Origin of the sequence: Catellatospora methionotrophica, assembly GCF_011297335.1 — a bacterium.
GTDB classification, from domain to species: Bacteria; Actinomycetota; Actinomycetes; order Mycobacteriales; family Micromonosporaceae; genus Catellatospora; species Catellatospora methionotrophica.
Genome location: NZ_JAAOTJ010000009.1, coordinates 114,119 through 169,913, shown reverse-complemented (window position 1 = coordinate 169,913; position 55,795 = coordinate 114,119). Strand labels below are relative to the sequence as shown.

55 protein-coding genes and 1 tRNA gene (2 of these 56 cut by a window edge) are annotated in these 55,795 nt (G+C 71.2%); 22 read left to right on the top strand and 34 right to left on the bottom strand.

Annotated elements, in window-relative coordinates; all coding sequences use genetic code 11:
• Nucleotides 1-8, top strand: partial view of an alpha/beta hydrolase-fold protein gene (locus tag HAV40_RS21340; RefSeq protein WP_166383949.1) — the 3' portion only. The gene continues 787 nt to the left of window position 1, outside the view; the window shows 8 of its 795 coding nt (coding positions 788-795); its start codon lies beyond the left edge, outside the window; its stop codon occupies nt 6-8.
• 140 nt (nt 9-148) lie between these two features.
• On the opposite strand, the gene HAV40_RS21335 is transcribed toward HAV40_RS21340, so the two are convergent.
• Nucleotides 149-997: a 3-hydroxyacyl-CoA dehydrogenase family protein gene (locus HAV40_RS21335; RefSeq protein WP_166383947.1), complete on the bottom strand. Its 849-nt coding sequence runs from the start codon at nt 995-997 to the stop codon at nt 149-151.
• Between the two features lie 141 nt (nt 998-1,138).
• Between HAV40_RS21335 and HAV40_RS21330 the strand changes: the two genes are divergently transcribed.
• The gene (locus HAV40_RS21330) at nt 1,139-1,459 is read left to right on the top strand and encodes a hypothetical protein (protein WP_166383945.1); all 321 of its coding nucleotides are present in this window, start codon (nt 1,139-1,141) and stop codon (nt 1,457-1,459) included.
• Between the two features lie 399 nt (nt 1,460-1,858).
• On the opposite strand, the gene murA is transcribed toward HAV40_RS21330, so the two are convergent.
• Entirely contained in the window at nt 1,859-3,235 is a 1,377-nt protein-coding gene (gene murA / locus HAV40_RS21325; protein ID WP_166383943.1) for a UDP-N-acetylglucosamine 1-carboxyvinyltransferase, read from the bottom strand.
• On the opposite strand from murA, the gene HAV40_RS21320 reads away from it, so the two are divergent.
• From HAV40_RS21320 to HAV40_RS21305, 4 genes are read left to right on the top strand one after another with little or no spacing between them, the layout of a single operon-like run.
• Nucleotides 3,234-3,812: a cob(I)yrinic acid a,c-diamide adenosyltransferase gene (locus HAV40_RS21320; RefSeq protein WP_166383941.1), complete on the top strand. Its 579-nt coding sequence runs from the start codon at nt 3,234-3,236 to the stop codon at nt 3,810-3,812. The two genes, murA and HAV40_RS21320, sit on opposite strands and share 2 nt — an antisense overlap.
• Nucleotides 3,809-4,195, top strand: a complete 387-nt coding sequence (locus HAV40_RS21315; RefSeq protein ID WP_239086457.1) for a VOC family protein — start codon at nt 3,809-3,811, stop codon at nt 4,193-4,195. The genes HAV40_RS21320 and HAV40_RS21315 overlap by 4 nt, the downstream gene beginning before the upstream one ends.
• A 48-nt stretch (nt 4,196-4,243) precedes the next feature.
• Entirely contained in the window at nt 4,244-5,215 is a 972-nt protein-coding gene (locus HAV40_RS21310; protein ID WP_166383937.1) for an ATP-binding cassette domain-containing protein, read from the top strand.
• A gap of 28 nt (nt 5,216-5,243) precedes the next feature.
• A complete protein-coding gene (locus HAV40_RS21305; protein WP_166383935.1) occupies nt 5,244-6,029 on the top strand; it encodes an ABC transporter permease in 786 nt (261 codons plus the stop codon).
• A gap of 7 nt (nt 6,030-6,036) precedes the next feature.
• On the opposite strand, the gene HAV40_RS21300 is transcribed toward HAV40_RS21305, so the two are convergent.
• The 11 genes from HAV40_RS21300 to HAV40_RS21250 form a co-directional block, all read right to left on the bottom strand.
• Nucleotides 6,037-6,459 (bottom strand): DUF2550 domain-containing protein, encoded by a 423-nt coding sequence (locus HAV40_RS21300; protein ID WP_166383933.1) that lies wholly within the window; start codon nt 6,457-6,459, stop codon nt 6,037-6,039.
• A 19-nt stretch (nt 6,460-6,478) separates the two neighbouring features.
• On the bottom strand, nt 6,479-6,763 hold the full coding sequence (locus tag HAV40_RS21295) for a F0F1 ATP synthase subunit epsilon (RefSeq protein ID WP_166383931.1): 285 nt from the start codon (nt 6,761-6,763) through the stop codon (nt 6,479-6,481).
• A gap of 97 nt (nt 6,764-6,860) precedes the next feature.
• Nucleotides 6,861-8,096 carry an LCP family protein gene (locus HAV40_RS21290; RefSeq protein WP_166383929.1) on the bottom strand — a complete coding sequence of 412 codons (1,236 nt, stop codon included), beginning with the start codon at nt 8,094-8,096 and terminating at the stop codon, nt 6,861-6,863.
• Nucleotides 8,097-8,201: 105 nt separating this feature from the next.
• Nucleotides 8,202-9,635, bottom strand: coding sequence for a F0F1 ATP synthase subunit beta (atpD, locus tag HAV40_RS21285; RefSeq protein ID WP_407924750.1), 1,434 nt, complete (start codon nt 9,633-9,635; stop codon nt 8,202-8,204).
• Nucleotides 9,635-10,564: a F0F1 ATP synthase subunit gamma gene (locus HAV40_RS21280; RefSeq protein WP_166383927.1), complete on the bottom strand. Its 930-nt coding sequence runs from the start codon at nt 10,562-10,564 to the stop codon at nt 9,635-9,637. Before HAV40_RS21280 ends, atpD begins: the two co-directional genes overlap by 1 nt.
• Before the next feature lie 2 nt (nt 10,565-10,566).
• Entirely contained in the window at nt 10,567-12,198 is a 1,632-nt protein-coding gene (atpA, locus tag HAV40_RS21275; protein WP_166383925.1) for a F0F1 ATP synthase subunit alpha, read from the bottom strand.
• Nucleotides 12,199-12,326: 128 nt separating this feature from the next.
• A complete protein-coding gene (locus HAV40_RS21270; RefSeq protein ID WP_166383923.1) occupies nt 12,327-13,148 on the bottom strand; it encodes a F0F1 ATP synthase subunit delta in 822 nt (273 codons plus the stop codon).
• On the bottom strand, nt 13,148-13,699 hold the full coding sequence (locus HAV40_RS21265) for a F0F1 ATP synthase subunit B (protein ID WP_166383921.1): 552 nt from the start codon (nt 13,697-13,699) through the stop codon (nt 13,148-13,150). The genes HAV40_RS21270 and HAV40_RS21265 overlap by 1 nt, the downstream gene beginning before the upstream one ends.
• Before the next feature lie 73 nt (nt 13,700-13,772).
• Complete coding sequence (gene atpE, locus HAV40_RS21260; protein ID WP_166383919.1) at nt 13,773-13,982, bottom strand: ATP synthase F0 subunit C; 210 nt, start codon at nt 13,980-13,982, stop codon at nt 13,773-13,775.
• Nucleotides 13,983-14,117: 135 nt separating this feature from the next.
• On the bottom strand, nt 14,118-14,918 hold the full coding sequence (atpB, locus tag HAV40_RS21255; protein ID WP_409364979.1) for a F0F1 ATP synthase subunit A: 801 nt from the start codon (nt 14,916-14,918) through the stop codon (nt 14,118-14,120).
• A 28-nt stretch (nt 14,919-14,946) separates the two neighbouring features.
• Nucleotides 14,947-15,162: an AtpZ/AtpI family protein gene (locus HAV40_RS21250; protein WP_144120367.1), complete on the bottom strand. Its 216-nt coding sequence runs from the start codon at nt 15,160-15,162 to the stop codon at nt 14,947-14,949.
• Nucleotides 15,163-15,344: 182 nt separating this feature from the next.
• Between HAV40_RS21250 and HAV40_RS21245 the strand changes: the two genes are divergently transcribed.
• Nucleotides 15,345-15,803, top strand: coding sequence for a hypothetical protein (locus HAV40_RS21245; RefSeq protein ID WP_166383917.1), 459 nt, complete (start codon nt 15,345-15,347; stop codon nt 15,801-15,803).
• 4 nt (nt 15,804-15,807) lie between these two features.
• Here the strand turns inward: HAV40_RS21245 and HAV40_RS21240 are convergent, their stop codons facing one another.
• The 4 genes from HAV40_RS21240 to prmC all read right to left on the bottom strand — a co-directional run bounded on the left by HAV40_RS21240 (nt 15,808) and on the right by prmC (nt 18,591).
• Nucleotides 15,808-16,212, bottom strand: a complete 405-nt coding sequence (locus HAV40_RS21240; protein WP_166383915.1) for a hypothetical protein — start codon at nt 16,210-16,212, stop codon at nt 15,808-15,810.
• Between the two features lie 89 nt (nt 16,213-16,301).
• A complete protein-coding gene (locus tag HAV40_RS21235) occupies nt 16,302-16,895 on the bottom strand; it encodes an arsenate reductase/protein-tyrosine-phosphatase family protein (RefSeq protein ID WP_166383913.1) in 594 nt (197 codons plus the stop codon).
• Nucleotides 16,895-17,563, bottom strand: a complete 669-nt coding sequence (locus HAV40_RS21230) for an L-threonylcarbamoyladenylate synthase (RefSeq protein WP_166383911.1) — start codon at nt 17,561-17,563, stop codon at nt 16,895-16,897. The genes HAV40_RS21235 and HAV40_RS21230 overlap by 1 nt, the downstream gene beginning before the upstream one ends.
• Nucleotides 17,564-17,778: 215 nt before the next feature.
• Nucleotides 17,779-18,591 carry a peptide chain release factor N(5)-glutamine methyltransferase gene (gene prmC, locus HAV40_RS21225; protein WP_166383909.1) on the bottom strand — a complete coding sequence of 271 codons (813 nt, stop codon included), beginning with the start codon at nt 18,589-18,591 and terminating at the stop codon, nt 17,779-17,781.
• A 161-nt stretch (nt 18,592-18,752) separates the two neighbouring features.
• On the opposite strand from prmC, the gene HAV40_RS21220 reads away from it, so the two are divergent.
• The 3 genes from HAV40_RS21220 (at nt 18,753) to HAV40_RS21210 (ending at nt 21,391) form a co-directional block, all read left to right on the top strand.
• Nucleotides 18,753-19,751 carry an ABC transporter ATP-binding protein gene (locus HAV40_RS21220; protein WP_166383907.1) on the top strand — a complete coding sequence of 333 codons (999 nt, stop codon included), beginning with the start codon at nt 18,753-18,755 and terminating at the stop codon, nt 19,749-19,751.
• A 64-nt stretch (nt 19,752-19,815) separates the two neighbouring features.
• Nucleotides 19,816-20,601 (top strand): ABC transporter permease, encoded by a 786-nt coding sequence (locus HAV40_RS21215; RefSeq protein ID WP_166383905.1) that lies wholly within the window; start codon nt 19,816-19,818, stop codon nt 20,599-20,601.
• Between the two features lies 1 nt (nt 20,602).
• On the top strand, nt 20,603-21,391 hold the full coding sequence (locus HAV40_RS21210) for an ABC transporter permease (RefSeq protein ID WP_166383903.1): 789 nt from the start codon (nt 20,603-20,605) through the stop codon (nt 21,389-21,391).
• A 10-nt stretch (nt 21,392-21,401) separates the two neighbouring features.
• On the opposite strand, the gene prfA is transcribed toward HAV40_RS21210, so the two are convergent.
• Both prfA and rpmE read right to left on the bottom strand, forming a co-directional pair.
• On the bottom strand, nt 21,402-22,490 hold the full coding sequence (gene prfA, locus HAV40_RS21205; protein ID WP_166383901.1) for a peptide chain release factor 1: 1,089 nt from the start codon (nt 22,488-22,490) through the stop codon (nt 21,402-21,404).
• An 84-nt stretch (nt 22,491-22,574) separates the two neighbouring features.
• Entirely contained in the window at nt 22,575-22,799 is a 225-nt protein-coding gene (gene rpmE, locus HAV40_RS21200) for a 50S ribosomal protein L31 (protein ID WP_120318328.1), read from the bottom strand.
• Between the two features lie 184 nt (nt 22,800-22,983).
• Between rpmE and HAV40_RS21195 the strand changes: the two genes are divergently transcribed.
• From HAV40_RS21195 to HAV40_RS21185, 3 genes are all read left to right on the top strand, one after another.
• The gene (locus HAV40_RS21195; protein ID WP_166383899.1) at nt 22,984-24,075 is read left to right on the top strand and encodes a 2'-5' RNA ligase; all 1,092 of its coding nucleotides are present in this window, start codon (nt 22,984-22,986) and stop codon (nt 24,073-24,075) included.
• 21 nt (nt 24,076-24,096) lie between these two features.
• Nucleotides 24,097-24,978 (top strand): phosphatase domain-containing protein, encoded by an 882-nt coding sequence (locus HAV40_RS21190; RefSeq protein ID WP_166383897.1) that lies wholly within the window; start codon nt 24,097-24,099, stop codon nt 24,976-24,978.
• Between the two features lie 83 nt (nt 24,979-25,061).
• Nucleotides 25,062-25,649 (top strand): Uma2 family endonuclease, encoded by a 588-nt coding sequence (locus tag HAV40_RS21185; protein ID WP_166383895.1) that lies wholly within the window; start codon nt 25,062-25,064, stop codon nt 25,647-25,649.
• Between the two features lie 217 nt (nt 25,650-25,866).
• Here the strand turns inward: HAV40_RS21185 and HAV40_RS38930 are convergent, their stop codons facing one another.
• The 3 genes from HAV40_RS38930 to thrB all read right to left on the bottom strand — a co-directional run bounded on the left by HAV40_RS38930 (nt 25,867) and on the right by thrB (nt 32,719).
• Nucleotides 25,867-29,271 carry a phosphodiester glycosidase family protein gene (locus HAV40_RS38930; RefSeq protein WP_166383893.1) on the bottom strand — a complete coding sequence of 1,135 codons (3,405 nt, stop codon included), beginning with the start codon at nt 29,269-29,271 and terminating at the stop codon, nt 25,867-25,869.
• 223 nt (nt 29,272-29,494) lie between these two features.
• Nucleotides 29,495-31,432 carry a transcription termination factor Rho gene (rho, locus tag HAV40_RS21175; RefSeq protein ID WP_166383891.1) on the bottom strand — a complete coding sequence of 646 codons (1,938 nt, stop codon included), beginning with the start codon at nt 31,430-31,432 and terminating at the stop codon, nt 29,495-29,497.
• A gap of 384 nt (nt 31,433-31,816) precedes the next feature.
• Nucleotides 31,817-32,719, bottom strand: coding sequence for a homoserine kinase (gene thrB, locus HAV40_RS21170; RefSeq protein WP_239086460.1), 903 nt, complete (start codon nt 32,717-32,719; stop codon nt 31,817-31,819).
• 210 nt (nt 32,720-32,929) lie between these two features.
• Between thrB and HAV40_RS21165 the strand changes: the two genes are divergently transcribed.
• The gene (locus tag HAV40_RS21165) at nt 32,930-33,304 is read left to right on the top strand and encodes a hypothetical protein (protein ID WP_166383887.1); all 375 of its coding nucleotides are present in this window, start codon (nt 32,930-32,932) and stop codon (nt 33,302-33,304) included.
• Nucleotides 33,305-33,329: 25 nt separating this feature from the next.
• Here the strand turns inward: HAV40_RS21165 and HAV40_RS21160 are convergent, their stop codons facing one another.
• From HAV40_RS21160 to argS, 7 genes are all read right to left on the bottom strand, one after another.
• Nucleotides 33,330-33,539, bottom strand: a complete 210-nt coding sequence (locus HAV40_RS21160) for a type II toxin-antitoxin system antitoxin (RefSeq protein ID WP_166383885.1) — start codon at nt 33,537-33,539, stop codon at nt 33,330-33,332.
• Nucleotides 33,540-33,548: 9 nt separating this feature from the next.
• Nucleotides 33,549-34,412 (bottom strand): SPFH domain-containing protein, encoded by an 864-nt coding sequence (locus tag HAV40_RS21155; protein ID WP_166383883.1) that lies wholly within the window; start codon nt 34,410-34,412, stop codon nt 33,549-33,551.
• 59 nt (nt 34,413-34,471) lie between these two features.
• Nucleotides 34,472-35,689: an MFS transporter gene (locus HAV40_RS21150; RefSeq protein WP_166383881.1), complete on the bottom strand. Its 1,218-nt coding sequence runs from the start codon at nt 35,687-35,689 to the stop codon at nt 34,472-34,474.
• A 205-nt stretch (nt 35,690-35,894) separates the two neighbouring features.
• A complete protein-coding gene (thrC, locus tag HAV40_RS21145; protein ID WP_166383879.1) occupies nt 35,895-36,944 on the bottom strand; it encodes a threonine synthase in 1,050 nt (349 codons plus the stop codon).
• A gap of 83 nt (nt 36,945-37,027) precedes the next feature.
• On the bottom strand, nt 37,028-38,314 hold the full coding sequence (locus HAV40_RS21140; protein ID WP_166383877.1) for a homoserine dehydrogenase: 1,287 nt from the start codon (nt 38,312-38,314) through the stop codon (nt 37,028-37,030).
• A gap of 43 nt (nt 38,315-38,357) precedes the next feature.
• Complete coding sequence (gene lysA / locus HAV40_RS21135) at nt 38,358-39,740, bottom strand: diaminopimelate decarboxylase (RefSeq protein ID WP_166383875.1); 1,383 nt, start codon at nt 39,738-39,740, stop codon at nt 38,358-38,360.
• A 6-nt stretch (nt 39,741-39,746) separates the two neighbouring features.
• Nucleotides 39,747-41,390 (bottom strand): arginine--tRNA ligase, encoded by a 1,644-nt coding sequence (argS, locus tag HAV40_RS21130; protein ID WP_166383873.1) that lies wholly within the window; start codon nt 41,388-41,390, stop codon nt 39,747-39,749.
• Nucleotides 41,391-41,476: 86 nt separating this feature from the next.
• Here argS and HAV40_RS21125 point away from each other — a divergent pair, with 86 nt between their 5' ends.
• The 5 genes from HAV40_RS21125 (at nt 41,477) to HAV40_RS21105 (ending at nt 44,527) form a co-directional block, all read left to right on the top strand.
• Nucleotides 41,477-42,277 carry a DUF3105 domain-containing protein gene (locus HAV40_RS21125; RefSeq protein WP_166383871.1) on the top strand — a complete coding sequence of 267 codons (801 nt, stop codon included), beginning with the start codon at nt 41,477-41,479 and terminating at the stop codon, nt 42,275-42,277.
• 10 nt (nt 42,278-42,287) lie between these two features.
• On the top strand, nt 42,288-42,917 hold the full coding sequence (locus HAV40_RS21120) for a DUF305 domain-containing protein (RefSeq protein WP_166383869.1): 630 nt from the start codon (nt 42,288-42,290) through the stop codon (nt 42,915-42,917).
• A 130-nt stretch (nt 42,918-43,047) separates the two neighbouring features.
• Nucleotides 43,048-43,122 (top strand) — tRNA-Arg (locus tag HAV40_RS21115).
• A gap of 250 nt (nt 43,123-43,372) precedes the next feature.
• The gene (locus HAV40_RS21110; RefSeq protein WP_166383867.1) at nt 43,373-44,032 is read left to right on the top strand and encodes a hypothetical protein; all 660 of its coding nucleotides are present in this window, start codon (nt 43,373-43,375) and stop codon (nt 44,030-44,032) included.
• A gap of 69 nt (nt 44,033-44,101) precedes the next feature.
• Complete coding sequence (locus tag HAV40_RS21105; protein WP_166383865.1) at nt 44,102-44,527, top strand: VOC family protein; 426 nt, start codon at nt 44,102-44,104, stop codon at nt 44,525-44,527.
• Here the strand turns inward: HAV40_RS21105 and HAV40_RS21100 are convergent.
• A complete protein-coding gene (locus HAV40_RS21100; protein ID WP_166383863.1) occupies nt 44,496-44,888 on the bottom strand; it encodes a hypothetical protein in 393 nt (130 codons plus the stop codon). The genes HAV40_RS21105 and HAV40_RS21100 overlap by 32 nt on opposite strands.
• Before the next feature lie 86 nt (nt 44,889-44,974).
• Between HAV40_RS21100 and HAV40_RS21095 the strand changes: the two genes are divergently transcribed.
• Nucleotides 44,975-45,982, top strand: a complete 1,008-nt coding sequence (locus HAV40_RS21095; protein WP_166384153.1) for a UDP-N-acetylmuramate dehydrogenase — start codon at nt 44,975-44,977, stop codon at nt 45,980-45,982.
• A 16-nt stretch (nt 45,983-45,998) separates the two neighbouring features.
• Here the strand turns inward: HAV40_RS21095 and HAV40_RS21090 are convergent, their stop codons facing one another.
• Nucleotides 45,999-46,979, bottom strand: a complete 981-nt coding sequence (locus HAV40_RS21090; RefSeq protein ID WP_239086507.1) for a serine hydrolase domain-containing protein — start codon at nt 46,977-46,979, stop codon at nt 45,999-46,001.
• A 7-nt stretch (nt 46,980-46,986) separates the two neighbouring features.
• A complete protein-coding gene (locus HAV40_RS21085; protein WP_166383859.1) occupies nt 46,987-47,877 on the bottom strand; it encodes a fumarylacetoacetate hydrolase family protein in 891 nt (296 codons plus the stop codon).
• Between the two features lie 14 nt (nt 47,878-47,891).
• Here HAV40_RS21085 and HAV40_RS21080 point away from each other — a divergent pair, with 14 nt between their 5' ends.
• The gene (locus tag HAV40_RS21080) at nt 47,892-49,703 is read left to right on the top strand and encodes an IlvD/Edd family dehydratase (RefSeq protein WP_239086462.1); all 1,812 of its coding nucleotides are present in this window, start codon (nt 47,892-47,894) and stop codon (nt 49,701-49,703) included.
• A 61-nt stretch (nt 49,704-49,764) separates the two neighbouring features.
• Here the strand turns inward: HAV40_RS21080 and HAV40_RS21075 are convergent, their stop codons facing one another.
• Nucleotides 49,765-53,940, bottom strand: coding sequence for a S8 family serine peptidase (locus HAV40_RS21075; protein ID WP_166383857.1), 4,176 nt, complete (start codon nt 53,938-53,940; stop codon nt 49,765-49,767).
• A gap of 91 nt (nt 53,941-54,031) precedes the next feature.
• On the opposite strand from HAV40_RS21075, the gene HAV40_RS21070 reads away from it, so the two are divergent.
• Entirely contained in the window at nt 54,032-54,979 is a 948-nt protein-coding gene (locus HAV40_RS21070; protein ID WP_239086463.1) for a helix-turn-helix domain-containing protein, read from the top strand.
• 75 nt (nt 54,980-55,054) lie between these two features.
• Here HAV40_RS21070 and HAV40_RS21065 read toward each other — a convergent pair whose 3' ends face one another.
• Nucleotides 55,055-55,795: the 3' portion of an NAD-dependent epimerase/dehydratase family protein gene (locus HAV40_RS21065; RefSeq protein ID WP_166383853.1), read on the bottom strand. Its footprint extends 153 nt past the window's final position; only the last 741 of its 894 coding nucleotides appear in the window; the start codon falls outside the window, past its right edge — the gene reads right to left on this strand; it ends in the stop codon at nt 55,055-55,057.

Sequence of the window (55,795 nt, the reverse complement as noted above, 5' to 3'; positions counted from 1 at the left end):
CCACCTGAGCGCCCACCCGACCTCGCTTTTTACATAGACGCTGGCCTATTACATCGAGTTTGATCTACAAATAGTCGACGTGATAGGCCAGCGTCTATGGCGGACGAGCCCGGACGCGACGGAGCCGCGCGGGGCGGGGCTGGATCGGTCAGTACGTGTAGAAGCCCTTGCCGGACTTGCGGCCGAGTTCGCCGGCGGTGACCATGCGCTGGAGCAGCTCGGGCGGGAAGAACTTGGGGTCGGCCGTGTCGGTGTAGATGTTGCGGGCCGCGTGGGCAAGGATGTCGACGCCGGTCAGGTCGGTGGTGGCCAGTGGGCCCATCGCGTGACCGAAGCCCAGCTTGCACGCTGTGTCCAGGTCCTCCGGCGTACACACGCCCGACTCGACCAGCTTGACCGCCTCCACGACCAGCGCCGCGATCAGTCGCGTGGTGACGAAGCCCGCGATGTCCCGGTTGACCACGATGCAGGTCTTGCCGATGCCCTCGGCGAACGCCCGCGCGGCGGCGAGCGTCTCGTCGCTCGTCCGGTGCCCCCGGACCAGCTCGCACAGCTTCATCATCGGCACCGGCGAGAAGAAGTGCGTACCCACGACCATCTCGGGCCGCGACGTCGCCGCGGCGATCTGGGTGATCGGGATGGCGGAGGTGTTGGTGCCGAGCACCGCGTCCGGCTTGCAGATGCGGTCCAGCATCCGGAACACCTCCTGCTTGATCTCCAACTTCTCGAAGACCGCCTCGATCACGATGTCGGCCTCGCCCGCGGCGTCGAGGTCGGTCGTCGTGGTGATCCGGGCCAGCGCGTCCTGGGCGTCCTGTTCGGTGATGGTGCCCTTGGTGGCGAACCGGCCCAGCGAGGTACGGATGCCGTCCAGGCCCCGCCCGGTCGCGGCGTCGTCGAGATCGCGCAGCGTGACCTGCCAGCCGGCCTGCGCCGCCACCTGGGCGATGCCGGCTCCCATGAGTCCCGCACCGATGACCGCGAGCTTCCCTGCCATTGCACTGCCTCCCACTGGGGAACAAGATCCGGTGTCGTCCGGCGGCCGGTGTAGGCGCGGCCGGACGCGTCGAGCCTAAACGACCGCTCAGGAGGCCGCGAACGGCCTCGCGACCCCGGCTACCAGGTGCAGACTGGGATCATGCCTGCTAGTGCCTATCTCGCCGGCCCGATGGTCGCCATGGTCGCGATCGCGGTCCTCGCCGTGGTTCTGCACCGCGGTCTGCAGCGCGACACCGAGACAGCCGCCCCGGTCGCGCCGAGCCCCGCCCTGGACGACTACGGCCTGCTCGCAAGCGCCGCCGTGGTCCGTACGCTCGCCGACGCGACGCTCATCCGCGAGCACCTGAACACCGTCGGCATCCGCGCCACCCTGGCCACCGCACCCGACGGGCGCATCCGCGTACTGGTCTTCACCGACGAGGTCAGCCGCGCCCGCCGCGTCGTCGGCGAAACCCGCTGACCCCACCCACCATCACCCACCTCCCCGGTCTCCCCGGTCGCCCGCCCCGCCCGCGGCCCGTCCGATCCCGCCCTGCGGCCCGCCCGACACCGACCCGCCCGCGGCCCGCCCGATCCCGCCCTGCGGCCAGCCCGCCACCGCCCCGCCCGACCTGGGCCCGCCCCACAGCCACCCGACCCGGCCTGGCCCGACCCGACCTGGCCTGGCCTGCCCGGCCCGCCCCGCCCCGACGTTCGCAACTCTTAAAGACTCGCGGCCCCAGGACCTCCCCGAGGCCGCGAGTCTTTAAGAGTTGCGGCAGATGGCGGCGCGGGGCCGGGCGACGAGGCGAGGCGAGGCGAGGCGAGGCCGGGCGAGGCGAGGCGAGGCCGGGCAGGGCGGAGGGGCGGGCGGGGCGGGTTAGAAGCCGTATTCGGGGTCGGCGGGGGTTTCGGCGCGTTCGACTTGGACGCCCAGGGAGCGGAGGTCGCCGGTGAAGTCGGGGTAGCCGCGGTCGATGTGGTGGACGGCGCGGACCGTCGTCACGCCGTCGCCGCACAGGCCGGCGATGACCAGGCCCGCTCCGGCCCGGATGTCGCTGGCGGTGACCTCGGCGCTGGACAGGTTGTCGCGGCCGCGGACCATGGCGTGGTGGCCCTCGATGCGGATGTCCGCGCCGAGGCGCTTGAGCTCCTCGGCGAACATGAACCGCCCGTCGAAGATGTTCTCCGTGATCAGCGAGACCCCGTCGGCGACCGCGGCCATGCCGATCGCCATCGGCAGCAGGTCGGTCGCGAAACCGGGGAAGGGCAGCGTGCGTACGTCGACCGCGGTGGGCCGGTCGGCCATGCGCACCCGGAACCAGTCGCCGCCGTAGTCGACCTCGCCCCCCGCCTGCTGGATCTTGTCCAGGGCGATCTCCAGGCAGCGCGGGTCGATGCCGCGCACCGTCACGTCGCCCCTGGTCATCGCGGCGCCGAAGGCCCAGGTCCCGGCGACGATGCGGTCGCCGATGGTGGCGTGCTCGACGGGCTGGAGCTGGCTGACGCCGTGCACGGTCAGCTCGGAGGTGCCCGCACCCTCGATGCGCGCGCCCATCCCGATCAGCATCTGGCAGATGTCGACGATCTCCGGCTCGCGGGCCACGTTGTCGATCACCGTGGTGCCGCGCGCCAGCACGGCCGCCATCAGCAGGTTCTCGGTCGCGCCGACGCTGGGGAAGTCGAGACTGATCTTCGCGCCGTGCAGGCCCGAGGGGGCCTCGGCGACCACGAAGCCGTGCTCGCCGCTGATGTCGGCACCCATCTTGGCCAGGCCGGACACGTGCATGTCCAGCCCGCGCGAGCCGATCGCGTCGCCGCCCGGGTGCGCGACCCGCACCCTGCCGCAGCGCGCCAGCAGCGGTCCGAGCACGCAGATCGACGCCCGCAGGCGGCGGACCAGCTCATAGTCCGCCTCCGGGTGCAGTTTGGCGGGCACGGCGATGCGCACCTGATCACCATCGAAGGCGACCTCCGCACCCAGCCGCCGCAGCACCTCCCCCATCAGCGCGATGTCGGTGATGCGCGGCACATTCGTGATCACGCTCTCGCCTTCGGCCAGCAACGCCGCTGCCATCAGTTTGAGCGCACTGTTCTTCGCGCCGACCACGCCGACCTCGCCGGCCAGCCGTACGCCGCCCTTGACCCGGATCACATCCACGTCGGCCATCGTAGAGACCGGACCCCCCGTCCGGACGTCCGCCAGCAACGCGCCGACGGAGTCACCACCGTCGGCCACCATTAGGCTCGCTGTCATGGCTGTTCACCTCACCCGCATCTACACCAGGACCGGCGACGCCGGTACCACTGCGCTCGGCAACGGCGAGCGCGTGGACAAGACCGATCCGCGCATCGCCGCGTACGCCGATGTGGACGAGTGCAACGCCGCGCTGGGCGTGGCGCTCGCGCTGGGCGAACTCGCCGATGATGTGCGCAACGTGCTGACCCTCATCCAGAACGATCTGTTCGACGTGGGCGCCGACCTGTGCAACCCGATCACCCCCGATCCGAAGTACCCGCCGCTGCGCGTCACGCAGGACTACGTCACCCGCCTGGAAGGCTGGTGCGACGAGTTCAACGCACGACTGACCAAGCTGGATTCTTTTATCCTGCCGGGGGGTTCGCCTGGTGCGGCCCTGCTGCACGTCGCGCGAACCACCGCCCGGCGCGCCGAACGTTCCTCGTTCGCGCTGCTGAGCGTGGACGCGGAGCGCACCGGCCCGCTGCCCGCACAGTATCTCAACCGGCTCTCCGATCTGCTGTTCATCCTCGGAAGAGTCGCCAATTCCGATGGCGCGGCGGACGTGAAGTGGGTGCCCGGGGCCAACCGGTGAGCCTGCACCACGTCGAGGTGTGGGTGCCGGACCTGGCGGCGGCCGAGCGCTCCTGGGGCTGGCTGCTGACCACGCTGGGCTGGGTCGAGCACCAGCGCTGGGACGCCGGGGTCTCCTGGCGGCACGGCACGGCGTACGTCGTCTTCGAGGCCTCGCCCGACCTGGTCGGCGACCGCCACGAGCGGCGCGCCCCCGGACTGAACCACCTGGCGCTGCACGCGGGCTCCCCGGCGGACGTGGACCGGCTGGTCGCGGCGGCGGGCGAGCACGGCTGGCGGCTGCTGTTCGCCGACCGGCACCCGCACGCGGGCGGCCCGGACAGCTACGCGGCCTACCTGGAGGACGAGCAGGGGTACGAGGCCGAACTGGTCGCGAGCCGGTAAAAGGGCGGATCCGGCGCGCCGGGTCCACCCCGTGACTACCGTGTGTCCATGGCCGCTGCGATCGTCGCGGAGGGGCTGGTCAAGCGGTACGGCTCGGTGACCGCGCTGGCCGGCCTGTCGCTGAGCGTGCCGGAGGGCACCGTGGCGGCGCTGCTCGGGCCGGACCGGTCGGGCAAGACCACCGCGGTGCGCATCATGGCCACCCTGCTCCGCCCCGACGCGGGCAGCTGCCTGGTCAACGGCGTGGACGTGCTGACCCGCCCCCGCTGGGCCCGCCGCGACATCGGCGTGTCCGGCCAGCGCCCGGCCGTCGACGGCTTCCTCACCGGGTTCGAGAACCTGGAACAGCTCGCCCTGCTGCACCGGATGGGCCGCCGCCGCGCCCGGTCACGGGCCGAGGAACTGCTGGAGCGTTTCCGCCTGACCGAGGCCGCGCACCGGCCCGCGAGCGCCTACCCGGCGGGCATGCGCCGCCGCCTGGACCTGGCCGGGGCGCTGGTCGCCGCGCCGCCGGTCGTCCTGCTCGACGAGCCCACCGCGGGCCTGGACCAGCGCAGCAGGCTCGGCATCTGGGACGTGATCAGCGAGCGGGTGCGCGACGGCACCACCCTGCTGCTGGCGACCCGGCACCTGGACGAGGCCGACGAGCTGGCCGACCAGATCGTGGTGCTCGACCGGGGCAGCGCGCTCACCCGCGGCACGCCGCAGGAGCTGACCCGGCACATCGGCGGCGAGCGGCTGCAGGTCGTGCTGGGCAACCGGGCCGAGACCCAGGTCGCCGAGGACATCCTGAACCGGGTGTGTGGCGGCCAGGCGGTCGTCTTCGCCGATCAGCACCTGGTCCAGGCCCCGGTCGTGGCGGGCACCCCGGCGCTGGTCGAGCTGGTGCGCCGCCTCGACGCGGCCGGGATCGAGCCGGTCGACATCGGCATCCACCGGGCCAGCCTCGACGACGTCTTCCGCAAGCTCACCGGCCAGTCCGTCACCCCCACCCTGGCCGAGGAGGAGGCCCGGACATGAGCAGGTGGACCGGCAGAGGGATGTGGGCGTGAGCGAGTTCGCGGGGGCGGCACGGGATGTCTGGGTCACGGCTCGGCGCGGGCTGCTGCGCGGGCGGCGCGAACCTCGGCTGACGACGCTGGCGGTGCTGCAGCCGGTGCTGTTCATGCTGGTGTTCGGGGTGATCCTCGGTGGCGTGATCCGGGTGCCGGGGGTCGCCGACTATGCGGCGTTCCTGACGCCGGGACTGCTCGTGCAGGCTGTCGCGCTGGCCGCCGGGCTGGCCGCGGTGGGCGTGGCGCAGGACGTACGCGGGGGCATGGTCGACCGGTTCCGGACCCTGCCCGTGTCCGCGGCCGCGGCGCTGTTCGGGCGTACCGGGTCGGATCTGGTCCGGGTCGCGATGACGGCGGCGGTCGCGGCGGCGGTCGGGGTGATCGCGGGCTGGCGTGTGCACAGTGGCCCCGCTGCGGCCGTGGCGGGCTTCGCCCTGCTCCTGACCTTCGGGTACGCCGTCACGTGGCTGTCCGTGCTCGTGGGGCTGTGCGCGGGCGCTCCCCGCACCGCGCGACTGCTGGTGCTGGCCTGCCTGCTGCCGGTGACCTTCGTGTCCAGCGTGCTGGCGCCCCCGGCCACCATGCCGCCGTGGCTGCGCCCGCTCGCCGAGGCCAATCCCGTCTCCGCCGTCGCCACGGCGCTGCGCCTGCTGTGGGGCAACGAGCCGGGCCCGCGCCCGCCCATGGCGTACGCGCTGGCTTGGGGTTGGGTCGTGGTGCTCCTGCTGCTGGCGGTCCCGCTGGCGTTGCGTCGCTATCGCCGCTCGCCCGCGCCCTGAGCGGCGGTCAGGTGGAGTAGGGGGCGGCCGCTTCGAGCCAGGATAGGAAGCCGGTGACGGTGTGCAGCGGCATCGCGATCTCGACCTCGGCCCGCGAGTCGGCGCACTGCAGCACGACCCAGTCGGCGGGCACCAGCACCGCCTCCTCCGCGCTCGGCGCGCGCCGAGCCACGACCTTCAGGTCGCGCCGGGACAGCGTGCGGCGGGGACGCGGGGACAGGCTGAACATCCGGTACCACCGCAGGTCGTCGCCGCGGAACTGCGCGAAGCCGGGTGCCCAGCCGCGGCCTCCGGCGCTCTGGCGCAGCCGGAGGTAGAGCTCCACGGTGCCGTGGCCGCGCGCGAACACCTCGCGGCGCACGAACAGGCCCGCCAGCAGGGCGAGCAGGACGACGAGGCCGATGGCGACTACTTCGAGCAGCGACCTCATCGTCGGGAGCGCTGGTCGCTCAGTGCCGCGCGGCGGTAGCGACCGGGGTCGCGGTCTCCGCCAGCACCGTCACGCCCTCGGTCGTGACCGACAGGAAGCCGCCGTGGACGTCGTAGGCCTTCTCCTCGCCGCCCGGCAGGATGATGCGCACTCCGCCGGGGTTGGCCAGCTGGCCGAGCAGCGGCGCGTGACTGGGCAGCACGCCCAGCTCGCCCTCGGTGGTACGGGCGATGACCATCTCGGCCTGCCCGGACCAGACCTTCTCCTCGACGGCGACGAGCTCGACCTGGAGCAGCTTGGCCACGATGACTCCTCAGGTGTGCAAGATTGGTGCAGCGAGTCTAACCGCCGGTGATCAGCGGCTCTCAGCAGGACCGGTCAGTGTGAGCTGAGGGCCACTCTCACTTACTCAGCATTTCGGGATGGAACGCCACGAAGTTCTCGACCGAGCCCGCCGCGACCGAGGCGAGGAACTGCTTGGCGTAGTAGTCCAACTGCTCACCCTGGTACTGGTACTTCATCTTGGGCTTGGACTTCTTCTTCTTGTCGTCCTTCTTCTCGTCGTCGTCCCCGCCGTCGTCACCGTCGTCCCCACCGCCGTCGTCGCCGCCGCCCTTGTCGTCGTCCTTGCCCTTGTCGACGACGTAGCGCCCGACGCCGCCACCGGACAGCTTGACCATGTGCACGGTGCTGGGGCGCAGGTCCTGCATCGCGAACGCCCAGTCGATCACGCTGTGCCCGCGGCCGCTGAAGGTCAGCGACTCCCCGGCCGCCCGCAGCACGGTGTCCATCTGCAGCGGGTCGGTCAGCACGTCGTCGCTGAACGCCTTCTCGATCATGGCGCGGACCAGCTGCTGCTGGTGCCGCTGGCGGGCGTAGTCGCCGCCGGTCACGTAGCGCTGCCGGGCATAGTCCAGCGCCTGCCAGCCCTTGAAGTGGCGGCGGCCCACCTCGTAGACCATCTGCTCGCCCACGTAGCCGGTCTCGCTGGCGCCGCGGTCGCGGGGGTCGCCGTCCGGCTCCAGGTGGATCGAGGCGACCCGCTCGTCGACCGTCATGTCGATGCCGCCGAGCGCGTCGATGACGTCCTTGAAGCCGCTGAAGTCGATGATCGCACCGGCGTCGAACCGGGCGATCCCGGTGTACTGGCTGACCGTCGCGGCCAGCAGCTCGAAGCCCTGGGCGTGGTTGGCGCGCCGGTCGCCGGGCACCATCGAGCCGAAGTACATCGCGTGCGCGAGCTTGTCGGCGGCGTTGCCGCCGTAACCGGCCTTCGCGAACGGCGGGATCGCCACCAGCAGGTCACGGGGCAGCGAGAACAGGTAGCCGCGGTCCAGCCCGGCCGGGATGTGCATGACCAGGACCGAGTCCGCGCGGGGAATCCAGAACGGGTCGTCGTGCCGGGGGTCGATGCCCGCCAGCAGGATGTTCAGCGGGCCCTTGATGTCCTCGGGACGCGGCGGCGCCTGGCGGCCGGTCTCGTCGCCGAAGAGGTCCTCCTTGTGGATCGCGCCTTCGTACCGCGCGAGCACCCGGTCCACGGTGACCAGCGACGCGCCGCTCAGCAGCATCAGCGCCGTCCCGCCCAGCACGCTCCAGCGTGCCCACCGCGCCGCCCTGCCCCACCGTTTCGCCACCATGATGTGGCTAACGAGGCAGATGCGACGTTCGCTCCTGCTTCGCCCGTATCAACGGAAAGGCCCCCCTCCCGCGAGGGGAGGAGGGCCTTCCGGCGATCAGACCTACTTGGTCAGCTCGCGGTAGTTCTTCTCGAGGTCGTCGAGACCGCCGCACATGAAGAACGCCTGCTCCGGGACGTGGTCGTAGTCGCCCTGGGAGATGCGCTTGAACGCCTCCACGGTCTCCTTCACCGGCACCGTCGAACCCTCGACACCGGTGAACTGCTTGGCCGCGTAGGTGTTCTGCGACAGGAACCGCTCGATCCGGCGGGCCCGCGCCACGGTGATCTTGTCGTCCTCGGAGAGCTCGTCCATACCGAGGATGGCGATGATGTCCTGCAGGTCGTTGTACTTCTGCAGGATCCGCTTCACCTCGGTGGCGACGGCGTAGTGCTCCGCGCCGACGTACTCCGGGGCCAGGATGCGCGAGGACGAGGCCAGCGGGTCCACGGCGGGGTAGATGCCCTTGTCGGACACCTTGCGCTCGAGGTTCGTGGTCGCGTCCAGGTGGGCGAAGGTGGTCGCCGGCGCCGGGTCGGTGTAGTCGTCCGCGGGCACGTAGATGGCCTGCAGCGAGGTGATGGCCTGGCCACGCACCGAGGTGATGCGCTCCTGGAGCTCACCCATCTCGTCGGCGAGGGTCGGCTGGTAACCCACGGCACTCGGCATACGGCCGAGCAGCGTGGACACCTCGGAACCGGCCTGCGTGAAGCGGAAGATGTTGTCGATGAAGAGCAGCACCTCCTGCTTCTGCACGTCGCGGAAGTACTCGGCCATGGTCAGCGCGGACAGCGCGACCCGCAGACGGGTGCCCGGGGGCTCGTCCATCTGGCCGAACACCAGCGCGGTGTCGCCCAGCACGTTGGCCTCGGCCATCTCGGCGATGAGGTCGTTGCCCTCACGGGTGCGCTCACCCACGCCCGCGAAGACGGACGTACCACCGAAGTTACGGGCAACGCGGATGATCATCTCCTGGATGAGCACCGTCTTGCCCACGCCCGCGCCGCCGAACAGACCGATCTTGCCGCCCTTGACGTACGGGGCGAGCAGGTCGATCACCTTGACGCCGGTCTCCAGCATCTCGGTCTTCGGCTCCAGCTCGGCGAACGCCGGAGGCTTGCGGTGGATCGGCCAGCGCTCGGTGACCTCGAGCTTCTGCCCCTTCTCCAGGTTGAGGCACTCGCCGAGGACGTTGAAAACCTTGCCCTTGGTGCCGTCGCCGACGGGCACGCTGATCGGGGAACCCGTGTCGGTCACCTTCGCGCCGCGGACCATACCGTCGGTCGGCTGCATCGAGATGGCACGCACGACGTTGCCGCCGAGGTGGTTGGAGACCTCCAGGGTCAGCGTGCGCTCACCCTCGCTCAGGGTCACGTTGACCTGGAGCGCGTTGAAGATCTCAGGCATCGCGTCGCGCGGGAACTCGACGTCGACGACCGGGCCGATGACCCGGACGACTCGACCGACGCCCGCCTTGGTGTCAGTAGCAGTGGTCATCATTCACTCCCCGCCGCCGCCAGCGCGTTCGCGCCGCCGACGATCTCGCTGATTTCCTGGGTGATCGCAGCCTGGCGGGCGGAGTTCATCTCCCGCGTCAGCGACTTGATCATTTCTTCGGCGTTGTCCGTGGCGCTCTTCATCGCCCGGCGGCGCGACGCCGACTCGCTGGCCGCCGAGTCCAGCAACGCCGCGTAGATCCGCGTGTTGATGTACTTCGGCAGCAGCGCGTCCAGCAGCTCTTCCGCGTTCGGCTCGAAGTCGTACGCCGGCAGCAGCTCGCCCTTGTTGCCCTCGCGCTCCTCGACCTGCATCGGCGCGAAGATCTTCGTGGCAGCGTTCTGGCTGATGAGCGACTTGAACTCGGTGTAGACGATGTGCAACTCGTCCACCCCCAGCACACCGTCGTCACCCGCGTGGTCGGCACCGTCGTCCGCGCCGTGCACGAACGCCTGGATCAGCAGCTCGCCGACCCGGCGCGCGTCCTCGAAACGCGGCTGCTCGGAGAACCCGCTCCAGCTACCGGCGAGCTCGCGCCCACGGTAGGTGTAGTAGGTGATCCCCTTGCGGCCGATCACGTACAGCGCCACCTGCTTGCCCTGCGCCTTGAGCCGCGCGATCAGCTGCTCGGTGAGCTTGATCGCGTTGGCGTTGTACCCGCCGCACAGGCCGCGGTCGCTCGTGATGAGCAGCACGCCGGCCCGGTGCTCCGGGTCACGCGGGACCAGCAGCGGGTGCTGGGCGTTGGTGTTCGACGCCAGCGCGGTGAGCACGCCGGTGATGGCGTTCGCATACGGCAGCGACGCGGCGACACGGTCCTGAGCCTTGGCGATACGGCTGGTCGCGACCAGCTCCATCGCCTTGGTGATCTTCTTCGTCGAGCGGGTCGCCTTGATCCGCCGACGGAGAACTCGTACCTGCCCGGCCATGGCTACTTCTTCTCAGCCACGATGCGGGTGACGGTCTCGGTCTTCTCAGCACCCTCGAGCGCGTCGGCCTCGACGTCCACGATCGCCTGGTCCTCGGCGGGCAGGAAGCCCTTCTTGAACTCGGTGATCAGGGTGTCGAGCTTGGCCGCCACGTCGTCGTCCCAGGTGCCCGACGCGATCGTCTTCAGCACGTCGCTGTGCGAGCTGCGCAGGTGCTGCAGGAACTCGGACTCGAAGCGGCGCACGTCGGCGACCGGGATGTCGTCGATCTTGCCCTCGGTGCCGGACCAGATCGAGACGGCCTGCTCCTCCATCGGGTACGGCGAGAAGTTCTGCTGCTTGAGCAGCTCGACCAGCCGGCCGCCCTTCTCCAGCTGAGCCAGCGAGGTCTTGTCCAGGTCCGAGGCGAAAGCCGCGAACGACTCCAGCTCGCGGTACTGGGCCAGGTCCAGACGCAGGCGGCCGGAGACCTTGCGCATCGGCTTGGTCTGCGCCGCGCCACCGACCCGGGAGACGGACGTACCGACGTTGATCGCCGGACGCACACCCGAGTTGAACAGGGACTCCTCGAGGAAGATCTGCCCGTCGGTGATGGAGATGACGTTGGTCGGGATGAACGCCGAGATGTCGCCGGCCTTCGTCTCGATGATCGGCAGACCGGTCATCGAGCCCGCGCCCAGCTCGTCCGACAGCTTCGCGCAGCGCTCCAGCAGGCGCGAGTGCAGGTAGAAGACGTCACCCGGGTAGGCCTCACGGCCCGGCGGGCGGCGCAGCAGCAGCGACACGGCGCGGTACGCCTCGGCCTGCTTGCTCAGGTCGTCGAACACGATCAGAACGTGCTTGCCGGCGTACATCCAGTGCTGGCCGATGGCCGAACCGGCGTACGGCGACAGGTACTTGAAGCCGGCCGGGTCCGAGGCGGGCGACGCGACGATGGTGGTGTACTCCATCGCGCCGGCCTGCTCCAGCGTGCCCTTGACGGACGCGATGGTGGAGGCCTTCTGGCCGATCGCCACGTAGATGCAGCGCACCTGCTTGACCGGGTCGCCGGACTTCCAGTTGTCGCGCTGGTTGATGATCGCGTCCAGCGCGACCGAGGTCTTGCCGGTCTTGCGGTCGCCGATGATCAGCTGACGCTGGCCACGGCCGATCGGGGTCATCGCGTCGATGGCCTTGATGCCGGTCGCCAGGGGCTCGTGCACCGACTTGCGGACCATCACGTTCGGAGCCTGCAGCTCCAGCTCGCGGAAGCCCTCGTTGGCGATCTCGCCCAGGCCGTCGATCGGCTCACCCAGCGGGTTCACCACGCGGCCCAGGAACTTGTCGCCGACCGGCACGGAGAGCACGCGGCCGGTGCGCTTGACCGGCTGGCCCTCCTCGATGCCCTCGAAGGCGCCCAGCACGACGACGCCGATCTCGCGGACGTCGAGGTTCAGCGCGACACCCAGGGTGCCGTCCGCGAACTCCAGCAGCTCGTTGGCCATGGTCGAGGGGAGACCCTCCACCTTGGCGATGCCGTCACCGGCCTCGGTGACGACGCCGACCTCCTCGCGGGAGATCTCGGGCGCGTACGAGGAGACGAAACGCTCAAGCGCTCCACGGATCTCCTCGGACGAGATGGTCAGCTCGGCCATCCTCAGCTTCCTAACGGGTGTCGTGACTGTCAAAAGTCAGGTTCGGTTGCGGTTCTCACGGAGTGCGGTTCGTCCCGGCGCGCCACCGCTCAAGCGGCGCATCCAGGCGTCAGCCGGCCCTCCGGCGCTCACTTTCCAGCGAGCGCGTTGCGGACTGCGGCCAGCCGCCGTGCGATGGTGCCGTCGTAGAGGTCGCTGCCGACCTGCACGCTCAGCCCACCCAGCACCGCGGGGTCGACGGTTACCTTCACCGAGACCTGACGGCCGTAGATGGCGGACAGCGACGATGCCAGACGCGCCTCCTCCGCCTCGGTCAGCCCTTCGGCGACCGTGACGTAGGCGACCTGCGCCTCGCGGCGCTCCGCGGCCAGCTCCACCAGGCGGGTGATGCCGTTGCTGAACGTACGGCCGCCGAAGCCCCGCACCGCCAGCTCCGCCAGACTCACCGTGACCGGTTTCGCCTTGTCCCGCAGCAAGCCGCCGACCAGCTCGGCCCGGTTCGCCACCGGCAGGATGAACTCGCCGATCGTGGCTGCGAGCTGCGGGTCGCCGTCGACGATCTGCCCGAAGCGGAACAGCTCGTCCTCGACCTCGTTCAGGTCCCCGGCCAGCTCGGCCGAGGCCAGCAGCGCGTCGACGCCGAGCCGCTCAGCGGCTTCCAGCAGCTCCGACGCGGCCGACCAGCGGCCGGACGCGAGCACCTTCACCAGGTCGACCGTGCTCTGGCCGACCTTGCCCTGCAGCAGGCTCGCGGCGAGTTCGCCGCGCTGCTCGCCCGGACGGGAGGGGTCGGACAGCGCGCGGCGCAGCCGCGGCTCGCGGCCCAGCAGGTCCGCGAACGACATCAGCTCGTCCGCGGTCACCGCGGTGGCGGCGGCACCGGCACCCCGGGCGGACGCCTCCAGCGCCGCCCGAGCTGCCGCGTACGACTCTCGGCTTGCCGCCTGCATCAACGGGCTCCGGCGGTCTCGAGGTCGGCGAGCGCGCGCTCGACGGTGCCACGACGACGGGCCTCGTCCTCCAGCGACTCACCAACGATCTTGCCGGCCAGGCTGACCGCCAGCGAGCCCATCTCGGTGCGCAGCTCACGGACGATGCTCGCCCGCTCGCCGGCCAGCTGCTCGCGACCGGCCGCGATGATGCGGTCGGACTCCTCGCGGGCCTTGGCCAGCACGTCGGTGCGGATGCCCTCGGCGTCGGCACGGGCCTCGTCACGGATGCGCGCGGCCTCCGTGCGAGCCTCGGCCAGCTGCGCCTTGTACTGCGACAGCAGTGCCGCGGCCTCGGCCTGAGCCTTCTCCGCCTTGACGAGCCCGCCCTCGATGGCCTCGACGCGCTGCTGGAACATGCTCTCCATACGCGGGAACACGAACTTGGTCAGCACGAACAGCAGGACGCCGAAAGCGATGAGGCCGACGATCACCTCAGCCAGCGGCACACCGAGCACGTTGTATTCGGCGTGCTCAGCGGGCGCGCCAGGTGCCTCTTGTGCGATGTACATAGGTCACTCCCCTTCGGCGGTGACCGGTCGGCTAGGACCGGTCACCGGATCGTCTCGGCGCTCGGGACCCGGATTAGCTGAGCGCGAACGCGAGCACGAGGCCCAGCAGGGCGAGCGCCTCGACAACGGCGAAGCCCATGAACATGTAGGTGCGGGTGAGGCCGGCCGACTCGGGCTGACGGGCGGTCGCCTGGATGTAGGCGGCGAAGACCAGACCCACGCCGATACCCGGGCCCAGCGCGGCGATGCCGTAGCCGATGACGTTAAGGCTGCCGGTAACCATCTGTAGGTTCCTCCTGAATTCGACGCGTGCCAGTCACGCGCACGTTTGGTTATGGGTACGAACGATCTTCAGTTGTGGATCGAGAAGCCAGCGTGTCGCGCTGGAGGGGCGCGAGTGTCTCGGTTGCGCCGGAGCTCAGTGCTCGTCGGCGATCGAGCTCTGGAAGTAGGTCGCCGAGAGCAGCGTGAAGACGTACGCCTGCAGGCTCAGGATGAAGAGCTCGAACAGCGTCATCACGATGGCGAACGCCCAGCTGCCCAGCGCGGCCGGCTTGAGCAGCAGCGGACCCGCGTTCCACAGGGCCACGCCGCCGAGGGTGAACACCAGCAGGATCATGTGGCCGGCGAACATGTTCGCGAACAGACGGACGGCGAGCGTGATCGGGCGCAGGATCAGGTTCGAGAGGAACTCGATCGGAACCAGGATCGGGTGCACCCACCACGGCACGCCCGGCTGCACCGTGGAGTGCTTCAGGTAGCCCAGCACGCCGTGCTTCTTGATGCCGAGCCCGATGTAGACGAACCAGGTCAGCACAGCGAGCACGACGGGGAACGCGAGGTGCGAGTTCGGCGAGATCTGCGCGAACGGCACGATGCTCCACAGGTTCGTCACGAAGACGAAGCAGAAGATCGTCGCCAGGTACGGCGCGAAGCGCACGCCCTGGGGGCCGATGATGTCGGTGGCGATGTTGTTGCGCACCACGCCGTAGACCGACTCGGCGAGCCACTGCTTCTTCGTCGGCACCAGCGTGGGGTTGCGGTACGTGACCAGGAAGAAGATGATCACGATGGCGACGGCCATCCAGACCAGAAGGCTCAGCTTGGTGAAGGCCCCGCCCCACATGCTGCCCTCGAGCGACGGGATCAGTGACTTGTAGTCGAAGACATCCACGCCAGGAGGAAACTCCGAGGCAAGGAAACCCGGCTGCGTAATCAACCTGTCATCCTCCGTCGATCGGGCACGGTCACCCGTCCAGTCTTTTCACGGTCAGATAGACCCCGGCGGCCGCGCCGCCGATCAAACCGATCAACAGCCCGACATTGGGGAGTCCCAGCCACTTATCGATGAGCCACCCGACCCCTCCCCAGACGAACATGCCGCCGAGGAGATACCCGATGGCCGCCCAACCCGCATCGGCGCCCTCTGCATGAGGGCGCTTAGGAGGCTGGTCATCGGCCATGACGGGGCGAACAATATCAGCCACCCCCCGCAGCGGCCGACGCACCCCCCGTACGCGAGCGATGTTCATCACCAGGTCGGCGGTGCGTCATCTTCCATCACAATGAGATAGATGTTGATTTAACCGACCCGAACCGCTGAGATGGAGAGAACCCTTCCGTTCTCCCCCACGGCGGTGCGGCGATGCGCAAGTTCACGATACCTGTGGTTTTCGTGCTGCTCACAGCATTAAACGCTGGTTGTGAGCCGCGCGGCAACGATGACACCGAATCGACCAAGCCGGTGCACTGCACGGTCATCGTCGATGGCCCGAAGGCCGACGAGGACCGCGACAACTTCGCCGGGCGGGTCCGCTACCGCTGTGCCACCCCGGGCGCGGAACGCCTCGTCCTGAAGATCAAACTGGAGCGCCGCGACGGTGACGTATGGCGCAGTGTGGCCTCCCGCACACACACCCTCAAGGGCAAGGCCACCTACGCCGCCGAGCTGAAGTACCAGACCAAGGATCTGAGCCTGAGCTGCCGCTCCGGCACCTTCCGCACCGTCGTCGACTGGTCCCGCACATCCCGCAAGGACACCGAGGGCGACAACCTGATCTCGGGCGCGGTCAAGGACCCCTGTCGCGCGCCGATCTTCGGCTGACCGGCTACTTCTGCTCGGGCTCGTCGATGTAGGGGATCTTGGCGTGCCAGAGCCACCAGCCGTGGCCGATGGTCCACGCGATGGCGGCGATGCCGATGCCGATCGCCATGGGCTTGAGCCCGGCCCAGCCCGACTTGGCGATCACGGCGAGCACCAGGAACAGCACGGTGAACTTGATGCCGTACATCAGCAGCCCGACCGACAGCACCATCTTCGGGTTGATCGAGTCCGCCCAGGCGATCACGACACTGGACAGCAGGTAACTGGCCGCGACCAGGGCGACCCCGGCCAGCACGCCGACCGCCGCCTGCGCACCGACGGTGAGGTACGCCACCAGCGGCGCGAGCACGGCCACCGCCGCGGTCACACCGAGCATGAACGGCAGGAACTTCAGCCGCTTAGCGAGCATTCACGCCTCAAGGTCGTCAAGTGGTGCCAACGGCACGCCGGCCAACCGTGCCACAGGTTCATGATCAACCGAGTGGGGCGTGGCACGGGTCACGGCAGGAGGACGGCCGTCAGGGGGTGGACGGTGGCCTGGATCTCGTCGGCGACGCGGGCGAACACCTGGTCGCCTCGGCCCCAGGGGTCGTCGAGGTCGTCCTTGGCCTGGGCGGCCTCGCCGTTGCGGGCTGCGGCGACGGCGGCGACCAGGGCGACGCCGCGCTCGTACACCGCGTCCGGGGTGCGGTCGGCGGTCGGCAGCGCGGACGGGTCGACGGCGGGCAGCAGGCGGCCGAACTCGCCGAGCACGAAGGTGCGGTCGGCGGCATCGGGGCGCAGCGCGACCACGTAGTCGTACTGGTCGGCGGTCGCGGTGAGGATCAGATCGGCGGCCTCGATGTGCTCGGCGCGCAGCTTGCGGGCCGCGAAGTCGTCGGGCGAGCCGCCCCGCGAGCGCACCTGGCGGGCCGCGGGCGGGTTCATCTCCTCGCCCTCGTGCCAGCCGCCGGTGCCCGCCGAGTGCGACAGCACCAGATCGGCGCCGACCGGACCGGCCTGCTCGGTGACCGCCAGCGCCAGCAGGCGCTCGGCCATCGGCGAGCGGCAGATGTTGCCCATGCACACGTGCAGCACCGTGAAGGGGGCCATCACTGCTCCTCCGGGCCCAGCATGTCGGTGGCGACCTCGCGCAGCTGGTCGAGGCTGATCGCCCCGGCGCGCAGCACGCGCGGCCGGTCGCCGGTGACGTCCACGATCGTCGACGGCACCGGGCTGGGGCACTCCCCCGCCTCCAGGTACACGCTGACCTTGTAGCTGAGCTGGTCGCGGGCCTGCTCGGCGGTGAGCGCGGCGGCCTGGCCGGTGAGGTTCGCCGAGGAGACCGCCATCGGGCCGGTCTTGCGCAGCACCTCCAGCGCGACGGGGTGCAGCGGCATGCGTACGGCCACCGTGCCGCCGGTCTCACCGAGGTCCCACTGCAGGCTCGGGGCCTGCTCGACGACGATGGTCAGCGCGCCGGGCCAGAACGCCTCGACCAGGTCACGGGCCACCGACGGCAGGCGCATCACCAGGCCGTCGAGGGTGTGCCGGGACCCGACCAGCACCGGCGGCGGCATGTGCCGTCCCCGCCCCTTGGCGCTGAGCAGGTTGGTCACCGCCCAGGGCTTGAAGGCGTCGGCACCGATGCCGTACACCGTGTCGGTCGGCAGGACCACAAGGTCGCCACTGGATACGGCGTCGATCGCGGCCTGGATCCCGCGGTCACGTTCGACGACGTTGCGGCAGTCGTAGAGCCTCACGGTGAGCCAGTCTGTCATGCGCTGTTCGCATCCGGCACACACGGCTCCCACCCACCGGACAGCCGGTCCGCCACGACGCTCACGATCGGCGCACCTGCCTGGCACATGGGCGAATGAGGCCGCAAGATACGCACAGGTGCCCGGCAAGCCGAGCGATCTTGACGCCCTCGCGCCGGCGACCGTCACGCGCGCCGCAGGTCGCCGCGCACCACTAGTTAGGAAGGTGCCCTTCCTTACCTGCGGGCGGTGGTGAAGCGGGGGCGGCCGGCGAGGTCGGGGTGAGTGGTCACGGTTTGCCAGGCGGCCAGGAGACGGGCCATGGCGGGGGTATGGGTGTCGTCGTGCTCGATGCCGAGGCGGCCGCCGGGGCGGAGCACCTCGGCGGCGCGGGCGATGATCACGGGGATGAGGTCTAGGCCGTGCTCGCCGGAGAAGACCGCCTCGGCGGGGTCGTGGCCGACCTCGGGCGGGACCGGCACCGACAGCGGGACGTAGGGCGGGTTGCACAGGACCAGGTCGACCGGCGCGGGCAGCGCGACGTCGCGGACGTCGCCGGGGATGACCGAGACCCGCGTCCCGGCGACGTTGCGGCGCAGCCAGGGCAGGGCGTCGTCGCTGCGTTCGACGGCGTACACGGTCGCGTCGGGGCGGGCGTCGGCCAGCGCGACGGCGAGCGCGCCCGAGCCGCTGCACAGGTCCAGGACCACCGGATCGGCCACGCCGTGCAGGGACTCGATCCCCCAGCGGGCCAGCAGTTCGGTCTCCGGGCGCGGGATGAAGACACCCGGTCCGACCAGCAGCTCGCGGTCGAGGAACGGGGCGGTGCCGGTCAGGTGCTGCAGCGGTATCCGTTCGGCACGGCGCGCGACCAGCTCGTCGAGGGCGGCGGCCTGCGGTTCGGTGATGGCGTCGATCAGCAGCAGACGGCCCCGGGCGACCCCGAGCACGTGCGCGGCGAGCAGCTCCGCCTCCACCCGGGGGGAGACGAGCCCGGCCGCGGCCAGCCGGACGGCGGCGGCGCGGAGCTGGGCGGAGAGCACTGGCACCCGACCAACCTAGCGGCCCGGACGCGCGAACCCGCCAGGCACCCGCGCGGCGGGGCCGGGCAGGTCGACGTCGCGGAACCAGCCGAGCCCAAGGCGGGCCGGGTGGTTCAGGCGCGAGAAACCGGTTGACCCCCCGCGCGGCGCGCTGACATGGTCGGGCCATGTCGTTGGTGGAGGCCCGTGGGCTGACGAAGATCTTCCGTCGGCCGGAGAAGGATCCTGGGCTTCGCGGCTCGCTGAAACATCTGGTGCAGCGCAGGTTCAAGGAGTTCCGGGCGGTCGACGGCATCGACCTGTCCATCGAGGCCGGTGAGTCCGTGGCGTACGTCGGGCCCAACGGCGCGGGCAAGTCCACGACGATCAAGCTGCTCACCGGCATCCTGGTGCCGACGGCGGGCACGGTGCGGGTGGCCGGGGCCGAGCCGCACACCGACCGGATGGTCAACGCCCGCAACATCGGCGTGCTGTTCGGCCAGCGCACCCAGCTGTGGTGGGACCTGCCGGTCCGCGAGTCCCTGGGCCTGCTGCGCGACATGTACGACCTGAGTCCCGCCTTCTACAAGCAGCGCCTGGAACGCCTCGACGACGTGCTCGGCCTGGCCGACCTGCTGCCGGTGGTGGCCCGCAAGCTGTCATTGGGCCAGCGGATGCGGGCCGACCTGGCCGCCGCGCTGCTGCACGCGCCGAAGATCGTCTACCTGGACGAGCCGACCATCGGGCTGGACATCTCGGTCAAGGACCGGGTCCGGCAGTTCCTGCGCGAGCTGCGTGAGGACGGCACGACGCTGATGCTGACCACGCACGACCTGGGCGACATCGAGGACGTGTGCGAGCGGATCGTCATCATCGACGAGGGCCGCAAGATCTTCGACGGCCCGCTGGCCCAGATGAAGGACCGCTTCGCGCGGGTACGCCGCATGCACCTGCAACTGGCCGAGCCGACCCCCGCCGAGAAGCTCGCCGAGCGGCTGCCCGACGTCGAGGTCGTCGCGGGGGCCAGCCCGACCGAGGTGACGGTGACCTTCGACCGGTTCACGCACACCGCCGGGCAGGTCATCGCCGCGGTGCTCGACGTCGTCGAGGTCGGCGAGCTGCACCTGGACGAACCCGCCATCGAGGACGTGGTGCGCAAGGTGTACGCCGGGGAGCTGCTCCGATGAGCGAGCGCAGCGAGCGGGCCATGACCCTGTGCCATGCCGCCGACGAGCGCAGCGAGGAGAAGCCATGAGGCCTTATCTCGGGTTGCTGCGGATGTCGACGCGGCGCATCCTCACCTACCGGCTGAACTCGCTGATCCTGTGGATCGGCGGGGCGACGTTCCTGGCCGGGTCGCTGGCGGTGTGGCACGCGCTGCTGTCGCAGGGCGAGATCGGCGGCTACGACTGGGACCAGATGAAGGCCTACCTACTGATCGGCTGGGCGTCGGGGGCGATAGGCAGCGCGTACGGCGACTGGTGGATGGCCGACCGCATCCTCGACGGCCACGTGGCCACCGACCTGACCAAGCCGCTGGACTACCAGTGGGCCCGGTTCAGCGAGCACATGGGCGGGCTGGCCACGGAGTTCATCGCGATCGCGATCGCCGCGACGGCCATCGTGACGTTCACCGGCGGGATGGTGGTGCCCGGCCCGGTCCAGGCGCTGCTGTTCACGGTGAGCTTCCTGCTGGTCGCGCCGTTGAAGTTCGCCATCACGTACATCACCACGATGGCCTGCTTCTGGACGCAGAACTTCATGGGCGTCTCGTGGGCCAAGGACGCGATCGTGACCCTGTTCTCGGGTGCGCTGATCCCGCTGGCGCTGCTGCCCGCATGGCTGGCCGGACCGGCGGCGGTGCTGCCGTTCGCCAGCATCACCGCCACGCCCGCCGCGCTCTACCTCGGCCAGGCCACCGGCTGGGAGGCGCTGCGGCTGCTGGCCGTGCAGGCCGTCTGGATCCTGGTGCTGTGGTGGGGTGCCCGGCTCATCTGGCGGCGCGCGCTGCGTGCCCTGACCGTCCACGGAGGCTGACGTGCGTCGCACGCTGCGGATCTACCGGCGCAGCCTCGGCGCGCACCTGCGCGCGGTGCTGGAGTACGAGGCCGACTTCTGGATCCTCGTCGTCGCCGGGCTGCTGTTCCAGGTGCTCAACCTGATCTTCCTGAGTGCCGTCTTCTCCCACGTGCCCGCCCTCAACGGCTGGTCGTTCCCCGAAGCGGTGCTGCTCGCCGGAACGTACGGCTTCATCAACGGCCTGGGGCCGCTGTTCTTCGAGGGCACCTGGCGGCTCGCCGGGAAGATCAACCACGGTGAGCTGGACTACCCGCTGACCCGGCCCGCTCCGGTGCTGGTCCAGGTCGTCAGCGCGGGGATCGGCATGCACGGCATCGGGGACCTCATCGGCGGCGGCGCGATGATCGGCTGGGGGCTGGCCAACTCCGACATCTACTGGAGCCCGCTGCGGATCGGCGGTGCGCTGGTCCTGCTCGCGGGCAGCGCCACCATCCTGCTGTCGCTGATCGTGCTGGGCAACGCCGCGTCCTTCTGGGTCGGCGGCAACCATCCCGTGTTCGCGATGACCCTGATCCGCACCGGCGACATGGCCAAGTACCCGCTCAGCATCTACGGCGTGGCGGTCCGCGCGGCGTTCACGGTGCTGGTCCCGTACGCCTTCATCAGCTTCTTTCCCGCGTCCTGGCTGCTGGGCAAGGAATCGGCCTGGATCGGCCTGCTGACCCCGGTGGTCGCCGTCTACTGCGTCTACCTGGCCCGCCTCGTCTTCCGCCGCGGCCTGCGCCGCTACGACTCAGCGGGCCACTGACCCCGGCCGGTCAGGCGCGGGACAGTTCGGTCTCGCCGGCCAGCCGGGCGGCGCGGTCGGCGGTGGTGAGGGCTTCGAGGACGCCGTCCATGTCGCCGCCCACGGCCAGGTCGAGGTTGTACGCCGTGTAGCCGATGCGGTGATCGGTGATCCGGTTCTGCGGGTAGTTGTAGGTGCGGATGCGCTCGCTGCGGTCGACCGTGCGGATCTGGGCCTTGCGGGCGTCGGCGGCGGCGGCCTGGGCCTGCTCCTCGGCGAGCTGGGCGAGCTTGGCGCGCAGCATGCGCATCGCCTTGTCCTTGTTCTGCAGCTGTGAACGCTCGTTCTGGCAGGTCACCACGGTGCCAGTGGGGATGTGCGTGATGCGTACGGCCGAGTCGGTGGTGTTGACGGACTGGCCACCCGCGCCCTGCGAGCGGTAGACGTCGATCCGCAGGTCACTGGTGTCGATCTCGACCTCGGTGTCCTCGGCCTCGGGCATGACCAGCACGCCCGCCGCGGAGGTGTGGATGCGGCCCTGCGACTCGGTCGCGGGCACCCGCTGTACGCGGTGCACGCCGCCCTCCCACTTCAACCGGGACCAGACGCCGTTGCCGCCGTCGGGCACGCCCCGGGTCTTGATCGCGACGGAGACGTCCTTGACGCCGCCGAGGTCGGAGTCCTGGGAGTCGAGCACCTCGGTGATCCAGCCGCGCCGCTCGGCGTAGCGCAGGTACATGCGCAGCAGGTCGCCGGCGAACAGCGCGGACTCCTCACCGCCCTCGCCGGACTTGATCTCCAGGATCACGTCCTTGGCGTCGTTGGGGTCCCGCGGGGCGAGCAGCTCGGCGAGCTTCTCCTCCAGCTCCGGCAGGCGCAGCTCCATCGCGGCGGCCTCGGCGGCGAAGTCGGGGTCGATCGAGGCCAGCTCGCGGGCGGCCTCCAGATCGGCCCGTGCCGCGTCCAGCTCGTGCGCCGTCTTGTGGATCGGGGTGAGCTCGGCGAAGCGCCGCCCGACCTTGCGCGCGGCCGCCTGGTCGGCGTGGATCGACGGATCCGCCAGCCGCGCCTCCAGCTCCGCGTACTCGGCCAGCAGCGCGGTGAGCCGTTCGTTACTCATATCCGCATCCTCACTCGACAGCGACAGGACCTGCAACAGCACAACGCCCGCCCCGTGTGCACGGAGCGGGCGTCGTCACGACAGCTACTTGGCGTCCTTCTTGGCGACCTTGGCGTACTTCGCCTGGAACTTGGCCACCCGGCCGGCCGTGTCCATGACGCGCTGCTTGCCCGTGTAGAACGGGTGGCAGGCGCTGCAGGTCTCAGCGTGGATCGAACCGCCCTTGGCGGTGCTGCGGGTGGTGAAGGTGCTGCCACAGGAGCAGGTGACGGTGGTCTCGTTGTACTGCGGGTGAATACCGGACTTCATAGTCACGGTCCTTTCGTTTTCGTGGGCGCTGGGTCGCTGTCAACACCGCCGGACGCTCGTCCGGACGGCTCGGGCGTGAACCAGTCCCGGTGGCCGACTGACCAGTATGCCATCCGCCCTCATCGCGATCTTCAGCGGCTAACTCGGCTGCGTTTCGTGAGGAAGTCTCGTAGCGTCACCGGCCATGTCCCCCACCACAACAACGACACTGGCCGCCATCTTCCCGCCCGGTGCGCTGGACCGCGCCATCGCCGAGGGGCTGGTCCGCGCGCAGGTCCACCCGGAGTTGCCGCTCACCATCTACAACTACACGGAGAAGTGCACGTACGCGAACCTGTGGGACGAGGTGACACTCGCGTGCCGTGGGTTGATCAGTGATGCCGGTGGGACGGTGCTGGCGCGGCCCCTGGTGAAGTTCTTCAACCACGGGCAGCCGGGCGCGGCCGTGATCGGCTTGGACGAGCCGGTGGTGGTGACCGACAAGGCGGACGGCTCGCTGGGCATCGTCTACCCGACGCCGGACGGCCCGGCCGTGGCCACCCGTGGCTCGTTCGCCTCGGACCAGGCCCGCCACGCGACGGCACTGCTGCGCGAGCGCTACCCGCACTGGTCGCCGCCGCCGGGGCTCACCGTGCTCGTGGAGATCATCTACCCGGGCAACCGGATCGTGGTCGACTACGCCGGCCTGAACGACCTGATACTGCTCGGCGCGGTGGAGATCGCCACGGGGCGCTCGTTCCCGCCGGGCGCGGTGGCCGACTGGCCGGGGCCGGTGGTGGAGACGTTCACGTACCCGACGTTCGAGCAGGCGCTGGCCGCGCCCACCCGGCCCGGCCGGGAGGGCCTGGTCGTGCACGCCCTGGCCACCGACGCCCGCGTGAAGATCAAGTACGAGGAGTACGTGCACCTGCACCGCATCGTCACCGGGCTGAGCGCCCGCGGCGTGTGGGCGGCGCTGGGCACGGGCGCGACGGTCGCCGAGATCGCCGAGCCGCTGCCCGACGAGTTCCACGGCTGGGTCACCGAGCTGGCCACCCGCCTCACCACCGGCCTCGCCGAGCTGGAGAAGCAGGTGGCACAGGCGCACGACGAGATCATGGAAGGGCTTCCCGAGGGCTGGGCCCGCAAGGACTACGCCATGATCGCCGGTCGCCACCCGCTGCGCGGCTACCTGTTCGCGCACCTGGACGGCAAGCCGTACCGCCGCCAACTGTGGGAGGAACTCAAGCCCGACGGCGACGAGCGACCGCAGGGCCGTACCTTCGACGACGAATGACCACGACGGGAGACACACGCGATGCCCACCCTCACCATCACCCGCGGGCTGCCCGGGTCGGGCAAGACGACCTGGGCCAAGGAGCAGGCCGGGGTCCGGGTGAACCGGGACGACCTGCGGCGCATGCTGCACGGCGGCAACCTCGGTGAGGGCTGGGCGGAGCGGCAGGTCACCGTCGCGCAGCGGGCGCAGGTCGAGGCGCTGCTCAAGGCGGGCGCGGACGTGATCTGCGACGACACGAACCTGCGCGCCCGCACCGTACGGGAGCTGGCCGACCTCGCCATCGACTGCGGTGCTGCGGTGGCCCTGCGCGACTTCACCGACGTGCCGCTGGCCGTCTGCCTGGAGCGCGACGCGGCCCGGCCCGAGGGCGAGCGGGTCGGCGCCGAGGTGATCGAGCGCATGCATGAGCGATACCTCACCGGCCGCCGCGAAGCGCTCGTGCTGCCCTCGCCCGGCCCCCGCCTGCTCTACCAGCCGCGACCCGAGCTGCCCCGGGCGGTGCTGGTGGACCTCGACGGCACGGTCGCGCTGATGGGCGACCGCAGCCCGTACGACCACACCCGCGTCCACCTCGACCTGCCGCATCAGCCGGTCATCGACGCGGTCCGCGCCCTGCACGCCGCAGGCCACGAGATCGTCTACTGCTCCGGCCGCGTCGACGCCTGCCGCGACGCCACCGCCGCCTGGCTGGACGAGCACGTCGGCGTCCCGTACGCCGCGCTGCTCATGCGGGCCACCGGCGACCAGCGCAAGGACTCCGTGGTCAAGCGCGAGATCTTCGAGAACCGGATCCGGGACACCTGGTGGGTCGTCGCCGTGCTCGACGACCGCAACCAGGTCGTGCGGATGTGGCGCGACCTGGGCCTCACCGTCTTCCAGGTGGCCGAGGGCAACTTCTGATCGAAGGAAGGGCACCTTCCCATCGCTATAGGTAATGGGGGGTGCGCTTCCTAACATGGAGGGACAGCCGTCGAGAGGACGAGATGACGAGGCCGTCGCCCAAGGTCGCCCAGGACGGGGCGCACATCACCCTGCCGAGCGCGGTGACGGTGACCCCTGACGAGTACGACGCCCTGCCCCCGGATCCCCGGATCGAGCTCGTGGACGGAGTGCTGCACGTCATGACTCCCCCGACAGCCCGGCACCAGATCGTCATGATGAGGCTCGTCACGAGCCTGCTCCGCCGGTGCCCGGAGCACCTGACCGCACTACACGAGCAGGAGATCCGCCTCGCCGACGACCACCGGCGCAACCCCGACGTGCTGGTGGTACGCCGCGACGCGGTCAACCTCGACTGGTTCAGCTTCCCGCCCAAGGCCGTACTGCTCGCCGTCGAGATCGTCAGCCCCGGCACCCAGACCGCCGACCGCAAACACAAGCCCGCCGAGTACGCCGACGCGGGTATCCCCTGCTACTGGCGCATCGAGCCGCTACCCGTACTCGCCGTGCACACCTACCAACTCGACGAGACCGACGTCTACGAGTCCACCGGCGTCTTCCACCCCGGCGACCACATCGCCGTCCCCCGCCTCCCCTGGGCCACCATCCCCATCACCGACCTCACCCCCTGACCCACCCCGCCCCACCCGGCCGGGCCCCGGCCCGGCCCCGGCCCCACCCTTGGCGCAACTCTTAAAGACTCGCGGCCTCGGAGTGCCTCCGAGGCCGCGAGTCTTTAAGAGTTGCTGCACGGGGCCCCGGGCCCCGCAGCGCGGCGCGGGGTCCGGGGCCCCGGCGCGGGGCCCGGGCGCCCGGGCGCCTGGGGCGAGCGTGAGGGTTCGGCGTGGGTTAGGGGACGGTGATCGTGGTGGTGGCGGTGGTGTTGTTGACGGTCACGGTGAGGGTGGCGGTGCCCTGGTGCAGGGCGGTGAGGTGGCCGGTGGCCGGGTCGTAGGAGGCGACCGCGTCGCGTGGGGCCGTGCGGGCGGGGCCGATGTGGACCGTGCCCGACCAGTCGGCGGAGACCGGGTAGGCGACCGGCACGGCGCGTCCGGCCTGGGTGACCACCGCCGACACCGGCCCGGTCGTGCCGACGGCCAGGGTCGCGGGGGCGGTCAGGTCCAGGGCGTCCACGTGCGGGCGGATCTCGGCGTGGAACCAGTCGGCCACCCCGGCCTGCGGGAACAGCTTCGGCACCAGCCACTCCAGCGGGCTGACCGGGTCCACCCCGATCATGGTCCAGCCGGTGAAGCCGCCCTCGGCGGGTGAGGTCGACGGGGCTTTGCCCGAGTTCCCGTTGATCAGGTACGGCACCCCGTCGACCTCGCTGGCCGCGAACGTGCCGACGTGGCTGTTCACCATGGCCGCGCCCTTGCCCGAGACCCACTGGAAGTCGGCCAGCCAGCGCTCGACGGTGGCCGTCTCCTTCGCCTCGGCCAGCTCGCTGGCCTGCACCGGGGTGGGGTCGCGCGGCGGGTGGTGGAAGAACACCGCGACCGAGCCGATCGCCGGGTCGGCCGCCGCCTCGTCGAGCGCCTGCCGCAGCATCAGCACCTGGTCGAAGCCGCCGCCGCGCAGCGTGCCCTTCGAGGTGTCGAGCATGACCAGGCGGGTGCCCCGGTGGTCGACGACGCGGTGGGTGTCGCCGAACACGGCCCGCCAGTTGTCCAGGCTGCCCGGTCCCATGATCTCGTGGTTGCCGGGCACGTAGTAGTACGGCAGGCTGCCGCCCAGCTCCTTGTCGAGGATCTGCTTGGCCAGCGCGATGTCGGCCGGGGCGGCCTCGTCCACGAAGTCGCCGTTGATCACCAGGAAGTCCGGCGCGGCGGCCTTGATCTCGCGCAGCGTGCGGCGGGCGTTGCGGACCAGGTCGCTGTCCGGGTTGCGGGCCACGAACTGGGCGTCGGACATGACCGCGAAGCGCCATCTCTCGTCGGCCGCCGCGCCGTCGCGGATCACGAAATCCCGCTCGTACGCCGGGTCGGCCGGGACGTCGATGGTCGCCGGGAGCTTGACGGCGAGGTCGTCGACGACGATCGCGTTGCTGTAGGAGGCCTCCGGTCTGATCTCCGCCGGGTAGAACCAGCGGAACTTCAGCGGGTACTGCAGCCCGGCGGGGACCGGAAACTCGATCTTCTGCCAGCCGGTGCTGTTCAGGTACGGACCACTGAACGCGGGGACGAGCGCGCCGGTCGCGTCGTACACCTGCAACCGCGCCCACTCCCCTCGCCCGGCCTCCGGGTTGACCCACATGCTGACCGCGAGCGGCTGACCGGGCAGCTCGATGAGCGCGGGCGGGGTGGCGTACGACGTCCGCGTGCCCGTGGACTGCGTGAAGTCGTACGACATCCGCAGCCCGAGACCCTCGTGGCCCGGCACCGCCGAGACCGCGCAGGTGGCACGGGCAGTGGTGCACTTCCACGCGGCGGCGTCGTCGAAGTTCGCGACGACCACCTCGCGCGAGCCGACGGTGACGCCGACCCGCGTGGTCTTGCCGTCGACCGACAGCTCGACCACGGTGCCGCCGTCGGCCTTGCCGGTGACCCGGAAGCCGCCCGCGCCGTCGGGCACGATGTCCACGATCGACGTGTCGTAGCGCAGGGACACCTCACCGGCCTCGATGGGAGCGCTCAGCGCGTCCCGGTCGAAGCCGAGGACGCCGAAGCCGCCGGTGCTGCCCGTCCCGGCCAGCGACAGCCGCCCGGCGGTCGGGCTGATCCGCTCCAGCCGGTTCAGCACGGTCATGGTGAGCTGCCCGGACGCCGTCCCGCGTGAGGCGGTGACGGTCGCCGTGCCCGGCAGCAGCGCGCGGAAGGCCCCGTCGGTGACCCGCCCGTTGAGCAGCGGGAACACCTTCCAGGACGGCGTGCCTGCGGCCGGGCCGAAGGTCTCGTCGTAGCCCGCCGCGGTCAGCCGCCGGGAGTGCCCGGGGAACACCCGGTCCGGCCGCCCGCCGCGTACGTCGTTGAGGGTCGGGGCGGTCATCGGGGCGGTGGCCGTCTCCACCCGGAAGCCGGTCAGCCGGCCGCTGCCGACCGGTGACAGCACCGCCAGGCCGTTGGGCGTGGGGCGCTCGCTGCCGTCCGACGGCGCGTTCTCCAGCTGCGGCACGGCGGTGCCGGGCTCGCGGGCCAGCATCGTCGAGGAGCCGCCGCCGTCGAGGTTGAGCGCGTCGTGCGCGCCCAGGCGCTGCATCATCACGGCCAGGTCGCGCAGGGTCAGCCCGTGACTGTCGGCCTGCCGCCCGTCGACGGTGAGCAGGTACATCTTCGTGCCGGTGGCGTCGAAGCCGACCGCGGTGCGCGGGTTGTCGCTGTCCACGACCGCCCCGTCGGCGAGCTTCCCGCCGCGCAGCAGCCAGGCGTTGCCGCCGATGGCGGTGGTCAGCTCCGCCCCGTCCGAGCCGCGCGGAGCGTAGGAGACCGTGACCCGGGTGCCCGGGGTCAGCGCGGCCAGCGCGTCCGCGCCCGCCTCGCGGCCCAGCAGGACCTGCGTGCCCGTGGCGATGGGACCCTCGCCCGGCGTCGCTGACACCGACGCGACCACGCCGTCGCGGAGCACGACCTCGGTGGTCCGGCTCGCGCCGGTCACCGGCCGGGTGCGGCTGAAGTCGCCCCACAGTCCGGTGAAGACGCCGACCGTGCCAGCGGCCAGCACGTGGGTGTTGAAGCCGGTCAGCGCGATCGGCGCGCCGCCGTCGGGCGTGGCGCTGCCCTCGAAGTACACCTCGACCAGGCGGCCCACGTCGGCGGAGGTGAAGCCGACGGCCTTGTGGTGCCCGGCGACGGGGGCCTGGATCAGCTCGCCGCCCTGGATGCCGACGCCCTGTGCCGCGCCCGAGTTGTTGATGTCGAAGAAGTTGCCGTTGACCGCGCCGACGACGCGCTTGTCGGCGCGGGCGGCCAGCTGCTGCGACAGCGGCTGGGTGGCCGCCACCGTACCGGGGAACACGTAGTCGACGGTGGCGCTGCCGGACAGGTCGACGCTGAGTGCGTCCGCGCGCAGGAAGCCACGGGCGTCGTACCGGTCGAACGAGGTCAGCGTGACGCCGGGGGCGACGGGCCGGGTGCTGGTCGGGGTGTCCACGTAATCGGGGCCGACCACGACGTCGCTGTCCGGCCCGGACGCGGCGGCCTGGAACGGCGCGGTGGGGGGCGCGTACGCCGTCGCGGGCAGCGGCAGGGCCGCCACGGCGGTCGTGGTGAGCGCGGTGAGGGCGAGGAGCAGGGGGCGTGTTCGCCTGCGCGAGGGCACGGTTCCTCCCGGAGGGGTGAGGGGTGGCTGCCGTCAGTGCAGTCCCATCCGGAGAGGCGTGAACGGCAACGCGGATGCCTGAAGGAAAACTTCAGACAAACAATAAGACCTGAAAGGTAATTGCACATCCCCCGATGTGCACCGATCCCGCCACACCCGACCGCGGACACGCGAAAGGGCCGGCACCTCGCGGTGCCGGCCCTTGTCCGTATGTCAGCTCAGCTCACTCGTTGGGAGTGGACTTCGCGATCTGCATCAGGAACTCGATGTTGGTCCGGGTCTGCTTGAGCTTGTCGAGCAGCAGGTCCAGAGCCGCCTGCGAGTCCAGCGAGTGCAGGACCTTGCGGAGCTTGTGCACGATGACCAGCTCCTCCGGCGCCAGCAGGATCTCCTCCTTGCGGGTGCCGGACGGGTCGATGTCGATGGCCGGGAAGATGCGCTTGTCGGCGATCTTCCGGTCGAGCTTGAGCTCGGCGTTACCCGTGCCCTTGAACTCCTCGAAGATGACCGTGTCCATCATGGAGCCCGTCTCCACCAGCGCCGTGGCGAGGATGGTGAGCGAGCCGCCGTTCTCGATGTTGCGGGCGGCGCCGAGGAAGCGCTTGGGCGGGTACAGCGCGGTCGAGTCGATACCACCGGACAGGATGCGGCCGGAGGCCGGCGCGGCCAGGTTGTAGGCCCGGCCCAGACGCGTGATCGAGTCCAGCAGCACCACCACGTCGTGACCCAGCTCGACCAGGCGCTTGGCCCGCTCGATCGCCAGCTCGGCGACGGTGGTGTGGTCCTGCGGCGGCCGGTCGAACGTCGAGGCGATGACCTCGCCCTTGACCGAGCGCTGCATGTCGGTGACCTCTTCAGGCCGCTCGTCCACCAGCACCACCATCAGGTGGCACTCCGGGTTGTTCGTGGTGATCGCGTTCGCCAGCGCCTGCAGGACCATGGTCTTGCCGGCCTTGGGCGGGGAGACGATCAGCGCACGCTGGCCCTTGCCGATCGGCATGACCAGGTCGATGACCCGGGTGGTGAGGATGTGCGGCTCGGTCTCCAGGCGCAGGCGGTCCTGCGGGTACAGCGGAGTGAGCTTGTAGAACTCGCCACGGCGGCGGGCCTCGTCGGGCTCCATGCCGTTGACGGTGTCCAGGCGCACCAGCGGGTTGTACTTGTCCCGCCGCTGCTCGCCGTCGCGCGGGCTGGCCTTGACGGCGCCGGTGATGGCGTCGCCGCGGCGCAGGCCGTGCTTCTTCACCTGCGACATCGACACGTAGACGTCGTTCGGGCCGGACAGGTAGCCGGTCGTGCGCACGAAGGCGTAGTTGTCCAGCACGTCCACGATGCCGGCGACCGGCACGAGCACGTCGTCCTCGCCCACGTGCGGCTCGCCGCCGCCGCCACCGCTGGCGGCGCCTACCGGCTCGCCACGCTCGCGGCCACGCCGGCGGTCACGGAACCGGCTGCGCCGGCCACGCCGGCCGTCGCCGTCCTCGTCACCGTCGAACCCGCCGCGGTCGGGACCGCGGTCGTTGCCACGGTCGCCACCGCGGTCGGCGGCACGCTCCCCGCGCTCCGGACGGTCGCCGCGCTCGGCACGCTCCCCGCGCTCGGGCCGGTCACCGCGCTCGGCACGCTCGCCACGGTCGGCGCCCCGCTCCGGACGCTCCGCGCGCTCGGGACGCTCCGCACGCTCGGCACGGTCGCCACCACGCTCGGGACGGTCGCCCCGGTCCGTGCGCTCGGCACGTTCCCGGCGGGACTCGCGACGGTTCTCGCGGCCCTCGGCCGGGGCCTCCGCCTCACCACGGGGCTCCGGCGCGCGGCGGCTACGGCGCTCGCCACGCGGTTCGGCGCCCTCTGCTGTCGGCGCGGGCTCGCCCGCGGCCTCGCGGACCTCGGCCCGCACCTCCTCGCGAGCCGGAGCAGCGGCCGCGGCGACGTCAGCGCGGGGGCGCGGTGCGCCGCCGCCCTGGCTGGCCGTGATCGCGGCGATCAGCTCGCCCTTGCGCATGCGTGCGGTGCCCGTGATACCCAACCCCGCTGCCATGGTCTGCAACTCAGGCAGCAGCTTCGCGGAGAGACCGCTGCCGGCGGAGCGGCGGCGCCGGCCGGTGGAGGCGTCGTCAGCGACGTGGGAGACATCCGACGTCATGTCGGTGGTGTCGCTCAATGGATTCCTTCCCTCGATTGGCCGGGGCAGCCCGGGTCTTCTTACGACAGTTGGCGGCCGGGCGGCCTCGGAAGCCCGTGGTGCTCGTCCAGAGCGCTACGGGAGTTTTTGCGCAGTCGCGACAGCGTTCCGCCACCGTCCACCAACGACGGTGTGGACACGCCTGGAGCGTGCGATCAGTCTGCGGCAGGCATAGGACTGGGGGTGGACGGCCGTCTGGCGAACGTGTCCGTCTGAACCGAGCTCCGGTAACGCCGCCCCGCAAGATCGGGCGCTTCACGGCTGTGCTGCCCTAGAGCGTAATCAACGACTGAGACCAGCGGCAACACCGGGCTACTCGGCGTGTCTGAAATGCTGCAAAAGAAGCGTGATACGCCCCGGTTTCTAACCAGGGATCCTACCCGCCGAAACGCGGGCGCCACCAGCGAACACCGCAAGACTGTGGGCGAGCCAACTGTCACCTGGCCCGAAACCGGACGGAACGGCGGATAGCGCCAGCACGCTCGGCCCCGCCCCGCTCACCACGGCGGCGACGCCCGCCGCACGCAACCGGGCGACCAACGCCGCCGTCTCCGGCATCCCCGGCGCGCGGTAGCCCTGGTGGAGCCGGTCCTCGGTCGCCGCGTACAGCAGGCTCGGAGCGCTGGTCAGGGCGTGGGTCAGCAGGGCGGCCCGGCCGGCGTTGAAGGCCGCGTCGGCGTGCGGCACGCTGCCGGGCAGCGCCGCCCGCGCGTGGGCGGTCAGGCCGCGTACGGCGGGCACGAAGACCGTCGGCCGGATCTCCGGGGCCACCGGCAGCGCGACGGCACGCGCCCCGCCCGCCTCGGTCCAGGCGATGGTGAAGCCGCCCAGCAGGCACGGGGCGATGTTGTCCGGGTGCCCCTCGATGCGGCCCGCGATCCGCACCTCGTCGGCGCGGGTCAGCCGCCCGCCCGCCAGCGCGTTGGCCAGCACCACCCCGGCTGTGATCGCGGCGCTCGACGAGCCCATGCCGCGCGCCTGCGGGATCCGGTTGACGCAGCGCAGGCCCAGCCCGGCGGGTTGGCCGCCCAGCTCGGCGAACGTCTCCCGCATCGCGCGTACGACCAGGTGGGTGTCGTCGGCGGGCAGCTCGCCCGCGCCCTCCCCGACCACCTCGACGGTGGTCTTGCCGTCGTCGGCCACCCAGGCGGTGACCTCGTCGCAGAGGTCCAGCGCCAGGCCCAGGGCGTCGAAGCCCGGTCCCAGGTTGGCGCTGGTGGCGGGCGCGAGCACGGTGTACGCCCCGGGCGCGAAGAAGATCGTCACGGTCGTCATGGTAGGGCCGCGGACCCGCCGGGCAGCGGCTCCGGTGGCCGGGCCGTCCACTCCTCGGGAGCGCCGGCCGTGGCGGGACCTCGTCTCTGCGCAGGTCAGGGCACGGAGTCCGGATGGCAGCGGCGACGGCGGCGACGCGGCGGCACGGACATGGCAGGGGCTCGATACGGTGTCGGGGTCGCCCACCCCCGGGGAGAATCCGTGGAAACGTTCGAACTGTCCATGCTCGGCGTCATGGTGCCGCAGGCCGTGAACGCACTGGTGCTGATCGCCGTCGGGATCGCCGCCCTGATGATGCGGGCCCGGCTCGGCTCGACGGTCACCGCGCTCACCGTCGCCGCGGCCGCCATCGGCACGCTGGACTTCCTGGCCAGCGCGTGGTGGCAGTCCTTCGGCATCCGCTCGGTCATCATGGGTGACGGCGAAGGGCGCTACACGCTGATCAGCATCGTAGGGCTCGTCTTCTGGCTGGTCCATCTGGTCTGGACGAGCCTGCTGATCGCGGCCGTGTTCGTGGGGCGGCGGCGCCCTCCGGTGGTCGAGAACGCCGTCATGGCCCCGGGATCGCCGCTGTAGCGTCCGGGATGGACGGACGCCAGCTCTAATCGCCGTCAGGCTCCTCGTCGGCGGCCGAGCCGTCTGCGGGCGCGACGGTGGGGCGGTCGACCGGCCGCCCCACCGACTTCAGCGCGGCCCGCAGGGCGTACTCGATCTGCGCGTTGACGCTGCGCAGATCGTCGGCTGCCCAGCGGGCCAGCGCGTCGTACACCGCGGGATCGAGCCGCAGCAGCAGTTTCTTGCGTTCAGGCACGTGAGGTCCTCAGTAGAGGGAGCCCGTGTTGACGACCGGCTGCGCGTTGCGGTCACCGCACAGCACCACCAGCAGGTTCGACACCATGTGCGCCTTACGCTCCTCGTCCAGCTCGACCACACCCTGCTCGCGCAGCTGCTCCAGCGCGCTGGACACCATGCCGACCGCGCCCTCCACGATGGTGGACCGCGCCGCGACGATGGCCTGCGCCTGCTGGCGGGCCAGCATCGCCTGCGCGATCTCCGCAGCATAGGCGAGATGGGTGATCCGCGACTCGACCACCTCGACGCCCGCCAGGGTGACCCGCTCGCGCAGTTCGGCGGTCAGCTCCTCGCTGGCGGCGGCGCTGTCGCGCAGGCTGGTCCGGCCGCTGGCGTGCGCCTCGTACGGGTAGCTGGTGGCCAGGTGCCGCACCGCGGTCTCCGCCTGCACCTCGACGAAGTGCACGAAGTCGTCCACGGCGAACTTGGCCGCGTAGGTGTCCACGACCCGCCACACCACCACGGCCGCGATCTCGACCGGGTTGCCGTCGGCGTCGGAGACCTTGAGCCGGTTGGACTCGAAGTTGCGGATCCGCTTGGAGATCTTCGACTTCTCGGTCATCGGCCAGGTCCAGTGGAAACCCGGCTCGCCGATCGTGCCGACGTACTTGCCGAAGAACTGGATCACCCGGGCGTCGTTCGGGCTGATCACGATGAAGCCCGTGGCGATCAGCACGAGCAGTAGCGTGCCCGCCGCGACGGTCGTGCCGATGATGCCGTCGCTGCCGGGCACGCTCGCCTTGGTCGCGATAACGGCGACCATGGCCGCTGCCACCAGCAGCGCCACGACGACCATGATGAACCCGGAGACCCGGAACGCCCTACGCTGCATGGCGGCTCCCTCTACTATCGAAGTGATATCACTAAGCTAGCAGTAGGTGTCAAGCCGGTTCAGTCGGCGAGCACGGGCACCGGGGTCTGCGCCGGGATGCGGCGGGTGACCAGGAACCAGCCCACGGCGTAGGACAGCGTGGTCACGCCGCAGCAGGCGACCAGCACGCGCCAGTCCACCGAGTCGACGAACGCGCCGACCGTCAGCTGCGAGACGGTCACCGCGAGCATGGCGATCATCGTGTCGGTGGCGTTGACCCGGCCCCGCAGCACGTCGGGCACCTCCTGGGCGATGGCGTAGTTGGACATCACCCAGTTGCCGCCGCCGGCCGCGTGCGCCAGGAAGATGCCCGCCAGCACCAGCGGGAACCAGGCCGCCCCGGCCACCCCGAGATAGACCAGCCCGTACGTGGACATCGACAGCGCCAGCGCCGGGAACAGCCAGTGCGGCCGGGCCAGCGCCGCCCGGAACAGGAACGGGCCGACCAGGCTGCCCAGCCCGCGCACCGCGAACATCAGGCCCAGCCCTCGGGCGCCCACCCCGAACGTGGCCGCGATCAGCGGGAACGTGGCCAGCAGGCCGTTGCCGGTGCCCACCGCCGACTTGACGGTGACCAGGGCCAGCAGCCGGGGCTCCCGGCGCAGGTAACCCATCGCCTCCCGGATCGCCGCGAACGCCGGGCGGGACACGGTCGGCAGCGTGCCCTGGGTCGGCCGTTTGATCCGCGAGGTGAGCAGCGCCGAGGTCGCCAGGCTGACCGCGACCAGGCCGAAGCAGGCGTACGGCGACAGCCACTCGGTGAGCAGGCCGCCCACCGACGAGGCGACCACGGTCATGGTGCCCCACGCGGTGCCGTTGACGGCCATCGCCGGGCCCATGTCGGCGGGGTCGACCAGGTTCGGCACCGCCGCGTTGGCGGCCGGGGTGTAGAACGCCTTCGCCGCGGCGAGCGCGCCCAGCGCCACCAGCGCGATCGGGCCCGCGCCGGGGCCGCGTACCAGGAACAGGCCGCCGACGGCGACCAGTGCGGACAGGTTCGAGGCGATCAGGATGTGCTTGCGGTTGAACCGGTCGGCGATGGTCCCGGCGTACGGCAGCAGCAGCGCGACGGTGCCCGTCTCCACGGCCAGCGCCAGCCCGCCCCACAGCCCCTGGCCGGTCTCCCGGTTGAGCAGCACCAGCAGCGGAACCATGACGAACCAGTCCGCCCCGAAGACGATGACCTCGGCTAGGAACAGGCGGCGGAAGTCGGCGCTACGCGTAAGGACCCTGAGCACTTACGCACCGTACACCTGAGATCGATCTCACGAGCGCCGGGCACGCTGTGACGTGCACCCCGATCTCACCGCACCGACCGAGTTGCGCGGGCCGCCGACCCGCCCCGCACGCAATAGACGCTGGCCTATCTCATCGAATTCTCGTGGCTGAAATTCGATGAGATAGGCCAGCGTCTATGAGAAGCGTGGGCGAGTCGCAGCCGACTCAGGCCAGGCCGAGTTCGCGGGCGGCCACCAGCGGGTCGTTACCGATGGTGGTCGGGGCGGGCGCGGTGGAGATGGCCCACTCCGGGTCCTTGAGGCCGTGGCCGGTCACCGTGCAGACGATGCGCGAGCCGGGCGGCACCTTGCCCGCGGCGGTCGCCTGCAGCAGGCCCGCCACGCTGGCCGCCGAGCCCAGCTCGACGAAGACGCCGACCTCGCGGGCCAGCAGCCGGTAGGCCGACAGGATCTCCCGGTCGGTGACCGCGTCGATGAGGCCGCCCGAGGCGTCGCGGGCGTCCAGGGCCTTGGTCCACGAGGCGGGGTTGCCGATCCGGATCGCGGTGGCGATCGTGGACGGGTTCGGCACGACCTCCCCGTTGACGATCGGAGCCGAGCCCGCGGCCTGGAAGCCGTACATCTTGGGGGCCTTGGTGGCGTTGCCCGCGGCGACGTCCTCGTTGTAGCCCATCCAGTACGCGCTGATGTTGCCCGCGTTGCCGACCGGCAGGCAGTGGATGTCCGGCGCGTCGCCCAAAGCCTCGACGATCTCGAACGCGGCGGTCTTCTGCCCGTGCAGGCGGTCGATGTTCACCGAGTTGACCAGCGCCACCGGGTAGTCCTGGGACAGCTTGCCCGCCATCGCCAGGCAGTCGTCGAAGTTGCCGCTGACCTGGAGCAGCTTCGCGCCGTGCACGAGCGCCTGGGCCAGCTTGCCCAGCGCGATCTTGCCCTGCGGCACGAGCACCGCGCAGGTGATCCCGGCGCGGGCGGCGTACGCCGCGGCGCTGGCCGAGGTGTTGCCGGTCGACGCGCAGATGATCGCCTTCGCGCCGTGCTCGACGGCGGTCGACACGGCCACCGTCATGCCCCGGTCCTTGAAGGAACCGGTCGGGTTCGCGCCCTCGACCTTCAGGTAGACGTCACACCCGGTGCGGTCGGACAGCACCGGGGCGGGCACCAGCGGCGTGTTGCCCTCGTGCAGCGTGATCACGGGCGTCCTGTCCGTCACCGGCAGCCGGTCCCGGTACTGCTCGATCAAACCACGCCACATGCTGGCCCCCTTACCGAATGTCATCGAGTACCTTGCCCGTTCAGCGGTCTGCTCACCACTCGGGTTCCACCCTCCGGGACGGGCTAGAACTCCACCCGGAGCACGGACGCCACGGCGCGGACGAAGTCCAGCTGGCGGAGTTCGGCGACGGTCGCGGCCAGTGCGCTGTCGGGCGCGGAGTGGGTGACGATGACCAGGCTCGCCTCGGCTCCCCGGCCGGACTGGTTGACCGTGGCGATGGAGACGTCGTGGCTCGCGAAGACCCCGGCCACCGACGCCAGCACACCGGCGCGGTCGGCCACGTCCAGCGAGACGTGGTAGCGGGTACGCACCTCGCCCATCGGGTGCACGGCCAGGTCGGCGTACGCGGACTCGCTCGCGGCGCGCACCCCGGCCAGCCGGTTGCGGCCCACGGCGACCAGGTCGCCGAGCACGGCGCTCGCGGTCGGCGCACCGCCCGCGCCCCGGCCGTAGAACATCAGCTGCCCGGCGGCCTCGGCCTCGACGAACACGGCGTTGAACGCCTCGCCGACCCCGGCCAGCGGGTGGGTGCGCGGGATCATCGCCGGGTGCACGCGCACGCTGACTCCGCCGTCGGCGGTGCGGCCCGCGATGCACAGCAGCTTGATCGTGCAGCCCATCGCCTTGGCGCTGGCCACGTCGGCCGCGCTGACCTCGGTGATGCCCTCGCGGTACACGTCGGCGGCCCGGACCCGGGTGTGGAACGCCAGACTGGCCAGGATCGCGGCCTTCGCGGCGGCGTCGAAGCCCTCGACGTCGGCGGTCGGGTCGGCCTCGGCGTACCCCAGCGCGGTCGCCTCCTCCAGGGCCTCGGAGAAGCCCGCCCCGGTGGCGTCCATCGCCGACAGGATGAAGTTGGTGGTGCCGTTCACGATGCCGGTGACCTGCGTGATGCGGTCCCCGTGCAGGGACTCGCGCAGCGGGCGCAGCAGCGGGATCGCGCCCGCCACCGAGGCCTCGTAGTACAGGTCCGCGCCGCCCTCGGCGGCGGCGTCGTGCAGGCTGCCGCCGTCCTCGGCCAGCAGCGCCTTGTTGCCCGTGATCACGGACTTGCCCGCGCGCAGCGCCTCGACCAGCCAGGTGCGGGCGGGTTCGATGCCGCCCACCACCTCGATGACCACGTCGACGTCGTCCCGCTTGACCAGGCCGAGCGCGTCCGTGGTGAACAGGTCGGGCTTGACGGGCAGGTCACTGCGGTCACGGCCCGCTCTGCGGACGGCGATGCCGACCAGCTCGACGGGTGCGCCGATACGCGCCGTCAGGTCGTCGGCCTGCTCGTGCAGCAGGCGTACGACCTCCGAGCCGACGGCACCGCATCCGAGCAGCGCCACCTTGACCGAGTCAGCCACTTCGTCTCCCGTAACGCTCACCTGGACAGGACGCAGTCGCGCCCTACCCCACGTCCAACGCCAGGAGATCGTCCTCGGTCTCCCTGCGCACGATCACCCGTGCCTGTCCGTCGCGCACCGCCACGACAGGCGGCCGCGGCACGTGGTTGTAGTTGCTGGCCATGCTCCGGCAGTAGGCGCCGGTTCCGGGCACCGCGATAAGATCTCCGGGCCGGACGTCAGCGGGCAGGAATTCATCCTTCACCACCACGTCCCCCGCCTCACAATGTTTTCCCACCACGCGGGCAAGAATCGGCTCGGCCTGTGACGCACGCGACGCCAGCGTCGCCGAGTACGACGCGTCGTACAGCGCGGTGCGGATGTTGTCACTCATGCCGCCGTCCACGCTCACGTACGTGCGCAGACCGTCCAGCGGTTTGACGGTGCCGACCTCGTACAGCGTGAAGGTCGACGGGCCGACGATGGCCCGGCCCGGCTCCACGGACAGGTGCGGCTGGGCGATGCCCAGGCCCCGGCACTCGTCCGCCACGATCTTGAACATCCGCTCGGCCAGGTCACCGGCCGGGGACGGGGTGTCCTGGCTGGTGTACGCGATGCCGAAGCCGCCGCCCAGGTCCAGCTCGGGCAGGTCGACGCCCAGCTCGGTGCGGATGCGCTCCTGCAGGGTCAGGATCCGCCGGGCGCTGACCTCGAAGCCCGACGTGTCGAAGATCTGGGAGCCGATGTGCGAGTGCAGGCCGCGCAGCTCCAGCGTGCCCTGCTCCAGGATCAGCCGGGCCGCCTCGAACGCCTTGCCGCCCGCCAGCGAGAAGCCGAACTTCTGGTCCTCGTGCGCGGTCGCGATGAACTCGTGGGTGTGCGCCTCCACGCCGACCGTCACCCGGATCATGACGCGGGGACGGACCCCGCGCTCCCGGGCGATCGCCGACAGGCGCTCGATCTCGTCGAACGAGTCGACCACGATCCGGCCGACCCCGGCCTCGACGGCGCGGTTCAGCTCGCGTACCGACTTGTTGTTGCCGTGCAGCGCGATCCGGGCCGGGTCCATGCCCGCCGCCAGCGCGGTGGCCAGCTCGCCGCCGCTGCACACGTCGAGGTTCATCTCCTCCTCGACCAGGATGCGCACGATCGCCCGGCACAGGAACGCCTTGCCCGCGTAGTACACGTCCGCCCCGGCGAAGCCGGTCTTGAAGTCCCGGCAGCGTCCCCGGAAATCCTCCTCGTCCAGCACGTACGCAGGGGTCCCGAACTCCTGCGCCAGCGACGCCACGTCCCGGCCGCCGACCCGCAACACCCCGGCCGCGTCCTTGGTCGCGGTCCGCGGCCACAGCGGCGCCATCAGTTCGTTCACATCAGCGGGCGTACGCAGCCAGGTCGGCCCCTGCCCGAAGTCGCCGTGCAGGGCCCCAGCCTCATGAGCGCGCAAGGGTGTTCACATCCGTTCAGGGGCGGTCACGCCGAGCAGGCCGAGGCCGTTGGCGATGACAGTGCGGGTGGCGTCGTTGAGCCAGAGCCGGGCTACGTTGACGGGCTCGATCGGTGCGTCCCCCATGGGCAGCACCCGGCAGTTGTCGTAGAAGCGGTGGAACGCGGCGGCCAGCTTCTCCAGGTAGTCCGCGATCCGGTGCGGCTCGCGCAGTTCGGCGGCGCTCGCGACCACACCCGGATAGTCGCCGAGCGTCTTGAGCAGCTCCAGCTCCTTCGGGTGGGTCAGCAGGGCCGGGTCGAACGGCGCGGTGTCGCGGGTCAGGCCCAGGTCCGCCGCGTTGCGCCCGACGCTCGCCGTGCGCGCGGCGACATACTGCACGTAGTACACCGGGTTGTCCCGGGTCGCCCGGGTCCACAGGTCGACGTCGATGTCGATCGGCGAGTGGATGCTGTAGCGGGCCAGGGCGTAGCGGGAGGCGTCCACGCCGATCGCCTCGACCAGGTCCTCCATGGTCACCACGGTGCCCGCGCGCTTGCTCATGCGCAGCGGCTGGCCGTCGCGGACCAGGCTCACCAGCTGGCCGATGAGGATCTCCAGGTTGACGTTCGGGTCATCGCCGAAGCAGGCCGCCATCGCGCGCATCCGGCCCACGTATCCGTGGTGGTCGGCGCCCAGCATCATGACGATCTTCTCCGCGCCCCGCTCCCGCTTGTCCAGGTAGTAGGCGCAGTCGGCGGCGAAGTAGGTCCACTCGCCGTCGCTCTTGCGCAGCACCCGGTCCTTGTCGTCGCCGAAGTCGGTGGTGCGCAGCCAGGTCGCGCCGTCGGCCTCGTAGATGTGCCCCTGCGCCCGCAGCCGCTCCAGGGCCAGGTCCAGCTCGCCCTTGGCGTGCAGGTCCTTCTCGTTGAAGTACACGTCGAAGTGCGTGCCGAACTCGTTCAGCGACGACTTGATCTGCGCGAACATCAGCTCGACGCCCTCGACCCGGAACGTCTCCAGGTCGTCCGCGCCGGGATGCTTGGCCCGCACCGCCTCGGCGATCTCGGCGATGTACGCGCCGCCGTAGCCGTCCTCCGGCGTCGCCTCGCCCCGCGCCGCGGCCAGCAGCGACTTGGCGAACCGGTCGATCTGCGAACCGGCGTCGTTGAAGTAGTACTCCGTGGTCACGTCCGCGCCCGCCGCCTTGAGCAGCCGCGCCAGCGCGTCGCCGACCGCCGCCCAGCGGACCCCGCCCAGGTGGATCGGGCCGGTCGGGTTCGCCGACACGAACTCCAGGTTCAGCCGCACCCCCGCCAGCGCCGTCCCGTGCCCGTACGCCGGGCCCTGCTCGACCACCAGGCGGGCCAGCTCCCCGGCCGCCGCCGCGTCCACCCGGATGTTCAGGAAGCCCGGTCCGGCGATCTCCACCGCAGCGATCCCTGTGAATTTGCTGAGTTCCTCGGCGAGCGCCCCGGCCAGCTCACGGGGGTTCGTGCCGACCTTCTTGGCGACCTGCAGGGCCAGGTTGGTGGCGTAATCCCCGTGCTCAGGGTTGCGCGGACGCTCCAGCGTCGCCGCCGCCGGCAGGGCCGCCAGATCGAGGTCGCGGGCCGTGAAGACGGCTTTTGCGGCGGTCAGGACAGCATCGGCGATATTCGCGGGAGTCACCCGGCCATGCTAACCGGGTAGACTTCGGCCCTCCGCGTCCCACCGCACGGCGGGCGCGCCCACCCCTCGATGTGACGGACACCACGATGAGCATCAGCACGCCTGGCGGGGAGAACCGCCCCGGTCTCGTGAAGGTCGGCGGCAAGCCCGCGGCCGGCGCCAAGCCCGGCACCAAGACCACCACCGGCGGCACCGGCGGCAAGACCCCACCGAAGAGTGGCGGCCCCCGCAAGCCCATCACGCCGATCAAGGTCAACCAGGGTCGCAACTGGGGCCCGATCGCCATGTTCGTCGCCGTGGGCGTGATCGCGGTCGGCATCATCGGCTGGGGCGCCTGGGCGGCGTTCAAGCCGGGCGGCGCGGGCTACGACTGGGAGACGCGCGCCGGCGGCATCAGCGGCATCAACCACGTGACCACCGAGCTCAAGAGCAACCACACGTACAACCCGGAGAAGTACGAGCAGAGCCCGCCGGTCGGCGGCACCCACAGCTACGTGTGGCAGCAGTGCATGGGCAACGTCTACGACGCGCCCATCCCCAACGAGCACGCGGTGCACAGCCTCGAGCACGGCGCGGTCTGGATCACGTACCGCAGCGACCTGCCCGCCGACCAGGTGGCCGCACTCGCCGCCAAGGTCGAGGGCAAGGAGATGATGCTGATGAGCCCGGTCGTGAACCTGGACAAGCCGATCTCCCTGCAGGCCTGGTCCTACCAGCTCAAGGTCGACAACGCGAGCGACTCCCGGATCGACGACTTCATCGGCGCGCTGCGCGTCAACGCGACCCAGGAGCCCGGCGCGGTCTGCTCGGGCGGCAACACGGCCACCGGCGACAAGCCGCTGACCGAGGAGCAGGTCGCCGCCCTCCAGCAGCAGCAGCAGGGCTGACGGGAGCACCATGACGGACGTGGGGAACAGCCCTCGGTTCAGCACACGGGGGCTGGCCCTCTCCGTGGCGCTCGCGCTGCTGGTCGGACTCGCCATCGGCTTCGGCGTGAGCCGCCTGGCCGCGCCGAGCACCCCGGCCGACGACTCGGCCGCCGCCGGCTTCGCCCGGGACATGTCGACGCACCACGCCCAGGCCGTCGCCATGGGCATGATCGCCGCGAAGAAGGGCCTCGCGCCCGAGGTACGCACCCTCGGTGAGGACATCGCGCTGACCCAGCAGGGCCAGATCGGCATCATGAGCCAGTGGCTGCGGGACTGGAGCCTCAACCTCAACTCCTCGGCAAAGCCGATGGCGTGGATGCCCGACGGCGACAAGAGCGCGCTCAACGGCAACCTCATGCCGGGCATGGCCACGCCGCAGGAGATGACGGCGCTGGAGAACGCCAGCGGCAAGACCGTCGACACCCTGTTCCTGGAGATGATGATCAAACATCACCTGGGTGGCGTACACATGGTCGACGCCGTGCTCACCGCGACCGACGACCCGGACGTGCTCTGGCTGGCCAAGGGCATGAAGACGCGGCAGACGCTGGAGATCTCGGAGATGCAGAAGCTGCAGACCACGCTCGCCAAACGCTGAGCCCCGTACGCAGGACGAGGGCCCCACCGGAGTTCCGGCGGGGCCCTCGCGCGTTCCCGACGCGCTCGCCTCCGCCCGGATACCGATTCGGTGCCGCGCGGGGGACCTGCTACTCTTTGTCGGTCGCTGAGCCCCCGTAGCTCAGGGGATAGAGCACCGCCCTCCGGAGGCGGGGGCGCAGGTTCGAATCCTGCCGGGGGCACCATTTCCACCAGCCACAGCAGCCGCTGACCTGTTATCCGGTCGGCGGCTTTTGCGTACCTGAGCCGGGCCACCGTTGGCGCCCGGCTTGTCCCCTCCGTCCGGCTTTCCGGGGCACGGTTACGGCGAAGATCGCTGTTTGAGGTCACAAGGTGTGGTGTGACCTCAGGTTTTGACCGCAAACGGCGATCTCCAGGGCTCGACTAGGCGTCAGGGGCGTCGCGGACGTGGCGGGTGACAGTAGATTGCCGGGCATGACGTCGTCGCTGTCGTTGTCGGTCGAGGACCTCCGGGTGATCGTGCGGGTCGACGGTGAGGATCTGAGCCGGGCCGATGGCAACGGCGGCCCGGACCCGTGGCACGTGCTCGTGCCGGTAAACCGCTTCACGGCGACCGGCGAGGTCACGAGCGCGACGATCGCCTGCTGCCCGAGCTGCGGCCCGGGGTGCTACACCATCGATGCGCACATCCGCCGCGAAGGTGACACCGTGCACTGGGAGTGGGGCGAGTGGCGCAACGGGGCGTGGACAGGCGAGCGGCGTACAGCGCTGTTCGACGCCGCGACCTATGACGCCGAGGCGGCCCGTATCGGAGCCGACCACAGGTGGGAGACCGCCGAGCGCCGCGCCGGGCGGATCATTCTCACCGGCCTTGCCCTGCCGTCGGGCATCGCGGGCGTACGGATCAGCGTCGGCCGCCCCGGCGAACTCGACGTGTGGCTGGAGGAGCCGGACGAGTACCAGATCTTCGTGACCGTGCCCTGGGACGTCGAGCTACCCGACGAGAGCGCCGACCGGGCGCGGGCACTACTCGCCGGGCCTGCCGCGCGATGGCCCGCGAGCTGGCACAGCGTCAAGGGCCGGGAGGATCCGCCGTCGTGCGCCGGACCGGCCTGGCGGCGCCTCGAGCTGTGATCCAGGGTCTTGACGGGCGAGCCCGCCGAGCCGGTGTGCCCGTGCGCCCTCGTCGGTAACGTGAGCTGCATGGACATCAAGGTCTCGCACTGCTTCATCATCGTCGACGATCACGAGAAGGCCCTCGGGTTCTACCGGGACGTGCTCGGCTTCGAGGTGCGCACCGACGTCAGCTACGAGGGCATGCGCTGGGTGACGGTCGTGCCGCCGAGCCAGCCCGACCTGGAGATCACCATCGAGACCCCGGAGTCCCACCCGGACGCCTCCCCCGAGGACAAGCAGAAGGAGTACGACCTGCTGGCCAAGGGTCTGCTGCGCGGGCTGATCTTCACCACCGACGACGTCGACGCGGCCTTCGAGCACATCCGCGCCTCCGGTGCCGAAGTGCTGCAGGAGCCCGCCGACCAGGCCTACGGCGTACGCGACTGCGCGTTCCGTGACCCGGCCGGGAACATGATCCGCCTCAATCAGCCGAACCGGAGGCAGCGGGCCTGATCAGGAGGTCTTCCTGACGGCCTTCACCCGCTGTGTTCTGCGCGACGTCCGGGTGGGCCTGCGCGTGGGGCGGGCGATCGGCCTGGGCCTGCTGCCGCTGACGGGCAGTGGCCCGTGCCGGGCCGCCGTCGTGCCGCCACATCTCGTGCTCCCGGATGATCCAGCCGAAGGTCGCTGCCGCGATGAACACGACGAACAGGGCGAACGAGACGACGACCAGGCTGAGGAACACGGGCGCGAACTGCGGCAACTGATGGAGGTCCGGGCTGGCCAGGCCCGCGAGGCCGCACACCCCCATGAGCACGGTCGCGCCGATGAGCAGGGTGAGCCGTCCGGTCTGCGTGGGGTGAGGATGCGCCATGGCGAGATGGTGCCACGCGTGTTCAGCACGCGGGGGGCGTGACGGTCGGCCCGCGCCGCTGCCTCGGTAGGCTCGGGCGCGTGACCATGACGTTTGCTGAGCTGACCACGATGCGGGTCGGTGGCCCGATCGGGCGGCTGGAAGTCGCCCGCAGCACGCCGCACGCGATCGACCTGCTCCGCGACGCGGGCGACACCGACGAGCCGCTGCTGGTGCTGGGCGGGGGTTCGAACCTCGTCGTCGGTGACGTCGGCTGGGACGGCACGGTCGTCCGGATGGCGTCGGGCGAGTTCGACATCGACGGCGAGCTGGTCACCGCCGCCGCCGGGGTCGAGTGGGATCACCTGGTGCGTACGGTGCTGGCCGCGGGCCTGTCCGGGGTCGAGGCGCTGTCGGGCATCCCCGGCTCGGTGGGAGGCACGCCGGTGCAGAACGTCGGCGCGTACGGCACCGTGACGTCGGACGTGCTGGAGTCGGTGACCGTGTTCGACCGTACGACCGATGAGGTCGAGGTCTGGTCGCCGGAGCGGTGCGGGTTCGGCACTCACCGGATGTCGGTGTTCAAGCACAGCGACCGCTGGGTCGTGCTGGACGTGACGTACCGGCTGCGCCGCGGCGGGCAGTCCGCCCCGGTGACGTTCCCGGCGGTCGCGAAGCGGCTGGGGATCGAGGTCGGCGGCACGGCTGACCCGGCCGACGTACGCGAGGCGGTGCTGGAGCAGCGCCGGGCGCGCGGCATGGTGCTGGACGCCGCCGACCACGACACGTGGAGCGTCGGGTCGTTCTTCCTCAACCCGGTGCTCGCCGAGGTGCCCGACCGGGCCCGCGAGTGCCCCGGCCAGCCGGACGCCAAGGGCACCAAGCTGCACGCCGCGTGGCTCATCCAGCACGCCGGTTTCGGTCCCGGCTACGGATCCGACTGGGGCAACGGCACCGTCTCCCTCTCGACCCGGCACACCCTCGCCCTGACCAACCGAGGCGGCGCCACCACCGCCGACGTCCTGAAGTTCGCCGCCCACATCCGCGACGGCGTCCAGTCGACCTTCGACGTCGACCTGACGCCCGAATGCCACCTCGTCAACTGCTCCTTCTGACCCGCGCCCGGCGCGGTCAGGGGTGGTGGGTGGCGATCGTGTCGAGGAGGGTGGCGCACCAGTCGCGGAAAGGTTCCGGGTGGTCACGGGAGGGGTGTACGCGGTTGCTGAGGATGACGACGCCGTAGTCGCGGGCGGGTTCGAGCCAGATGCGGTTGCCGACGAAGCCTGAGCAGCCGTAGGAGTCCACGCCCGCGTGGTGGCCGCCGATGCCGCGGGTCGGTGGGAGCCACCAGCCGAGGCCGAAGCGCTCGTCCGCGCTGTTCTCCGCCCAGCACCGGGTGGCGGCGCGGTGCAGGTGTGCGGGCAGCACGGTGCCCGCCAGCCAGGACTGTGCCGCAGCGGTGACCTGGGCGAGGGTGCCGAACCCGCCGGCCTGGCCGGCCACCCCGCCCATGGCGTACGCGTTCTCGTCGTGCACCTCGCCGACGACCAGCCGCCCGCGCCAGGCGCACTGCTCGGTGGCCACGGCCGATCCCGGCACCGGCCCGAACCTCAGGCCGCTGCGCCGCCGGGCCAGCTCGTCGAGGCTCACCCCGGTGTGGTCCTGGACCGCCTCGCCGAGCAGCAGAAACCCGAGATCGCTGTACTCGGCCTCGCCACCGGGCTCCCGTGCCAGCGGAGTAGCCACCGCCTGCGCGACGATCTCGTCCCGCGTCGCGGCCGTCCGGAAGAACTGCCGTACGGCGGGCAGGCCTGCCTGGTGGGAGAGCAGCTGGGCAACCGTCGCCCGGCCGACCGGGTGGCCGTCAGCGCGGGCCCATACGTCGGCGAGCGGGCGGTCGAGGTCGAGGTGTGCCAGCACCTCGGGCAGGGTCACCAGCGTCTTGGTCACGCTGGCCAGGTCCCACCAGTCGTCGCTGCCGACCGGTCTGCCGGTGGTGCGGTCGGCTGTGCCGGTGACCTCGCTGAACCGGGTCGCCGTGCGGTCGAAGACGCTGACCGCCACCGCGGGCATGGGCGCGGCCGCCATCAGCCGCCTGATCTCGTCGTACACGGTCAACTCAGGCTCCGGGGGGCAGGCCGCGCCGGACCGGGTTGGCCAGGGTGCCGATCGTGCCGATGGTGATCTGTACGGTGTCGCCGTCGCGCAGGCTGAACGGCGTGGGCGGCACGAGGCAGGTGCCGGTGGACAGCACCACGCCGTCGGGGTGCACATCGCCCCGCATCAGATAGCCGACCAGGTCGTCGAGCCGCCGGTGCAGCTGCGAGGTGCTGGCCGTGCCCTGCCAGGCGGTGCCGCCGTCGCGGGTGATGGCCAGCGCGATGTCCAGGTCGTACGGATCAGCCACCGCCCACACGGGCGTGATCCAGGGACCGAGCGCGCACGCCCCGAAGTAGATCTTCGCCTGGGGCAGGTACAGCGGATTCTCGCCCTCGATGGTGCGCGACGACACGTCGTCGCAGATCGTGTACCCGACGATCTCGCCGAACCGGTTGACCACCAGGGCGAGCTCGGGTTCGGGAACGTCCACCTCGGAGTCCGCGCGTACGCCGATCGGCTCACCGGGGCCGCGCACCCGCCACGCCGCCGACTTGAAGAACAGTTCGGGGCGGGCCGCTTCGTAGACGAGCTGGTACACGTCGGCGGCGCGCTCGCTCTCCTCGACCCGCGCCTCGCGGGAGACGCGGTAGGTGACGCCGCTGGCCCATACCTCGGTGGTCCCGTCGACCGGAGCGAGCAGCCGCACCCGCGCCAGCGGCAGCGCCGGTCCCGGCTCGTGCCGGGTCAGCAGGTCGCGCAACTCCGCCAGCGGCAGCCGCCACAGCTCAGCCAGCGACGCGACGCCGCGCAGCTCAGTGACCTCGCCGTCGGCGTGCAGCCCGATACGCACCTCCGGCGCATCGGCCACCCGGTATCGGACGATGTTCACGGCCGTGTGTGGTGCGGACATGCCAGCAGACCCTAGTGTGGCGATACACGAAAACCCAGCGCGTCCGTGGCGGGCACCGCACCTTCGCGCACGGCCCGGAGGTGGACATGGACGCGGGGGCCGAGCCGGCGCGGCGCAGTCAGGAGTGGTTCGGCGCGCAGGGGCGTTCGGGCATGGTGTACCGGTCCTGGATGCGTAACCAGGGCCACGGCCCTGAGGTCTTCGACGGGCGGCCGGTCATCGGCATCGCCTCGACCTGGTCGGAGCTGGCCCCGTGCAACGCCCACCTGGACCGGGTCGCCGAGTCCGTGAAGCAGGGCGTCTGGCAGGCGGGCGGCTTCCCGCTGGTCTTCCCGGTGATGGCGACCGGCGAGACGCTGATGCGCCCGACCGCGATGCTGTACCGCAACCTGGTCGCGATGGTGGGCGAGGAGCTGATGCGCGCCAACCCGCTCGACGGCGTGGTGCTGCTGTCCGGCTGCGACAAGACCACGCCGGGCCTGCTGATGGCGGCGGCGAGCGTGGACCTGCCCGCGATCATGGTGACCGGCGGGCCGATGCTCAACGGCAAGTTCCAGGGCGCGGACGTCGGCTCCGGCACGCACGTGTGGAAGTTCGAGGCCGAGGTCAAGGCGGGCCGGATGAGCGCCGCCGAGTGCGCGGTCGCCGAGGGCTGCATGGCCCGCTCCAACGGCCACTGCATGACGATGGGCACCGCCTCGACCATGGCGTGCCTGGCCGAGGCGCTCGGTATGCAGCTGCCAGGTTCGGCGAGCTGGCCCGCGGTCGACGCCCGCCGGTACGAGACGGCCCAGGCCGCCGGGCGGCGCATTGTGGCGATGGTCGAGGAGGATCTGCGGCCCAGTGCGGTGCTGACCCGCGCGGCGTTCGAGAACGCCATTCGCGCCAACGCGGCGATCGGGGGTTCGACCAACGCGGTGCTGCACCTGCTCGCGCTGGCCGGGCGGGTCGGGGTCGAGCTGAGCCTCGGCGACTTCGACGCGCTGGTCCGGCGGGTGCCCACGCTGGTCGACCTGATGCCGACGGGCCGGTTCCTGATGGAGGACTTCTGCTACGCGGGCGGGCTGCCGGTGGTGCTGCGACGGCTGGCCGAGGCCGGGCTGCTGCACGGCGACGCGGTCACCGTCACCGGGCGCGGGATCGGCGCGGAGTCCGCCGCGGCCGCCTGCTGGAACGACGACGTGATCCGCCCGTGGGACGAGCCGCTGCAGGCGGCGGGCAGCGGCACGGCCGTGCTGGGCGGCAACCTGTGCCCGCGCGGCGCGGTGCTCAAGCAGTCGGCGGCCTCGCCGCACCTGCTGGTCCACGAGGGACGCGCCGTCGTCTTCGAGTCGCCCGAGGACTACCACGCGGTATGCGACGACGACGACCTGGACATGTCGGCCGAGGACGTGATCGTGGTCCGTGGCGCGGGGCCGAAGGGATACCCCGGCATGCCCGAGGTGGCCAACGTGCCGATCCCGACCCGGCTGCTGCGGCAGGGCGTGACCGACATGGTACGGATCAGCGACGGCCGGATGAGCGGCACCGGCTTCGGCACCGTGGTCCTGCACGTGTCCCCCGAGGCGGCCGTCGGCGGGCCGCTCGCCCTGGTCCGGACCGGTGACCTGATCCGGCTCGACGTGCCGGGACGCACCCTCGACCTGCTGGTCCCCGACGAGGAGCTGACCCGGCGGGCCGTGGCCTGGACCGATCGCCCACAGGCCGCGGACCGGTCGGGTTACCGCTGGCTCTACCGCGCCCACGTACAGCAGGCCGACCAGGGCGCCGACTTCGACTTCCTCACCGGCTGCCGCGGCTCCGAGGTCCCCCGCGACTCCCACTGAGTCACCAGAAAGGGAGGGCGCCTTCTTGACGCTACGCGTCGGGAAGGCGCCCTTCCCGTGTTCAGTGGAGCGGGATGCGGTGGATGCCGCCGCGGAGGGTGCCTGCGAAGAGCCAGCGGCCGTCGGGGCTGACGGCGAGCGTGGTGACGTCGCGGTTCTGCAGGCCGGAGGAGATGTTGTGCCAGGTCCGGCCGTTGTCGGTGCTGCGCAGGACGCCCCGGCCGCCCTTGGCCAGGCCGTACTCGGACCACGTGGTGGTGGCCGCGTAGAGGGTGTCGCCCTTGGCGGCGAAGTCGGACACCATCAGGCCCAGCGGGCCGGTGTCGGCGGTGCGGAAGGTCCGGCCGCCGTCGGTGCTGATCCGGATGGACGGGCCGCCCACCACGATCCGCTTCGCCTCGACGCGCAGGGCGGTGACCTGGCCGTCGGCGACCTTGGTCAGGGTCGTGCCGCCGTCGTCGGAGCGGTAGAGGCCGCTGTTCATGCCCAGCCACAGCCGCTTGGCGTTGGCCGGGTCACCGGCCAGCGCGTTGACCCGCTCGTCGAGGTACAGGTTCTTCCACGTCTGGCCGCCGTCCACGGTGACGGTGAGGCCCTGGCCGGACATGCGCTCGAAGGCGGCGTACACCCGGTCGTCGTCGGCGGGGTGGATCAGCAGCGCGGTCGGCTTCTCGGTGCCGGTGAAGACCTCGGTCCAGGTCCGGCCGCCGTCGGTGCTGCGGCCGAACATGAACTGGTCGCCCCAGGCGGCCCGGCGGATCTTCCAGACCAGCTTCGGGTCGGCCGGGGACACGGCGACGAACTCCGCGCCCGCGCCGATCCAGCCCTCGCCCTCGGCCACGCCCCAGTCGGGGCCCGCCGCGGGCCAGGCCGTGCGGTAGAGGCCGTTCTCGGTGCCCGCGAGCAGGTCCCCGCCGACTACCGCGAGGTCGTACACCGTGGTGCCCTGCACGCCGAGGCGGCGGTAACCGCCCTGCTCCATCGTGTACAGCCCGGCCGAGGTGGCCGTGGTCGACGTGCCGTCGGCCCAGCGGTCGTAGTCGGTGAACAGCGCGTCGTGCGTGGGCAGGGGCACCGTCTGCCAGGTGCGGCCGTGGTCGTGGCTGAGCAGGCCCTCGCCGGACAGGGTCGACACGTACAGGTCGCCGCCGGAGGTGCGCATCGTGTGCAGGCCGAACTCGCGGCTGTACAGGGTGGACCAGGTCTTGCCGCCGTCGTGGGAGCCGACGACGCCCTCGGTCCACACCGAGGCCGCGACGACGCCCTCGTCGGCGACGAGCCCGGCGACGTACTTCGACGCGCTGTCGTACACCTGCGTCGCGGTGCCCGGCGTGCCGGAGGTGACCGCGGGCAGCTTCCACACGCCGTCGTGCGTGGCGAGGTAGAGGTCGTCGCCGCCGATCGCCGCGTACGCGATCTCGCCCGGCAGGCTGGTCTGCTGCGGCGTCCAGGTGTCGCCGCCGTCGACGCTGGTCAGCAGCGTGCCGCTGACAACCGCCACCAGCACGCGGGACTGCGCGTCGGCGACCAGCGCGTCGACCCAGCCGCTCGGGGTGGGCAGCGTCTGCCAGGTGCGGCCCCTGTCGGTGGTACGCAGGATCTTGCCGCCGGTCTGCGGGTCGTTGACGGCGTACCACCAGCGTGACGCGTTCTTCGTGTCGAGCACGGGCGTGGCGATGCCCGCGGACCCGGCGACCGGGAGCCGGTTGAGCTGGCTCCAGTTCGCGCCGTGGTCGGTGGTGAGCCAGGGGCCCGCCTTGTAGTCGGTGGTCATGACGCCGAGCGCCCCGTCGGCCGGGGTGACGGCGAGCTGCCCGCCGGTGCCGTTCGGGCCGACCGGCTCCCACTTGTCGCGGCGTACGTCGGCGGGGATCACCTCGAAGCCGCTCGCCCCGATCAGGCGCTGGCCGGTGGCGGCGGTGCCGCGCACGGCGACGGCGTACCCGCCGGACTGCTCGCCGGTCAGGGCGGCCGTGTAGACGTTGTCGTGCTGGTGCGTGGCCGTGACGGTGTACGCGCGGCCGTGCGGCGGGGTGACGGTGACGACGGGCGGGGCGGTCAGCGGAGTCGGCGAGCCGACCCACACGGTGCTGTGGCCGTCGCTCGGGTCAGGCGTCGCGGATACGATCAGCGGGCGGACGACCAGCAGGTACGGGACCCGGGCGACGCGGCCCGCGCCGCCGTCGGCGGTGATCACGCCGGACAGCTCGGTGTCCCCGGCGGGGCGCTTGGCGCGCAGCGTGACGGTGACCTTGGCGGTCCGTCCGGCCGCGACGGTGACCCGGTCCGGCTTGACGGTGACGGACCTGCTGTCGCCGCGCAGGCGCACAGTCGTCGCGCGGGTGCCCGAGTTGCGCAGGGTCACCGTGGCGGTGCCGCCGACGGTCGGGCCGCCCAGGTCGGCGAGGCCGAACGAGACCGACGCGGGGTTCGCGGTGAGCGTGGTGCGGGCGGCGGCGGCCACGTCGAGCCGGCCGGAGCCGTACGCCGTCGGGGTGCCGCCGACCGGCTTGGCCGAGCCGACCAGCGTCGCCAGCACCTCGGCGGGGTCCTGCCCCGGGTGCAGCTGGCGTAGCAGCGCGGCAGCGCCCGCGACGTGCGGGGCGGCCATCGAGGTGCCGGACATCAGGTACTGCCCCGGCCCGAACAGCGCGGTCGGCACCGTCGAGCGGATGCCCACACCCGGCGCGACCAGGTCGGGCTTGAGGCCGAAGCGCGGCGACGGGCCGCGCGAGGAGAACGCGGCGATCCGGTCGGTGACGTTCTCGCCCTTGATCGTGACGTTGACCGGTCCGGCCTCCAGCCGCGTGCTCAGCTCGGCGAACTGCGTGCCGTCCATGCCGAGCACGACGATCTTGTCCATCCGGTACAGGTCACCGGACGCCTGCGTGCCGATCAGCCCCTGGGGCAGGCTGGTCGACGGCGCGACCGGGACGGAGCCCTCGGCGGCGGCGACGACCGGACCGGAGTCGGCCTGGCCCGAGATCACCGCGACCGCGCCGCGCCGCTCCAGCTCCTTGGCCAGGTCCAGCTCCCACTGGGACAGGTAGTCGAGCGCCGGTGCGGCGAAGCCGTTGACCCGCACCACCTTGCCGCGCAGGTCGCCGAGCGTGGCCAGCTCCTCGGGGCTGCCGTAACCCGCGTCGACCAGGCGGCCGGTGACCGGCTTGGCCGCCGGGTTCGCCGACAGCACGCCCCGGTACGTCTGCAGGCGCACCCCGCCGACGTACGCGGTGGGCAGCACCATGTTGCTGGTGGACGCGCCCACGGCGATGACGCCGTCGGCGGCGGCCGGGGTGCCGACCGTGTCCCGGCCGGGGCCGCTGTTGCCCGCCGAGGCCACGACCACGACACCGGCCCGGGTGGCCGCGGTGGCGGCCATGCCGAGCGGGTCGAGGCCGTCGCCGTAGCCGCCGAGGCTCATGTTGATCACGTCGGCGCGGTGCGGGTTGGCCGGGTCGGCCGCCGCCTCGATGCCTGCGACGATGTCCGAGGTGTAGCCCTCGCCCCACTCGTTCATCACCTTGTACGCCAGCAGGCTCGCCTCCGGCGCGACGCCGGTGATGCCGCCCGGCGTGGCCGCCCGGCCCGCGATGATGCCCGCCACGTGGGTGCCGTGCCCGTTGTCGTCCATCGGATCGGCGTCGCCGTTGACGAAGTCGTACCCGCCGACGACCTTGAACCCCTCGCCCATGCCGCCGCCGAGGTCGGGGTGGCTGTAGTCGACGCCGCTGTCGATGACGGCGACGGTCACGCCCTGGCCCTTGGCCGGGTTGCCGGTGGCGTCCTGCCGCTTCCAGACCTCGGTCGCGCCGATCAGCGGCACGCTCACGTCGGTGTGCGAGCGCACCGGGGCGTCCGGGACCACGGCGAGCACGCCCGGCAGCGCGGACAGCCGCGCTACGTCGTCGGCGGGCACCGTGGCGGCGACCGCGTTGACCAGCAGGCCCAGCGGGCGTTCGCGGGTCAGCCGCAGGCCCTTGCCGCGGGCGCCGTCGAGGAAGGCGCGCTGGCGGTCCTGCACCGCCTTGCGCGCGCCGGTGACCTGGGCCGCACCGGCCGCGTCACGCAGCGCGCCGGCCGGGGCGGACGCCACCGCCGCGTCGCCGGCCAGCAGCACGATGACCCGCCGCTGTGGCGCCGGGGTGGCGGCGTCGGCCGGGGACCACACCGAGAGCGTTCCGGTGACGACCACGGCTGTCAGCCCGGCCGCCCAAAAACGAGGGGGGAGTTTCATAGCTAAGCGGTCTAACGGTCATCGGCTGTTCGGCGCAATGATCTCCGCTGGCCCGTTGCTGCCGGTGGCACTGTTAGGCCAAGATCGGCTTATGCCCTCCGACCTCACCCCCGCCGGTGTCGACCCCTTCGACGAGGCCGTCTACCGGGCCATTCTCGTCCGCCGCACCGCCGCCCCCGGCGACCTGGCCGAGGAACTCGGCTGCTCGTCCGATCGGGTCGCCCGCGCCCTGGACCGGCTGCGCGACCACGGTCTGGTCGGGCGGCTGGCGGGCAACCGCCGCCGCTATGCCGCGATCGAACCGCAGGCCGCCGTCGCCGCCCTGGTCCGCGCCCGTTCGGCCGAACTGGACCAGGTCCAGGCGGCGGCCGGGCAGCTCGCACTGCTGTTCGCCGCCGCGAACTCCGGCACCGGCGAGGAGATCGAGATCGTCACCGGCAGCGAGGCGCTGGGCCGGTGGTTCGTCCAGATCCAGCAGGAGGCCCGCGAGGAGGTCATCACCCTGGACCGGCCGCCGTACGCGCTGACCACGTCGAACCCGATCGAGCAGACCGGCATCGCGCGCGGCGTGCACTACCGCGCCGTGTACGCCCCCGAGGCCCTGGAGTGGCCCGGCGTCCTCGACGACATCCGCGAGCTGATCAGCCACGGCGAGCAGGCCCGCGTGCTACCCGGCCTGCGCATCAAACTCGCCATCGCCGACCGCCGCATCGCCCTGATGCCGCTGTCCCTGGACCTGTCCGAGGTCAGGGCCGCCGTCATCCGCCCGTCCACGCTGCTCGACGGGCTCATCGACTACTGGGAGATGTGCTGGCGCGCGGCCGTGCCCCTGCTCGCCCCGGTCGAGGACCCGGTCTCCGAGGAGGACCGCGCCCTGCTCACCCTGCTGGTCAGCGGCCTGAAGGACGAGGCCGTCGCCCGCCAGCTCGACTGGTCAGTGCGCACCATGCGCCGCCGCATCAGCCGCCTCTACGAACTCCTGGGCGCCGCCAACCGCTTCCAGGCCGGGGCCATCGCCGCGCGTCGCGGCTGGATCTGACCCCGCTGGTTCGGGGAAACCGCAGCCATCCACGTCCGGAAGGCTGCGCTTTCCCCGAAACAGCGGGCAGACAGGTCAGGGGCGCGGGTTGTCGCGGACGAAGTCGGCGATGTAGGCGTCCAGGGCGACCTTGGGCTCCCAGCCGAGGTCGCGGACCTTGGAGTTGTCGGCGCGGCCGTGGGTGCGCTCGCCGCGCTTGGCCGGGATCAGGACGTACTCGGTGCCGAACAGCTTGGCGACCTCGGTCAGCTCCCACTCGCGGCCGTTGCCGAGCAGGTAGCCGTCGCCCTTGCCGCCCTCGGCGGAGACCAGGATGCCCGAGATGATGTCCGAGATGTGGGTGAAGTCGCGGGTCTGGGTGCCCGGGGACACCACGGTCAGCGGCTCACCGGCCAGGTACTGCCGCTCGAAGATGCCGAGCACGGTCGCGTAGGTGCCCGCGCTGATCTGCCCCGGGCCGTACGCGTTGTAGAAGTACGTGATGACGTAGTCGAGGCCGTACCACTCGCCGTAGTTCTTGATCAGCTCGACGTTCTTGGCCTTGGTCCAGGCGTACGGGTTGAGGTGCTCGTCCTTGCCCTCGTTGCCGAACTTCGAGCTGGACGCCGAGTAGACCAGCCGCGCGCCGTGCTGGGCGGCGAAGCGGATGACCTCCTTGGTCCCGTGGGTGTTGTACTCCCAGGTGCGGTCGAACTCGTCGAACGACTGCACGATCCGGGCGTACTCCCCCAGGTGGAACACCATCTTCGGGGCCTCGTAGCCGTGCTCGGCCCAGATCTTGAAGATGTCGACCGTCGACCCGTCTAGGTACGTCAC

Coding starts and splice junctions, on each gene's coding strand:
- HAV40_RS21235 (WP_166383913.1), bottom strand. CDS start 16,895: ATGGCCCCCTTCACGGTGCTGCACGTGTGCATGGGCAACATCTGCCGC.
- atpE (WP_166383919.1), bottom strand. CDS start 13,982: ATGGTTACCGGCAGCCTTAACGTCATCGGCTACGGCATCGCCGCGCTG.
- HAV40_RS21085 (WP_166383859.1), bottom strand. CDS start 47,877: ATGTCCGCACCACACACGGCCGTGAACATCGTCCGATACCGGGTGGCC.
- HAV40_RS21230 (WP_166383911.1), bottom strand. CDS start 17,563: ATGACAGACTGGCTCACCGTGAGGCTCTACGACTGCCGCAACGTCGTC.
- HAV40_RS21335 (WP_166383947.1), bottom strand. CDS start 997: ATGGCAGGGAAGCTCGCGGTCATCGGTGCGGGACTCATGGGAGCCGGC.
- HAV40_RS21125 (WP_166383871.1), top strand. CDS start 41,477: ATGAGCATCAGCACGCCTGGCGGGGAGAACCGCCCCGGTCTCGTGAAG.
- HAV40_RS21105 (WP_166383865.1), top strand. CDS start 44,102: ATGGACATCAAGGTCTCGCACTGCTTCATCATCGTCGACGATCACGAG.
- HAV40_RS21240 (WP_166383915.1), bottom strand. CDS start 16,212: ATGCTCGCTAAGCGGCTGAAGTTCCTGCCGTTCATGCTCGGTGTGACC.
- HAV40_RS21270 (WP_166383923.1), bottom strand. CDS start 13,148: ATGCAGGCGGCAAGCCGAGAGTCGTACGCGGCAGCTCGGGCGGCGCTG.
- HAV40_RS21190 (WP_166383897.1), top strand. CDS start 24,097: ATGCCCACCCTCACCATCACCCGCGGGCTGCCCGGGTCGGGCAAGACG.
- HAV40_RS21280 (WP_166383927.1), bottom strand. CDS start 10,564: ATGGCCGGGCAGGTACGAGTTCTCCGTCGGCGGATCAAGGCGACCCGC.
- HAV40_RS21075 (WP_166383857.1), bottom strand. CDS start 53,940: ATGAAACTCCCCCCTCGTTTTTGGGCGGCCGGGCTGACAGCCGTGGTC.
- HAV40_RS21310 (WP_166383937.1), top strand. CDS start 4,244: ATGGCCGCTGCGATCGTCGCGGAGGGGCTGGTCAAGCGGTACGGCTCG.
- HAV40_RS21250 (WP_144120367.1), bottom strand. CDS start 15,162: ATGGCCGATGACCAGCCTCCTAAGCGCCCTCATGCAGAGGGCGCCGAT.
- HAV40_RS21120 (WP_166383869.1), top strand. CDS start 42,288: ATGACGGACGTGGGGAACAGCCCTCGGTTCAGCACACGGGGGCTGGCC.
- prfA (WP_166383901.1), bottom strand. CDS start 22,490: ATGAGTAACGAACGGCTCACCGCGCTGCTGGCCGAGTACGCGGAGCTG.
- HAV40_RS21215 (WP_166383905.1), top strand. CDS start 19,816: ATGAGGCCTTATCTCGGGTTGCTGCGGATGTCGACGCGGCGCATCCTC.
- HAV40_RS21220 (WP_166383907.1), top strand. CDS start 18,753: ATGTCGTTGGTGGAGGCCCGTGGGCTGACGAAGATCTTCCGTCGGCCG.
- murA (WP_166383943.1), bottom strand. CDS start 3,235: ATGACAGCGAGCCTAATGGTGGCCGACGGTGGTGACTCCGTCGGCGCG.
- HAV40_RS21110 (WP_166383867.1), top strand. CDS start 43,373: ATGACGTCGTCGCTGTCGTTGTCGGTCGAGGACCTCCGGGTGATCGTG.
- HAV40_RS21320 (WP_166383941.1), top strand. CDS start 3,234: ATGGCTGTTCACCTCACCCGCATCTACACCAGGACCGGCGACGCCGGT.
- HAV40_RS21245 (WP_166383917.1), top strand. CDS start 15,345: ATGCGCAAGTTCACGATACCTGTGGTTTTCGTGCTGCTCACAGCATTA.
- HAV40_RS21095 (WP_166384153.1), top strand. CDS start 44,975: ATGACGTTTGCTGAGCTGACCACGATGCGGGTCGGTGGCCCGATCGGG.
- HAV40_RS21300 (WP_166383933.1), bottom strand. CDS start 6,459: ATGAGGTCGCTGCTCGAAGTAGTCGCCATCGGCCTCGTCGTCCTGCTC.
- HAV40_RS21185 (WP_166383895.1), top strand. CDS start 25,062: ATGACGAGGCCGTCGCCCAAGGTCGCCCAGGACGGGGCGCACATCACC.
- HAV40_RS21195 (WP_166383899.1), top strand. CDS start 22,984: ATGTCCCCCACCACAACAACGACACTGGCCGCCATCTTCCCGCCCGGT.
- atpD (WP_407924750.1), bottom strand. CDS start 9,635: ATGACCACTGCTACTGACACCAAGGCGGGCGTCGGTCGAGTCGTCCGG.
- HAV40_RS21330 (WP_166383945.1), top strand. CDS start 1,139: ATGCCTGCTAGTGCCTATCTCGCCGGCCCGATGGTCGCCATGGTCGCG.
- HAV40_RS21155 (WP_166383883.1), bottom strand. CDS start 34,412: ATGCAGCGTAGGGCGTTCCGGGTCTCCGGGTTCATCATGGTCGTCGTG.
- HAV40_RS21100 (WP_166383863.1), bottom strand. CDS start 44,888: ATGGCGCATCCTCACCCCACGCAGACCGGACGGCTCACCCTGCTCATC.
- HAV40_RS21070 (WP_239086463.1), top strand. CDS start 54,032: ATGCCCTCCGACCTCACCCCCGCCGGTGTCGACCCCTTCGACGAGGCC.
- atpA (WP_166383925.1), bottom strand. CDS start 12,198: ATGGCCGAGCTGACCATCTCGTCCGAGGAGATCCGTGGAGCGCTTGAG.
- rpmE (WP_120318328.1), bottom strand. CDS start 22,799: ATGAAGTCCGGTATTCACCCGCAGTACAACGAGACCACCGTCACCTGC.
- thrC (WP_166383879.1), bottom strand. CDS start 36,944: ATGTGGCGTGGTTTGATCGAGCAGTACCGGGACCGGCTGCCGGTGACG.
- HAV40_RS21265 (WP_166383921.1), bottom strand. CDS start 13,699: ATGTACATCGCACAAGAGGCACCTGGCGCGCCCGCTGAGCACGCCGAA.